53 protein-coding genes and 1 pseudogene (1 of these 54 only partly in view) are annotated in these 56,350 nt (G+C 59.6%); 20 read left to right on the top strand and 34 right to left on the bottom strand.

The window, feature by feature from the left end; translation table 11 throughout:
* From ruvB to ACVWYU_RS26165, 7 genes are all read right to left on the bottom strand, one after another.
* Nucleotides 1–22, bottom strand: partial view of a Holliday junction branch migration DNA helicase RuvB gene (ruvB, locus tag ACVWYU_RS26195; RefSeq protein ID WP_247257332.1) — the 5' portion only. 1,040 nt of this gene lie to the left of the window's left edge; 22 of the gene's 1,062 nt are visible here — the first part of the coding sequence; its start codon is at nt 20–22; its stop codon lies off the left edge, out of view.
* On the bottom strand, nt 23–631 hold the full coding sequence (gene ruvA, locus ACVWYU_RS26190; protein WP_046818808.1) for a Holliday junction branch migration protein RuvA: 609 nt from the start codon (nt 629–631) through the stop codon (nt 23–25).
* 113 nt (nt 632–744) lie between these two features.
* The gene (gene ruvC / locus ACVWYU_RS26185) at nt 745–1,269 is read right to left on the bottom strand and encodes a crossover junction endodeoxyribonuclease RuvC (protein WP_034149140.1); all 525 of its coding nucleotides are present in this window, start codon (nt 1,267–1,269) and stop codon (nt 745–747) included.
* A gap of 148 nt (nt 1,270–1,417) precedes the next feature.
* Complete coding sequence (locus ACVWYU_RS26180; protein ID WP_247257333.1) at nt 1,418–2,164, bottom strand: YebC/PmpR family DNA-binding transcriptional regulator; 747 nt, start codon at nt 2,162–2,164, stop codon at nt 1,418–1,420.
* A 122-nt stretch (nt 2,165–2,286) separates the two neighbouring features.
* Nucleotides 2,287–4,062, bottom strand: coding sequence for an aspartate--tRNA ligase (aspS, locus tag ACVWYU_RS26175; protein WP_390957139.1), 1,776 nt, complete (start codon nt 4,060–4,062; stop codon nt 2,287–2,289).
* Nucleotides 4,063–4,173: 111 nt separating this feature from the next.
* A complete protein-coding gene (locus tag ACVWYU_RS26170) occupies nt 4,174–4,395 on the bottom strand; it encodes an FmdB family zinc ribbon protein (RefSeq protein ID WP_007977333.1) in 222 nt (73 codons plus the stop codon).
* 124 nt (nt 4,396–4,519) lie between these two features.
* Nucleotides 4,520–4,870, bottom strand: a complete 351-nt coding sequence (locus tag ACVWYU_RS26165) for a ribbon-helix-helix domain-containing protein (protein WP_248916034.1) — start codon at nt 4,868–4,870, stop codon at nt 4,520–4,522.
* 455 nt (nt 4,871–5,325) lie between these two features.
* On the opposite strand from ACVWYU_RS26165, the gene ACVWYU_RS26160 reads away from it, so the two are divergent.
* Nucleotides 5,326–5,928 (top strand): cold-shock protein, encoded by a 603-nt coding sequence (locus ACVWYU_RS26160; RefSeq protein WP_090324782.1) that lies wholly within the window; start codon nt 5,326–5,328, stop codon nt 5,926–5,928.
* 64 nt (nt 5,929–5,992) lie between these two features.
* On the opposite strand, the gene ACVWYU_RS26155 is transcribed toward ACVWYU_RS26160, so the two are convergent.
* Both ACVWYU_RS26155 and ACVWYU_RS26150 read right to left on the bottom strand, forming a co-directional pair.
* On the bottom strand, nt 5,993–6,199 hold the full coding sequence (locus tag ACVWYU_RS26155; RefSeq protein WP_090324784.1) for a SlyX family protein: 207 nt from the start codon (nt 6,197–6,199) through the stop codon (nt 5,993–5,995).
* A gap of 3 nt (nt 6,200–6,202) precedes the next feature.
* Nucleotides 6,203–6,628 carry an HIT domain-containing protein gene (locus tag ACVWYU_RS26150; protein ID WP_390957141.1) on the bottom strand — a complete coding sequence of 142 codons (426 nt, stop codon included), beginning with the start codon at nt 6,626–6,628 and terminating at the stop codon, nt 6,203–6,205.
* Between the two features lie 908 nt (nt 6,629–7,536).
* Between ACVWYU_RS26150 and ACVWYU_RS26145 the strand changes: the two genes are divergently transcribed.
* On the top strand, nt 7,537–8,865 hold the full coding sequence (locus tag ACVWYU_RS26145; RefSeq protein ID WP_457374062.1) for an OprD family porin: 1,329 nt from the start codon (nt 7,537–7,539) through the stop codon (nt 8,863–8,865).
* 139 nt (nt 8,866–9,004) lie between these two features.
* On the opposite strand, the gene ACVWYU_RS26140 is transcribed toward ACVWYU_RS26145, so the two are convergent.
* Both ACVWYU_RS26140 and ACVWYU_RS26135 read right to left on the bottom strand, forming a co-directional pair.
* The gene (locus tag ACVWYU_RS26140) at nt 9,005–9,847 is read right to left on the bottom strand and encodes a mechanosensitive ion channel family protein (protein WP_247257337.1); all 843 of its coding nucleotides are present in this window, start codon (nt 9,845–9,847) and stop codon (nt 9,005–9,007) included.
* A gap of 137 nt (nt 9,848–9,984) precedes the next feature.
* Complete coding sequence (locus ACVWYU_RS26135; protein WP_047532521.1) at nt 9,985–10,470, bottom strand: YajQ family cyclic di-GMP-binding protein; 486 nt, start codon at nt 10,468–10,470, stop codon at nt 9,985–9,987.
* A 134-nt stretch (nt 10,471–10,604) separates the two neighbouring features.
* On the opposite strand from ACVWYU_RS26135, the gene ACVWYU_RS26130 reads away from it, so the two are divergent.
* The 3 genes from ACVWYU_RS26130 to ACVWYU_RS26120 are packed head-to-tail and all read left to right on the top strand — an operon-like array spanning nt 10,605 to nt 14,188.
* On the top strand, nt 10,605–11,522 hold the full coding sequence (locus ACVWYU_RS26130; protein ID WP_090324788.1) for a putative 2-dehydropantoate 2-reductase: 918 nt from the start codon (nt 10,605–10,607) through the stop codon (nt 11,520–11,522).
* A 45-nt stretch (nt 11,523–11,567) separates the two neighbouring features.
* A complete protein-coding gene (locus ACVWYU_RS26125) occupies nt 11,568–13,604 on the top strand; it encodes a HAMP domain-containing sensor histidine kinase (protein WP_090324789.1) in 2,037 nt (678 codons plus the stop codon).
* Between the two features lie 2 nt (nt 13,605–13,606).
* The gene (locus ACVWYU_RS26120; protein ID WP_457374061.1) at nt 13,607–14,188 is read left to right on the top strand and encodes a cob(I)yrinic acid a,c-diamide adenosyltransferase; all 582 of its coding nucleotides are present in this window, start codon (nt 13,607–13,609) and stop codon (nt 14,186–14,188) included.
* 64 nt (nt 14,189–14,252) lie between these two features.
* On the opposite strand, the gene ACVWYU_RS26115 is transcribed toward ACVWYU_RS26120, so the two are convergent.
* The 4 genes from ACVWYU_RS26115 to secA all read right to left on the bottom strand — a co-directional run bounded on the left by ACVWYU_RS26115 (nt 14,253) and on the right by secA (nt 20,048).
* On the bottom strand, nt 14,253–15,197 hold the full coding sequence (locus tag ACVWYU_RS26115) for a Nudix family hydrolase (protein WP_457374060.1): 945 nt from the start codon (nt 15,195–15,197) through the stop codon (nt 14,253–14,255).
* Nucleotides 15,194–15,826, bottom strand: a complete 633-nt coding sequence (locus ACVWYU_RS26110; RefSeq protein WP_247257342.1) for a glutathione S-transferase family protein — start codon at nt 15,824–15,826, stop codon at nt 15,194–15,196. Before ACVWYU_RS26110 ends, ACVWYU_RS26115 begins: the two co-directional genes overlap by 4 nt.
* 147 nt (nt 15,827–15,973) lie before the next feature.
* A complete protein-coding gene (argJ, locus tag ACVWYU_RS26105; protein WP_090324793.1) occupies nt 15,974–17,191 on the bottom strand; it encodes a bifunctional glutamate N-acetyltransferase/amino-acid acetyltransferase ArgJ in 1,218 nt (405 codons plus the stop codon).
* A gap of 121 nt (nt 17,192–17,312) precedes the next feature.
* Nucleotides 17,313–20,048, bottom strand: a complete 2,736-nt coding sequence (gene secA, locus ACVWYU_RS26100; RefSeq protein ID WP_090324794.1) for a preprotein translocase subunit SecA — start codon at nt 20,046–20,048, stop codon at nt 17,313–17,315.
* Between the two features lie 309 nt (nt 20,049–20,357).
* Here secA and ACVWYU_RS26095 point away from each other — a divergent pair, with 309 nt between their 5' ends.
* Complete coding sequence (locus ACVWYU_RS26095) at nt 20,358–20,813, top strand: DUF721 domain-containing protein (RefSeq protein ID WP_090324796.1); 456 nt, start codon at nt 20,358–20,360, stop codon at nt 20,811–20,813.
* 28 nt (nt 20,814–20,841) lie between these two features.
* Here the strand turns inward: ACVWYU_RS26095 and ACVWYU_RS26090 are convergent, their stop codons facing one another.
* Nucleotides 20,842–22,329 carry a helicase HerA-like domain-containing protein gene (locus ACVWYU_RS26090; RefSeq protein WP_457374059.1) on the bottom strand — a complete coding sequence of 496 codons (1,488 nt, stop codon included), beginning with the start codon at nt 22,327–22,329 and terminating at the stop codon, nt 20,842–20,844.
* 189 nt (nt 22,330–22,518) lie between these two features.
* On the opposite strand from ACVWYU_RS26090, the pseudogene ACVWYU_RS26085 reads away from it, so the two are divergent.
* From ACVWYU_RS26085 to ACVWYU_RS26065, 5 genes and pseudogenes are all read left to right on the top strand, one after another.
* A pseudogene (locus ACVWYU_RS26085) lies at nt 22,519–23,550 on the top strand (HAMP domain-containing protein); the annotation flags it as partial.
* Nucleotides 23,551–23,643: 93 nt separating this feature from the next.
* The gene (locus ACVWYU_RS26080; protein ID WP_390960034.1) at nt 23,644–24,408 is read left to right on the top strand and encodes a methyl-accepting chemotaxis protein; all 765 of its coding nucleotides are present in this window, start codon (nt 23,644–23,646) and stop codon (nt 24,406–24,408) included.
* A 142-nt stretch (nt 24,409–24,550) separates the two neighbouring features.
* Nucleotides 24,551–25,672: a glycosyltransferase family 4 protein gene (locus ACVWYU_RS26075; protein ID WP_247257345.1), complete on the top strand. Its 1,122-nt coding sequence runs from the start codon at nt 24,551–24,553 to the stop codon at nt 25,670–25,672.
* Nucleotides 25,665–26,441 (top strand): DUF2334 domain-containing protein, encoded by a 777-nt coding sequence (locus ACVWYU_RS26070; protein ID WP_457374058.1) that lies wholly within the window; start codon nt 25,665–25,667, stop codon nt 26,439–26,441. The genes ACVWYU_RS26075 and ACVWYU_RS26070 overlap by 8 nt, the downstream gene beginning before the upstream one ends.
* A complete protein-coding gene (locus tag ACVWYU_RS26065) occupies nt 26,438–27,433 on the top strand; it encodes a lysylphosphatidylglycerol synthase transmembrane domain-containing protein (RefSeq protein ID WP_457374057.1) in 996 nt (331 codons plus the stop codon). Before ACVWYU_RS26070 ends, ACVWYU_RS26065 begins: the two co-directional genes overlap by 4 nt.
* On the opposite strand, the gene ACVWYU_RS26060 is transcribed toward ACVWYU_RS26065, so the two are convergent.
* Together ACVWYU_RS26060 and purU are read right to left on the bottom strand one after the other, a co-directional pair.
* The gene (locus ACVWYU_RS26060; protein ID WP_247257348.1) at nt 27,420–27,596 is read right to left on the bottom strand and encodes a hypothetical protein; all 177 of its coding nucleotides are present in this window, start codon (nt 27,594–27,596) and stop codon (nt 27,420–27,422) included. The genes ACVWYU_RS26065 and ACVWYU_RS26060 overlap by 14 nt on opposite strands.
* 89 nt (nt 27,597–27,685) lie before the next feature.
* Nucleotides 27,686–28,534 (bottom strand): formyltetrahydrofolate deformylase, encoded by an 849-nt coding sequence (purU, locus tag ACVWYU_RS26055; RefSeq protein WP_020797876.1) that lies wholly within the window; start codon nt 28,532–28,534, stop codon nt 27,686–27,688.
* A 335-nt stretch (nt 28,535–28,869) separates the two neighbouring features.
* Here purU and mvaT point away from each other — a divergent pair, with 335 nt between their 5' ends.
* A complete protein-coding gene (gene mvaT / locus ACVWYU_RS26050) occupies nt 28,870–29,247 on the top strand; it encodes a histone-like nucleoid-structuring protein MvaT (RefSeq protein ID WP_007933316.1) in 378 nt (125 codons plus the stop codon).
* A gap of 100 nt (nt 29,248–29,347) precedes the next feature.
* Here mvaT and sbcB read toward each other — a convergent pair whose 3' ends face one another.
* The 3 genes from sbcB to ACVWYU_RS26035 form a co-directional block, all read right to left on the bottom strand.
* Nucleotides 29,348–30,778, bottom strand: coding sequence for an exodeoxyribonuclease I (sbcB, locus tag ACVWYU_RS26045; protein ID WP_457374056.1), 1,431 nt, complete (start codon nt 30,776–30,778; stop codon nt 29,348–29,350).
* Between the two features lie 113 nt (nt 30,779–30,891).
* Nucleotides 30,892–31,251: a PilZ domain-containing protein gene (locus tag ACVWYU_RS26040; RefSeq protein ID WP_457374055.1), complete on the bottom strand. Its 360-nt coding sequence runs from the start codon at nt 31,249–31,251 to the stop codon at nt 30,892–30,894.
* Nucleotides 31,252–31,498: 247 nt separating this feature from the next.
* Nucleotides 31,499–31,882 carry a tetratricopeptide repeat protein gene (locus ACVWYU_RS26035; protein WP_090324809.1) on the bottom strand — a complete coding sequence of 128 codons (384 nt, stop codon included), beginning with the start codon at nt 31,880–31,882 and terminating at the stop codon, nt 31,499–31,501.
* Nucleotides 31,883–32,055: 173 nt separating this feature from the next.
* On the opposite strand from ACVWYU_RS26035, the gene pyk reads away from it, so the two are divergent.
* On the top strand, nt 32,056–33,507 hold the full coding sequence (pyk, locus tag ACVWYU_RS26030; protein ID WP_090324811.1) for a pyruvate kinase: 1,452 nt from the start codon (nt 32,056–32,058) through the stop codon (nt 33,505–33,507).
* 188 nt (nt 33,508–33,695) lie between these two features.
* Here the strand turns inward: pyk and ACVWYU_RS26025 are convergent, their stop codons facing one another.
* Genes ACVWYU_RS26025 through ACVWYU_RS26015 form a run of 3 tightly spaced genes read right to left on the bottom strand, consistent with a single transcriptional unit; the run spans nt 33,696 to nt 36,509 of the window.
* Nucleotides 33,696–34,445, bottom strand: a complete 750-nt coding sequence (locus ACVWYU_RS26025; RefSeq protein ID WP_457374054.1) for an enoyl-CoA hydratase-related protein — start codon at nt 34,443–34,445, stop codon at nt 33,696–33,698.
* Nucleotides 34,446–34,474: 29 nt separating this feature from the next.
* Nucleotides 34,475–35,410, bottom strand: coding sequence for an iron-sulfur-binding ferredoxin reductase (locus tag ACVWYU_RS26020; protein WP_457374053.1), 936 nt, complete (start codon nt 35,408–35,410; stop codon nt 34,475–34,477).
* The gene (locus ACVWYU_RS26015; RefSeq protein ID WP_090324815.1) at nt 35,403–36,509 is read right to left on the bottom strand and encodes a GGDEF domain-containing protein; all 1,107 of its coding nucleotides are present in this window, start codon (nt 36,507–36,509) and stop codon (nt 35,403–35,405) included. The genes ACVWYU_RS26020 and ACVWYU_RS26015 overlap by 8 nt, the downstream gene beginning before the upstream one ends.
* Before the next feature lie 424 nt (nt 36,510–36,933).
* Here ACVWYU_RS26015 and ACVWYU_RS26010 point away from each other — a divergent pair, with 424 nt between their 5' ends.
* The 5 genes from ACVWYU_RS26010 to ACVWYU_RS25990 all read left to right on the top strand — a co-directional run bounded on the left by ACVWYU_RS26010 (nt 36,934) and on the right by ACVWYU_RS25990 (nt 44,155).
* The gene (locus ACVWYU_RS26010; RefSeq protein ID WP_090324817.1) at nt 36,934–38,457 is read left to right on the top strand and encodes a fumarate hydratase; all 1,524 of its coding nucleotides are present in this window, start codon (nt 36,934–36,936) and stop codon (nt 38,455–38,457) included.
* A gap of 230 nt (nt 38,458–38,687) precedes the next feature.
* The gene (locus ACVWYU_RS26005) at nt 38,688–40,454 is read left to right on the top strand and encodes an ATP-binding protein (RefSeq protein ID WP_457374052.1); all 1,767 of its coding nucleotides are present in this window, start codon (nt 38,688–38,690) and stop codon (nt 40,452–40,454) included.
* On the top strand, nt 40,448–41,782 hold the full coding sequence (locus ACVWYU_RS26000) for a sigma-54-dependent transcriptional regulator (RefSeq protein WP_390957151.1): 1,335 nt from the start codon (nt 40,448–40,450) through the stop codon (nt 41,780–41,782). The genes ACVWYU_RS26005 and ACVWYU_RS26000 overlap by 7 nt, the downstream gene beginning before the upstream one ends.
* Nucleotides 41,783–41,977: 195 nt before the next feature.
* Nucleotides 41,978–43,297 carry an MFS transporter gene (locus ACVWYU_RS25995; protein ID WP_090324821.1) on the top strand — a complete coding sequence of 440 codons (1,320 nt, stop codon included), beginning with the start codon at nt 41,978–41,980 and terminating at the stop codon, nt 43,295–43,297.
* Between the two features lie 228 nt (nt 43,298–43,525).
* On the top strand, nt 43,526–44,155 hold the full coding sequence (locus tag ACVWYU_RS25990) for a flavin reductase family protein (protein WP_457374051.1): 630 nt from the start codon (nt 43,526–43,528) through the stop codon (nt 44,153–44,155).
* Here ACVWYU_RS25990 and ACVWYU_RS25985 read toward each other — a convergent pair whose 3' ends face one another.
* On the bottom strand, nt 44,156–44,386 hold the full coding sequence (locus tag ACVWYU_RS25985) for a hypothetical protein (protein ID WP_090324824.1): 231 nt from the start codon (nt 44,384–44,386) through the stop codon (nt 44,156–44,158). It abuts the gene before it with no gap.
* Between the two features lie 41 nt (nt 44,387–44,427).
* Nucleotides 44,428–44,781: a putative quinol monooxygenase gene (locus ACVWYU_RS25980; protein WP_247257358.1), complete on the bottom strand. Its 354-nt coding sequence runs from the start codon at nt 44,779–44,781 to the stop codon at nt 44,428–44,430.
* Between the two features lie 337 nt (nt 44,782–45,118).
* Here ACVWYU_RS25980 and ACVWYU_RS25975 point away from each other — a divergent pair, with 337 nt between their 5' ends.
* Complete coding sequence (locus tag ACVWYU_RS25975) at nt 45,119–46,048, top strand: AraC family transcriptional regulator (protein ID WP_247257359.1); 930 nt, start codon at nt 45,119–45,121, stop codon at nt 46,046–46,048.
* A 79-nt stretch (nt 46,049–46,127) separates the two neighbouring features.
* Here the strand turns inward: ACVWYU_RS25975 and ACVWYU_RS25970 are convergent, their stop codons facing one another.
* From ACVWYU_RS25970 to ACVWYU_RS25945, 6 genes are all read right to left on the bottom strand, one after another.
* Nucleotides 46,128–47,183, bottom strand: coding sequence for an ABC transporter ATP-binding protein (locus tag ACVWYU_RS25970; protein WP_090324828.1), 1,056 nt, complete (start codon nt 47,181–47,183; stop codon nt 46,128–46,130).
* A 16-nt stretch (nt 47,184–47,199) separates the two neighbouring features.
* A complete protein-coding gene (locus ACVWYU_RS25965; protein WP_247257361.1) occupies nt 47,200–48,048 on the bottom strand; it encodes an ABC transporter permease in 849 nt (282 codons plus the stop codon).
* Nucleotides 48,045–48,953 carry an ABC transporter permease gene (locus ACVWYU_RS25960; protein ID WP_247257362.1) on the bottom strand — a complete coding sequence of 303 codons (909 nt, stop codon included), beginning with the start codon at nt 48,951–48,953 and terminating at the stop codon, nt 48,045–48,047. The genes ACVWYU_RS25965 and ACVWYU_RS25960 overlap by 4 nt, the downstream gene beginning before the upstream one ends.
* A 206-nt stretch (nt 48,954–49,159) precedes the next feature.
* The gene (locus tag ACVWYU_RS25955) at nt 49,160–50,263 is read right to left on the bottom strand and encodes an extracellular solute-binding protein (protein WP_457374050.1); all 1,104 of its coding nucleotides are present in this window, start codon (nt 50,261–50,263) and stop codon (nt 49,160–49,162) included.
* Nucleotides 50,264–50,481: 218 nt separating this feature from the next.
* Complete coding sequence (locus ACVWYU_RS25950) at nt 50,482–51,930, bottom strand: aldehyde dehydrogenase family protein (RefSeq protein ID WP_247257410.1); 1,449 nt, start codon at nt 51,928–51,930, stop codon at nt 50,482–50,484.
* An 8-nt stretch (nt 51,931–51,938) separates the two neighbouring features.
* Nucleotides 51,939–53,576: a 5-guanidino-2-oxopentanoate decarboxylase gene (locus ACVWYU_RS25945; protein WP_457374049.1), complete on the bottom strand. Its 1,638-nt coding sequence runs from the start codon at nt 53,574–53,576 to the stop codon at nt 51,939–51,941.
* Nucleotides 53,577–53,735: 159 nt separating this feature from the next.
* Here ACVWYU_RS25945 and ACVWYU_RS25940 point away from each other — a divergent pair, with 159 nt between their 5' ends.
* A complete protein-coding gene (locus tag ACVWYU_RS25940) occupies nt 53,736–54,617 on the top strand; it encodes a LysR substrate-binding domain-containing protein (RefSeq protein WP_090324837.1) in 882 nt (293 codons plus the stop codon).
* Between the two features lie 128 nt (nt 54,618–54,745).
* On the opposite strand, the gene ACVWYU_RS25935 is transcribed toward ACVWYU_RS25940, so the two are convergent.
* Both ACVWYU_RS25935 and ACVWYU_RS25930 read right to left on the bottom strand, forming a co-directional pair.
* Nucleotides 54,746–55,360: an NAD(P)-dependent oxidoreductase gene (locus ACVWYU_RS25935; RefSeq protein ID WP_457374048.1), complete on the bottom strand. Its 615-nt coding sequence runs from the start codon at nt 55,358–55,360 to the stop codon at nt 54,746–54,748.
* A gap of 69 nt (nt 55,361–55,429) precedes the next feature.
* Nucleotides 55,430–56,314, bottom strand: a complete 885-nt coding sequence (locus ACVWYU_RS25930; RefSeq protein ID WP_457374047.1) for an MBL fold metallo-hydrolase — start codon at nt 56,312–56,314, stop codon at nt 55,430–55,432.
* Nucleotides 56,315–56,350 lie beyond the last annotated feature (36 nt).

The raw sequence follows: 56,350 nt of genomic DNA, 5'->3' as shown, positions 1-56,350 counted from the left end.
TCAGACGATCAGCTTCAATCACTTAAATCATTCCCTTCAGGGCACGACGAATCAGGTCTTCACTGCTCAAGCCTTTCTCCTTGATCGCGGAAATCGCCTTGCTGGCTTCCTGCGGCTTGTACCCCAGGGAAATCAGCGCACTGACCGCGTCGTTTTCGGCGCTATTGACCGGGGCTGGCCCATCCGGCTGGTTCGGAACCAAGGCAAACATAGCCGGTACCGTTTCCCAGGCCTTGAAGCGATCCTTGAGCTCCACCAACAGGCGCTCTGCAGTTTTCTTGCCCACGCCTGGCACCTTGGTCAGCGCCGAAGTGTCCTGGGATTGAACACAGCGGACCAACTCATCGACTTCAAGGCTGGACATCAACGCCAGGGCTAACTTCGGCCCGACGCCATTGAGACGGATCAACTCGCGAAAAAAGTCTCGCTCACGCTTACCGACGAAGCCATAGAGTAACTGCGCGTCTTCGCGTACGACCAAATGGGTGTGCAACGTCAGCGGTTCACCGACCGACGGCAGGCGATAAAGCGTGGTCATGGGCACTTCAAGCTCATACCCAAGACCATTTACATCGAGAATCAGATGCGGCGGCTGTTTCTCAGCCAGTGTGCCGCGCAAGCGTCCAATCACGTTACAGATCCTTGAGCGTTGGCCAGCGCAAGGCCAGCGACAGAAAGAGCAAGGATTTGCGCCGACAACTCAGGCGCAAAATCCTCACTCCATAAAATTGACTGCTGATGCTATCAGAGACGCAAGCGCCCGCCACGACTGCGTGCCGTGCCAAGGCCGTGGGGCAACAGGCTGGAACGGGTATGAGCATGGCAAATGGCAATGGCCAGGGCATCCGAGGCATCGATTTGCGGCTTGCTGGTCAGCTTAAGCATATGCATGACCATCATCTGTACCTGCTCTTTGTTCGCCCCGCCTGTCCCGGTCACCGCTTGTTTGACCTGGGTAGCGGTGTACTCGGCGATTTCCAGGTTTTCTTCGGCACCGGCGACAATGGCCGCGCCACGAGCCTGCCCAAGTTTCAGCGCCGAGTCGGCGTTGCGCGCCATGAACACCTTTTCAATGCCCATGGTCACTGGACCGTAAGTCTGGATGACCTCACGAACACCGCGATAGACGATTTGCAGGCGCTCATGCAACTCGCCCGAGCCGGTGCGAATGCAGCCCGACGCCACGTAAACGCAGCCACGACCAGTATCGCGAACCACGCCATAACCGGTGATCCGCGATCCGGGGTCGATACCTAGAATTAAAGTCATAACGCCTGCGGGATATTGGAAAAAGCCACGTATCAAACCTGTAGGAGCGAGTTTGCTCGCGATGGGCGCCAACGATGACGCAGGCGACCTGAATTGGCGCGCTGCTCTCGGGCTCATCGCGAGCAGGCTCGCTCCTGCAAAGGCAACATCAACCCAGTTGTGCGGCCACCGACTCCGGAATATCCGCATTGGAGTAGACATTCTGAACGTCATCCAGGTCTTCAAGCATGTCGATCAGCTTGAGGACTTTCTCGGCGCCTTCCAGATCCAGTTCGGCGCTGGTGGTCGGCAGCATGACGATTTCCGCGTCTTCGCCCTTGAACCCGGCCGCTTCCAACGCGTTACGCACGGAATAGAACCCGGCAAACGAGGTGAACACATCAATGGAACCGTCTTCGTTGGTCACCACGTCGTCAGCATCGGCCTCCATGGCCGCTTCCATCAGCGCATCCTCATCGGCGCCTGGTGCGAAGGAGATCTGCCCCTTTCGCTCGAACAGATAAGCTACCGAGCCGTCGGTGCCCAGGTTGCCGCCGCACTTGCTGAACGCATGGCGTACCGCCGCCGCAGTACGGTTGCGGTTGTCGGTCATGCACTCGACCATCACCGCTACGCCGCCCGGACCGTAACCTTCGTAGGTCAGCTCGACTACGTCATCAGTGTCGGCAGCACCGGTACCACGGGCGATGGCGCGATCGATGATGTCACGGCTCATGTTCGCACCCAGGGCCTTGTCCAGGGCCAGGCGCAGACGCGGATTGGAGCCCGGATCACCGCCACCCTGACGGGCAGCGACGGTCAACTCGCGAATCCACTTGGTGAAAATCTTGCCTCTCTTGGCATCCTGACGTTCTTTGCGGTGCTTGATGTTCGCCCACTTGGAATGACCTGCCATAACTCGCTCCGAATTCTCTTTGACACATTACCCGCCACGCGGCGTCGCGCTGGCCGGCAAACAAAAAATTTCGACCCTTATAAAGAAAGGGCGCATCCGAAGATGCGCCCTTCAGGCCAGCCTTACTCAGCCTTAGGCGTCTCGCGCAAACGAATGTGCAGTTCGCGCAATGCCTTGGCATCCACCTGCCCTGGTGCCTGAGTCATGACATCTGCCGCGCTCTGGGTTTTCGGGAAAGCGATCACTTCGCGGATCGACTGGGCGCCGGTCATCAGCATCACCAGACGGTCCAGACCGAAGGCCAGGCCACCGTGCGGCGGCGCACCGTACTTCAGGGCATCGAGCAGGAAGCCGAATTTCTCTTCCTGTTCAGCCTCGTTGATACCCAACAGGCGGAATACCGACTGCTGCATTTCTTTGCGGTGGATACGGATCGAACCACCACCCAGCTCCGTTCCGTTCAGAACCATGTCGTAGGCTCGGGACAGAGCGGCTCCCGGATTGGCTTCCAGCTCTTGCGGGGTGCACTTCGGTGCGGTGAACGGATGGTGCAAGGCACTGAAGCTGCCGTCGTCGTTTTCTTCGAACATCGGGAAGTCGACGACCCACATTGGCGCCCACTTGCAGGTCAGCAGGTCCAGATCGTGACCCAGCTTGATCCGCAGAGCACCCAGGGCTTCGCTGACGATCTTCGACTTGTCGGCGCCGAAGAACACGATGTCGCCGTCTACCGCACCGACGCGATCAAGGATCACATCGAGGTTGGCTTCAGGGATATTCTTCACGATTGGCGACTGCAGGCCTTCGACCCCTTTGGCGCGCTCGTTGACCTTGATATACGCCAGGCCCTTGGCACCGTAGATGCCGACAAACTTGGTGTAATCATCGATCTGCTTGCGCGGCATGCTGGCGCCGCCAGGAACGCGCAAGGCGGCAATGCGGCATTTCGGGTCATTGGCCGGACCGCTGAACACCTTGAAATCGACTTCCTTGAGTTGATCGGCAACGTCAACCAGCTCCAGCGGGTTACGCAGGTCCGGTTTGTCGGAACCGTAACGGCGCATGGCCTCTTCGAAGGTCATGTGCGGGAACTCACCGAACTCCAGATCCAGCACTTCCTTGAACAGGTTGCGGATCATGCCTTCGGTCAGGCCCATGATGTCTTTTTCATCGAGGAAGCTGGTCTCGATGTCGATCTGGGTAAATTCCGGCTGGCGGTCGGCACGCAGGTCTTCGTCGCGGAAGCACTTGGCGATCTGGTAGTAACGATCGAAACCGGCCACCATCAGCAGTTGCTTGAACAGCTGAGGCGATTGCGGCAGAGCGAAGAACGAACCGGCATGAGTGCGGCTCGGCACCAGGTAGTCGCGAGCACCTTCAGGGGTGGCGCGAGTCAGGATCGGCGTCTCGACGTCGAGGAAGCCGTTTTCGTCCAGGTAGCGACGAATGCTGGTGGTCATGCGCGAGCGCAGACGCAGCTTCTCGGCCATTTCCGGACGACGCAGATCAAGGAAGCGATAGCGCAGGCGGGTTTCTTCGCCAACGTCGGAGAACTCGTTCAGCGGGAACGGCGGGGTTTCCGACTCGTTCAGCACTTCCAGTTCGTAGCCGAGAACTTCGATCATGCCCGACGCCATGTTGGCGTTGGTAGCACCCGCCGGACGCAGGCGAACCTTGCCGGTGATCTTCACGACGTACTCGCTGCGCACGCGGTCGGCTGCGGCGAAGGTTTCAGCACGATCCGGGTCGAAAACCACCTGGGCAAGACCATCACGATCACGGATATCGAGGAAAATCACCCCACCGTGGTCACGGCGACGGTGAACCCATCCGCAAAGGGTAATTTCCTGGCCGTCCAGACTCTCGTTCAGTTGGCCGCAATAATGGCTGCGCATCATGGTAGTGGTTTCACTTCTCGTAATTCGAAATTCGGTTGGAGGCTTTGCTCATATACCAGTCGGCAGATGATGCAAAGGCTCGCGCGTGTCGTTCAACTCAGGTTCCAGACCCTAGTCGGCTTTATCGCCGCCGGCCAGATTCTTCTTGGAACCGGTCTTGAAATCGGTTTCGTACCAGCCTGTGCCACTCAAGCGGAAGCCCGGCATGGACAGCATCTTCTTGAGCTCTGGCGCCTGGCATGCAGGGCAATCGACCAGCGGTGCATCGCTGATCTTTTGAATGGCTTCCAACTGATGACCACAGGAAGCACATTGATAATCGTACATCGGCATGGGGGTTGTCTCGGTGATCAGATTACTACCGCACACACAGGGTTTGGCGGCAAAGAGCGGGATTATATCCATTAAATGCAGCCTGTGCAGCCGTAAGACTGCACAGATCGACACTCCACCAATTTCACTGCGGTTGCGAAGCCGCGACCTCGCAACTCCCTTCCTTGAGACTGTGTACAACACAGACAACCCGCACCAGGGCGCTGAAATTCTTCACCCCGCCATGACGCAAATGCACTTCTCGATCCACATGGGACAACAGCGCACTGACCGAGCAATGATTGACTTTGGCCATCTCACCCAAAATATCCCAGTAAACCTGCTCCAGTCGCAAACAGGTGGCAAAGCCATTCAGCCGCACCGACCGGGCCAAGGGCTGGGCCAGCCCCATATCGAATTCACTGACAAACGGATCAATCCTTATATCCTTGTGCGGACCGACCCTTTCCTCGCTTTGCCTGTCTTCATAAACCATACCGTTGACACTCCTTTGCCATCCCTGGTCTCCATAAGCACATCTACCTGCTTATAAAACCGCGAGGACAAAGTTATATCCAGATGACTTTATGACCATCCTCGTAGGATAAGCCAACAATGGAGGGCAGATCGCGGAGCGGGTCCTACTCCGGACTTTTTCCTACGCCCACCGTGCATGAATCACTCAACGATCAGGGCATTTTGCCTAGTGAAAGGGAGGACAGCGCGCGCACCACACCTGCGGGGCTTCGCAGCCGTTGCACCGCTGGACTCCCTGATTTGAGTAGCTACCGGCTTTGCTGTTAAATAGGGAGCGTGTCGTTTGCGCCTATATTTACCGGGTGCTGCGCATAGGCTGATACCGAGTACGTGCCTAACGCCTCTTATTGTTCTGAAGCGAACCGTATTCCAACAGCTCTTCCTTGTGATCCGTCTTAACGTGAGTTAATCAAAATGTTGAAAATCGTCCACCTGCTAATGGGCGCAGCGGCTCTGCTGCTGTCCTTCATCCCTAGCCTGCGATCTGAAGCCGCACCTTACCTGCAACAACCCGATGCTCTGTACCTGGCCTTTTTCGGCCTGCTAAACCTGACTCTCGCTCCTGTTATCCCTAACTGGAACAAAGGCCCGCGCCATCAATTGCAAAACCTGGTCAGCGCCTTGCTGGTTCTGGCTGTCGTCCTGCAAACCCTCACTCTGATTGCGCCGATGCCGGTGATTGCCGGTCAACCTGCTGTTTTGTTTAGCCTGGTAGCCGCCCTGATTGCCGTTGTCCTGCATCTGGCCGTCAGCTTCTACAAATCTTCACCCGCCGCTGCGTCGCCTAGCTATGACATGAGCAACCGTGATACCGGCACCGTCAAGTGGTTCAACACCTCCAAAGGCTTCGGCTTTATTTCCCGCGATTCCGGCGACGATATTTTCGTGCACTTCCGGGCCATTCGCGGCGAAGGTCACCGCGTCCTGGTCGAGGGCCAGCGCGTGGAATTCTCCGTCATGAACCGTGACAAAGGTCTGCAAGCCGAAGATGTCATCGCGGCACTTCCGCGACGCTGATTCAAGGCATAAAAAAAAACCGCGGACAGCCAGGCTGTTCGCGGTTTTTTTATTACCCGCACACTTAATAATGAGGTGGTGGCGCCTCTTCCTCGAAAGACTCGAACTGACCGACCATTTCTTCCTGACGCTTGAGCAGTGCGGCCATCTGCAACTGAAGGCGCTCCAACACCCGCTGCTGCGTTACCAGCACATCATTCAATGCCTGGATGGTGTCATCCTGAAACGCCAGTCGGCTCTCAAGGTCGGTAACGCGTTCTTCCAGGCTCATGACTCAGCCCTCCACAAACGTAAAATTGTCGGTTAAAAGCAGACGCAACCTTTCACGAATCGCCGCGACCTGCTCGGCATTGTAAGGCTTGGCCGGTTGCTTGCCCCAGACCGGAGCCGGCCAGGCGACATCCCCATGTTTACGCACGATCACATGCATGTGTAACTGACTGACCACGTTACCCAAGGCTGCAACGTTCAACTTGTCCGCACTAAAGGCATCCTTGAGCAGTTCTGCCAGCGCAGTGGTTTCCTGCCAAAGCAGCAGCTGATCGGCGGCATCCAACTGAAATATCTCACTGATATCGTCACGGCGAGGCACCAGGATGAACCAGGGATAGTTCGAATCGTTGGACAAGAGCAATCGGCACAACGGGAAATCGCCAATCGGTAACGTGTCTTGTTGAAGTCGTGGATCTAAAGCAAACACTGTGCGCACTCCCGGTCATCATTTTTCAGCTTAGCGCCCATCCCGAAAGATCGCGCACCAAGCGACTGGACGGCAGCATACCCGCGAACGCCGCCGGCTTCACGACGAACCCACGCAGGACCCCATCGAGGAGTTGCCAATCACAGCATGCCCGCCCCGAGATGAGACATTTCCTGTCGATACGCACCATTACTGATCCGATGCCTCAACCAAAATCGCTGAAATGACTAACAACCAAGGATTCGTCCTGACTCTGGCAAACACACCACTGTATGAATTCAGTACAGCGAATGAAATTTTTTGCACCGAAATCGCACAATGCGTCTACGCTGATTGCTTCGACATCCGCCAATTACCCACCGGCGGGGTGAACCGGTAACGTTTTTGGTTGTCACGTCGCCGGAAATGACGGTACAACACGATGCAAACCGTGGCGTCAAGTTCAAACAACAGAAGCATGAGGCCCCGGTTTTATGAGGTTTTTACAGCACCAGGCAGGCAACCAGAAAAAAACTTCAGCAAAAAGCTGATTTGTGCACGCTTGTTGCATTCACACCCACATCGTCTATAAGGGCACCGCTGGAAGTGGGAACCTTGAGACCCCAAAAAAAACAGTGGCAGGTAGCCCGATGGAGATTCAAACGTTTCACCAGGGACTCTTTTTACCGATGCTAAAGCATAGAAACAGCATTATAGTTGTCAGTCCTGTTGCATCGGGGCTGTAAATTTGCGACATCTAGCAAGCTGATCGCGACAGGGTCGTAAAGAAGCTGAAAGGTTAGATGCGCAAGTATCGCCAATATTGTCGGCGTGATATAAGTTTGCGCCGACACAAAAAGAAAGAGCCGCCCAGATAATAAAACAGGTGGGACGGCAGTACTCTTCTAAAACCAAAGGAGCAAATCACGATGCGCGTGATGAAGTGGAGCATGATCGCACTGGCAGTTGCAGCAGCAGCCAGTACTCAGTTGGCAGTAGCCGCACCTTTCGTAAGCGACCAAGCAGAAGCCAAAGGTATCGTTGAAGACAGCAAGCTCGACTTGCTGGTACGCAACTACTACTACAACCGTAACAAGGAAAACGGCGCAACCGACGACAAAGACTGGACCCAGGGCATTCAAGGCAACTTCAGCTCTGGCTACACCCAAGGTATGATCGGTGTTGGCGTTGATGCTTGGGGCCAACTGGCCATTAAGCTGGACGGCTCCGACAAGTATTCGGGCTCGGGCAACATGACCGTCGGCAATGATGGCGAAGTCAACAACAGCCAGGGCAAAGCCGGCGCTGCCGCCAAGTTCCGCATCTCCAAGACCGAGCTGAAAGTCGGCGACATGCAGCCAAGCACTGCTCCAGTATTCGCTGTCGGCGGTTCCCGCATCCTTCACCAAACCGCAAGCGGTATCCAACTGCAGAGCAGCGAAGTCAAAGACCTTGACCTCGAAGCCGGTCACTTCTACTCGGCGACCAGCCAGGACAGCAACGCCCGTGACGGCGACCTGTGGGCAACCTACGCTGGCGTGAAAGCGAACTCCATCGACTACTTCGGTGGCAAGTACGGCATCACTCCAGACCTGAGCGTCTCGCTGTACGGCGCCAAACTGGAAGACGTCTGGAACCAGTACTACGCCAACGCGAACTACACCCTCGCACTGGGCGGCGACCAGTCGCTGAACTTCGACGGTAACATCTACAACACCAAGGATACCGGTAGCGCTAAAGCAGGCGACATCAGCAACACCGCCTACTCCCTGGCTGCTGCTTACTCGTTCCTGAAAGCTCACACCTTCACCCTGGCCTTCCAGAAAGTTAACGGCGATACCCCGTTCGACTACATCGGTGTGGGTAAAAACAACCGCGGCGGCGACTCGATCTTCCTCGCCAACTCCATTCAGTACTCTGACTTCAACGCCCCTGGCGAGAAGTCGGTACAAGCCCGTTACGACCTGAAAATGGCCGAATACGGCGTACCAGGCCTGAGCTTCATGGTCCGATACGTGGATGGTTGGAACATCGACGGTACCCATACTCCATCGAACAGCACCTACACCGGTCTGTACGGTGCAGACGGCAAACACCACGAAACCAACGTTGAAGCCAAATACGTGATCCAGTCCGGCCCAGCCAAAGATCTGTCGTTCCGCATCCGTCAAGCATGGCACTCTGCCAACGCTGACGAAGGCGAAGGCGATATCTCTGAGTTCCGCCTGATCACCGACTACCCGCTCAACATTCTGTAATCACAGAACGTTAGTTTGCGGTAATCAAAAAAAGGCCCATCTTCGGATGGGCCTTTTTTGTTGCTTCTGGTACAGCTCACTAAAAAATCTCTTTCAATACGCGCCTGACTTTAAAGTCAGGCGGTAATGCAAAGCTCCATCACTGCACCGCCGACTCCTGAACCACACGAACAACCCGCTGTGGAAATGGAATATCGATACCGGCCTTTTTCAAACGATCACGGGACTGCTCGTTAAACATGAACATCACATCCCAATAATCCGCTGTTTTTACCCACACTCGCAGGGAAACCGTGATCGAACTGTCACCCAACGTCGAAATCACTGCCTGTGGTGCAGGATCTGCCAAAACACGCGGATCTTTTGCCAGGTCCAGCAATACTTGACGGGCCTTTTGCAAGTCTGCCTCGTAATCAACACCCACATCAAACACGACTTTGCGCGTCGGCTGACGGTTGGTATTGGTGATGATACCGTTCGACAGATTACCGTTTGGCACGATGATCGTCTTGTTGTCACCTGTTCGCAGCACGGTATGGAAGATCTGGATGCTGTCGACAGTACCGGCGACACCTTGGGCTTCAATCCAGTCACCAATTCGGAACGGCCGGAACAACAGAATCAGCACGCCACCCGCGAAGTTCGCCAGGCTGCCCTGCAATGCCAGACCGATCGCCAGGCCCGCCGCACCGATCGCCGCCACGAACGAAGTGGTTTCCACGCCGATCATCGATGCCACGCTGACGATCAGCAGAATCTTGAGAATGATGTTCGCCAGGCTACTGATAAAACCTTGCAGGGCCAGATCGGCATTGCGCAGGGCCAGGAGGCCGCCGAGTTTTTGCGTGACCTTGTTGATCAGCCACCAGCCAATGGCCAGGGTGATCACTGCCAGCAACACTCGACTGCCGTACTCCATGATCATCGGGATCCAGGCCTGGGATACCTTGACCAGGTTGTCTACTTCAGCATTCAAATCCATCTACGTTCTCCTGAATTCCGGCTATCCGGCACACGAAAAATAAACGGCAGAAATCACCGACCCGATCTAGGTCGATCATTTCTACCGTTGCTTGGGCCTCGGACGCCGAAAACGCCGAGAGGTTCCCGCTTTGTACGTCAGTCGCGGAAGTTGTTGAACTGCAGCGGCATGCCGAACTCCTTGGCCCGCAGCACTGCAATGGCCTCCTGCAGGTCATCGCGCTTCTTGCCGGTAATGCGCACTTGCTCACCCTGAATGGCGGCCTGGACCTTGAGCTTGGCGTCTTTGACGTGAGCGACGATTTTCTTCGCCAGCTCTTTGTCGATGCCTTCCTTGAGGACGGCTTCCTGCTTCATCAACTTGCCCGATGCAAAAGCATCCTTGACTTCAAGGCACTGCACGTCGATCTTGCGCTTGACCAGCGACAGCTTGAGGATCTCAATCATCGCTTCCAACTGGAAATCCGCTTCGGCGGTCAGGTTGACGGTCAGGTCCTTTTCCTTGAATTCGAAGCTGCCTTTGCCTTTCAGGTCATAACGACGATCGAGTTCCTTGACGGCGTTTTCGACCGCGTTGGTGACTTCGTGTTTGTCCAGTTCGGATACCACGTCGAACGACGGCATGTAATTTCTCCAATAAATGGGCGCGCCGATGAAGCACACCTGGCTTGCGGTAAAAATCCGCGCTGATTATAACGGGTCTTTTCCATCATTCACTGTGAGCCTTCCATGCGCGCCTTAAACAGAGCAAAAAGCTGATGTCCACCACCTGGCATGTCCTGGGGGCCGGAAGCCTTGGCACGTTGTGGGCGACTCGCCTGGCACGGGCCGGATTGCCGGTGCGACTGATCCTGCGGGATACCGCGCGCTTGCAGGCTTATGAAATGGCAGGCGGACTGACCCTGGTCGAACACGGCGAGGCACAGCTCTATCCAGTGCCGGCCGAAACACCCGACGGTATCGAGCCGATCAATCGCCTGTTGGTCGCCTGCAAAGCCTACGACGCTGAAAAAGCCGTGGAGCAACTGGCGCCGCGCCTGTCCCCCGGTGCCGAACTGATTTTGTTACAGAACGGCCTGGGCAGTCAGGACGCGGTCGCAGCGCAAGTACCGCAGGCACGCTGCATTTACGCGTCAAGCACTGAAGGCGCCTTCCGTGACAGCGATTGGCGCGTGGTGTTCGCCGGACACGGCTTTACCTGGCTCGGCGATGCTGGCCATCCAGTCGCACCAATCTGGCTCGATGATTTGAGCGCCGCAGGCATTCCCCATGAGTGGAGCACCGAGATTCTGACCAGGCTGTGGCGCAAGCTTGCGCTCAACTGCGCGATCAATCCGCTGACGGTGCTGCACGATTGCCGCAATGGCGGTCTGCTGGAGCATCACTGCGAAGTCGCCACCCTCTGCGGCGAATTGACCGAGTTGCTTGAGCGCTGCGGCCAGCCGGCAGCGGCCGAGAACCTGCAGCAGGAAGTGGAGCGGGTGATCCTCGCCACCGCTGCCAACTATTCCTCGATGTATCAGGACGTGAGCAACCGACGTCGAACCGAAATCAGTTATTTGCTCGGTTACGCCTGCAAAGCCTCTGACAGACACCAGTTGAACCTGCCGCACCTCAATCAATTGCAACAGCGGCTGATCGCCCGCCTCCTCAGCCTTGGATTGCCCAGCGACTGAGCAGCGGCTACGCTGGCCACTTGTTCCTCTGCAGCGATAAACCCGATGCCATTGCGCCAGCGCCTTGAAAACCTACCTGTCGGTCAGAAACTGCTGGCCGCCCTGTTGGTGCTGTTGACCACCGTCCTGCTGGTCGCCAACCTGACCTTTATCAGCGCCGCGTATTACATCTCCCAGGAAAGCATGGCGCCCCAGGCCCTGCAGACCATCGGCCGACTGGTGTCCAACCCGAGCCTGGTCGCCGATGCCTTGCAATCGCCACAAAATGCCGAGCGCCTGCTCAATGAACTCAACAGCTATTCCCCGCTGCGGGCAGCCGCGCTCTATGACGGCAAGGGTGAACGTCTGGCGCAGTTACAACATGGCGATCACCTGAACCTGCCCGAGCGTTACCGACACATCGAAGCCTGGCAAGCCACTGAATTTCGCAGCAATCAAGTGATCACCCTGCCTCGACCCGGGACCGAGCCCGGCCATTTGCTGCTGGTGGCAAGCAGCGAACTGCCAATGGCGTTTTATACCGGTACCCTGACCGCCAGTCTCGGGATTCTTATCTTCAGCGTGCTGCTGTGGCTGGTGATCGCCCGGCAGATCAAGCGCCTGATTACCCAGCCGATCCATCAACTCGAAGAACTTTCCCGACAAGTGACACGGGAAGAGAATTACTCCCTGCGCGCATCGCGAGGTAATCACGACGAAATCGGCAGTCTCGCCGAAGCGTTCAACACCATGCTTTCGCGCATCGAAGCCCGGGAGCAGCAACTCAAGCGGGCGCGGGATGATTCTCAGGCCGCTTATGACCAGGCTCAGGGTCTGGCCGAAGAAACCCGACACACCAACCGAAAACTGGAACTCGAAGTCCAGGTACGCAGCAAGATCGAGAAGAAACTCACCGGGTTTCAGAATTATCTCAACAGCATCATCGACTCCATGCCCTCGGCGCTGATCGCCCTCGACGAACAACTCTATGTAACGCAGTGGAATCAGGAAGCCAGCGCCCTCTCCGGCACGCGCCTTGATGAAGCCTTGAACCAGCCAATCTTTCTCGCCTTTGAACCGCTCAAGCCGTTTCTGCCACAACTCAAGCAGACCGTCGAACAACACACCGTGGCGAAGATCGAGCGCGTGACCTGGGTCAAGGACGATGAACCCAAGCACTACGCCCTGACCTTCTACCCGCTGATGGGCGGCGCCGGGCGCGGCGTGGTGATCCGGATCGACGACATCACTCAGCGCCTGTCCCTGGAAGAAATGATGGTGCAGTCGGAAAAAATGCTTTCCGTCGGTGGCCTTGCCGCCGGAATGGCCCACGAGATCAACAACCCGCTGGGCGCGATCCTGCATAACGTGCAGAACATTCGTCGACGCCTGTCCCCCGACTTGCCGAAAAACCTCGAACAGGCTGAACAGGTGGGCGTCGAACTGTCGACGGTCAATAACTACCTGCAAGCGCGCGAAGTACCACAGCTGCTCGACGGCATCCAGCAGGCCGGCGCCCGAGCGGCAAAAATCGTGACCCACATGCTCAGTTTCAGTCGTCGAAGCACTCGGCAAATGGCCCCTTGCGATCTACCAGCCCTGATTGATCAAGCCGTGGAAATCGCCGGTAATGACTTCGACCTGGCCATCGGCTTCGACTTCAAAGGCCAGGCGATCATTCGCCAGTTCGACCCGGCACTGGGCCCGGTACCCGGCACTGCCAACGAGCTGGAGCAGGTACTGCTCAACCTGCTGAAAAACGCCGCCCAAGCCATTCACCAGCGCGAAGACGACAGCGAACCGGGACGGATAATCCTGCGTACCAAGCTCAATCCGCCCTGGGCCGAAATCCAGGTCGAAGACAACGGCGTCGGCATGAGCGAAAGCGTGCGCAAACGCACGTTCGAGCCGTTCTTCACCACCAAGGAGATTGGCCAGGGCACCGGTCTCGGGTTATCCGTTTCGTACTTCATCATCACCAACAACCATAAGGGACAGATGGAAGTGCAATCCACCCTCGGCCAGGGCACCTGCTTCACCCTGCGCCTGCCATTGACGGGCACCCCGGTCGTCTCTCAAGAACTCAATCAGCTATCGAGGTAACCATGGGCTTTCGCTTGTCGAAGATTTACACCCGCACCGGCGACAAAGGCGAAACCGGTCTGGGCGACGGCCGCCGCGTGCCCAAGGACCATCCACGGATCGAGGCCATTGGCGAGGTCGATTCGCTCAACAGTCAGGTGGGTGTGTTGCTCGCCGGGCTGGCCGCCCAGAGCGTCGAGCATCCGGGATTGAAGGAGGTGATCGAGGTATTGGCCCCCTGTCAGCACCGACTGTTCGACCTTGGTGGCGAACTGGCAATGCCGGAGTATCAGGCATTGAACGCCGCAGAAATCGAACGCCTGGAAACGGCGATCGATGTGTGGAACGAGGAGCTGGGACCGCTGGAGAACTTCATCCTGCCGGGCGGTTCGATGCTGATTGCCCAGGCGCACGTCTGCCGCAGCCTGGCTCGCAGTGCCGAGCGCCGCTGTCAGCATTTGAACGCGATTGAACCCTTGGCCGGAGTGGGCCTTGCATACATCAACCGATTGTCGGATTTGCTGTTTGTGGTGGCGCGGGTAATTGCCCGGCGCCAGGGGGTTGCGGAGATTCTTTGGCAACCCGCGGCGAAACCTGAAGTTTAGTCGTCGCCTATTAGGGCCCCTTCGCGGGCAAGCCTGCGAAGGGGCCGGCAGCATCACTGCATAATCAGGCCTCAGGCCAAAAAGCCCGAATCCCCGCCACACCCTGGGCACCTGCCGCCCAAGCCTTCTGAACCTCCGCAGGCCCAACGCCGCCCAGCAAAAACACCGGTTTGCTGAAGCCCTCGATCAAGGTCGAAGCCTGTTCCCAGCCCAGCGGCTGAGCGCCGGGATGTGTGAGGGTCGGCTGCACCGGCGACAAGGTCACGAAGTCCACGCCCATCTCTTCAGCCAGCGCCAGCTCTTCGGCGTTATGACAGGACGCCGCCAACCAGCGCGATGCCGGCAACGGTCGACCGGCTGCCGCGTATTTACGCAACTGCGCCGATGTGATGTGCCAGCCGGCGGAAGGGAAATCCCCCAACCACTCGAACGGGCCCTTGATCATCAATTGCGCCTTGCCGGCACACAGTCCCACCGCGTCCACAGCCAGATCACGATACTTGGGGTCATACCCGTTCGGTGCGCGCAACTGGATCAGCTTGATGCCGCCAGCGATGGCTTTCTGGATTCCCCTCAGCAAGGCCGGGGTTTCCAGATCCTCCGGGGTGATCAGGTATTGGTCGGGCAAACGGGCAGCAGCAACGATTGGCCGATTGGCCTGCGGAAACTCGTAATTCGACAGTTCACGAGGCGTCACCCAGGCCAGAGGCTGGCCTTCGGCACCATGAGGCTCGCCAGTGAACGCCGAGACCTCCCAGACATCCAGCAGTACTTGCTTGTCCGGGTAGTCGTGCCGAACCTTGATCAACGGTCGCGCGACGTCGACGACAATGCCCAGTTCTTCGTGAAGCTCACGACCAAGAGCCGTTGTAACGGACTCGTCGGCCTCGACCTTGCCACCAGGGAATTCCCACAGCCCACCCTGATGCTGGGTGTCGGCGCGGCGGGCGATGAGGATCTTGCCGCTGCTATCACGGATAACGGCGGCAGCTACGTGTACTCGTTTCACCGCTTGATTTCCTCCAGTCCGGCCTTCTGCCAGGCCTTGAAGGCTGGCCATTGGTAGATGGTTTGCACATAGGCCTCGTCAGCCGCGGACAGTTTCACCTGATAGGTACGCAGGCGCACAGCGATGGGTGCAAAAAACGCGTCGGCCAGGGTGGCCCGGCCAAACAGGTACGGCCCGCTTTCCGTCGCGACGGCTCGGCACTCGGCCCACAACGCGGACATGCGCTCGATGTCCGCCTGCACGTCAGCCGGAACCGGCGACAGCGGTGCATCACGACTCAGATCGAAAGGCATATTGCCGCGCATGGCGAAGAACCCGGCATGCATCTGTGCGCACGCCGAACGTGCCTGGGCACGCGCGCAGACGTCCTTGGGCCAAAGATTGGCATCCGGGAACCGTTCTGCCAGGTACTCGGCAATCGCCAGCGAATCGGCGATGGTGCCGTGCTCGGTTTTGAGCAGGGGAACTTTGCCAGTCGGCGAGTGCTTGAGCAGTCGTTCGCGGGTGTCCGGCTGGTTGAGCTTGATCAGCTCCTCGGTATAGGGAGCACCGGTCAGGTCGAGAGCCAGGGCGCCGCGCAGGGACCAGGAGGAAAGCAGTTTGTCGCCGATGATCAGGTGAAGGCTCATGTTCGGGACCTTTTGGATGATGAGGACAGGCCAGTCGAGCGAGTGACTGGCAGACCGCCATCGCTCGTAGGCTAGCCCCCACAATTGTTCAGGTGTACACAAATCCAATGTGGGAGCGAGCCTGCTCGCGATGGTGTCGACGCGATCTTAAGTACGGTATTCCGCGTTGATCTTCACGTACTCATGCGACAGGTCGGTGGTCCAGATGGTTTCGCTGCAATCGCCGCGTCCCAGCTCGATACGGATGGTGATTTCTTCCTGCTGCATGACCGCCGCACCCTGGGCTTCGGTGTAAGTCGCGGCACGCGCGCCACGGCTGGCGATGCACACTTCACCGAGGAACACGTCGATTTTGCTCACATCCAGATTCGGTACACCCGCGCGGCCTACAGCGGCGAGGATACGACCCCAGTTCGGGTCGGAGGCAAACAGTGCGGTCTTGATCAGTGGCGAGTGAGCCACGGTGTAACCGACGTCCAGGCACTCCTGGTGATTGCCGCCGCCGTTGACTTCTACGGTGACGAACTTGGTCGCACCTTCACCGTCGCGAACGATGGCCTGGGCCACATCCATGCAGACTTCGAACACCGCCTGTTTCAACTTGGCGAACAGCTCGCCTTCGGCGCGGGTGATTTCCGGCAGCGCTGCCTGACCGGTGGCGATCAGCATGCAGCAGTCGTTGGTCGAGGTGTCGCCATCGATGGTGATGCGGTTGAACGACTTGTTGGCGCCGTCCAGCAACAGATTTTGCAACACATCGCGGGAGACCTTCGCGTCGGTGGCGATGTAGCCGAGCATGGTTGCCATGTTCGGGCGGATCATGCCCGCGCCTTTGCTGATACCGGTGACGGTGATGGTCACGCCGTCATGCTGGAACTGACGGCTGGCACCCTTGGGCAGGGTATCGGTGGTCATGATGCCGGTGGCGGCAGCTTCCCAGTTGTTGATCGACAGGTCATCAAGCGCGGCTTGCAGCGCGCCTTCGATTTTCTCGACCGGCAGTGGCTCGCCGATCACACCGGTGGAGTACGGCAGCACCAGGCTGGCATCCACACCCGCCAGCTCAGCCAGTTTGGCGCACGTACGCTCGGCGGCGGCCAGGCCTGGCTCGCCGGTACCGGCGTTGGCATTGCCGGTGTTGGTCAGCAGGTAACGCACCGGGCCTTGCACACGCTGCTTGGCCAGGATCACCGGTGCCGCGCAAAAGGCGTTGAGGGTGAACACGCCGGCGACTGTCGAGCCTTCGGCACAGCGCATGACCACAACATCCTTGCGCCCCGGGCGCTTGATACCGGCAGAGGCGATACCGAGTTCAAAACCGGCAACCGGGTGCAACGTTGGCAAAGGACCAAGACCAACAGCCATGAATGCGCTCCTTAATAGATGATGTCTGCACCGCTTCAGGAAGAGCGGTGGTTTAAATGGCAAAACGCCGCGACGGCATGAGCCGGTCGCGGCGCGGGTATTTCAGCGTATGAAACGGGGTTTACTGGATCTGCCCGTGGCAATGCTTGAATTTCTTGCCCGAACCGCAGTAGCACAGCTCGTTACGGCCCAGCTTCTGCTCATTGCGTACCGGTGCGGTGGCCAGGGCCACATCGACCTCTTCACCCAACGCTTCCGGCTGCTCCAGACCTGGGGCTTCTTCATGCAGGAACTGCATGCGCGCCGCCAGTGCTTCGGCCTCCTGACGCAAACGGGCTTCTTCTTCGGCCGGATCTTCGCGACGAACCTGAACGTGAGACAGCACACGGATCGAGTCGCGCTTGATCGAATCCAGCAGCTCGGAGAACAGCGTGAACGACTCGCGCTTGTACTCCTGCTTCGGGTTCTTCTGGGCGTAGCCACGCAAGTGAATGCCGTGACGCAGGTGATCCATGGTCGACAGGTGGTCTTTCCACAGGTCGTCCAGAACGCGCAGAACGATTTGCTTCTCGAAAGTACGCAGCGCCTCGGCGCCCGCCTGGTCTTCTTTCTCGTTGTACGCCGCCACGAGTTCCTGCATCAGCTTCTCGCGCAGGGTCTCCTCGTACAGGTGATCGTCTTCGTCGAGCCATTGCTGGATCGGCAGCGCGACGCCAAAGTCGCTCTGCAACGCCGCTTCCAGCCCGGCCACGTCCCACTGCTCCGGCAGCGATTGCGGTGGAATGTGTGCGCTGACGGTGGCGTTGAGCACGTCCTGACGGAAGTCGGCGATGGTTTCACCGATGTTGTCCGCGGCCAGCAACGTGTTACGCATGTGATAGATCACTTTACGCTGTTCGTTGTTGACGTCGTCGAACTCGAGCAGTTGCTTGCGAATATCGAAGTTGCGACCTTCAACCTTGCGCTGAGCCTTTTCGATGGCGTTGGTCACCATGCGGTGCTCGATCGCTTCGCCAGGCTGCATGCCCAGGGCCTTCATGAAGTTCTTCACCCGATCGGAGGCGAAGATGCGCATCAGGCTGTCTTCCAGCGACAGGTAGAAACGGCTGGAACCGGCGTCACCCTGACGACCGGCACGACCACGCAACTGGTTGTCGATACGGCGCGATTCGTGACGCTCGGACGCGATCACCTGCAAACCGCCCGACTCGAGCACTTGCTGGTGACGTTTCTGCCAGTCGGCCTTGATCTGGGCGATCTGCTCAGGGGTCGGGTCTTCCAGCGAAGCCACTTCCACTTCCCAGTTGCCGCCCAACAGGATGTCGGTACCACGACCGGCCATGTTGGTGGCGATGGTCAGCGCGCCTGGACGACCGGCCTGGGCGATGATCTCGGCTTCTTTTTCGTGGAACTTGGCGTTCAGAACCTTGTGTTCGATGCCTTCCTTCACAAGCAGGCTGGACATGTGCTCGGACGTTTCGATGGTCGCAGTACCCACCAGCACCGGACGACCGGCCGCCATGCTTTCCTTGATGTCGGCGACGATTGCCGCGTATTTCTCGTCGGCGGTCAGGAACACCAGGTCGTTGTAGTCCTTACGGGCCAACGGCTTGTTCGGTGGAATGACCATGACCTGCAGGCCATAGATCTGATGGAACTCGAACGCTTCGGTGTCAGCCGTACCGGTCATGCCGGACAGTTTGCTGTACAGACGGAAGTAGTTCTGGAACGTGGTCGATGCCAGGGTCTGGCTTTCGGCCTGGATGTTGAGGTTTTCCTTGGCTTCGATGGCCTGGTGCAGGCCCTCGGACAAACGACGGCCCGGCATGGTACGACCGGTGTGTTCGTCGACCAGGACAACCTGACCGTCCTGCACGATGTATTCGATGTTGCGATGGAACAGCTTGTGCGCACGCAGACCGGCATACACGTGAGTCAGCAGGCTCAGGTTGTGTGCCGAGTACAGGCTCTCGCCTTCGGCCAGCAGACCGATGCGGGTGAGCGTCTCTTCGACGTACTGGTGACCGGCTTCGTTGAGTTCGACCTGGCGGGTCTTCTCGTCGATGGTGTAGTGACCGGCCTTGGTGACTTCGCCTTCGACCTCTTCGATATGCAACTCCAGCTGCGGGATCAGCTTGTTGATCTCGATGTACAGCTTGGAGCTGTCCTCGGCCTGACCGGAAATGATCAGCGGAGTACGGGCTTCGTCGATGAGGATGGAGTCGACTTCGTCGATCACGGCAAAATTGAGTTCGCGCTGGAATTTTTCTTCCATGCTGAACGCCATGTTGTCGCGCAGGTAGTCGAAACCGAATTCGTTGTTGGTACCGTAGGTGATGTCGGCGGCGTAAGCGGCGCGCTTCTCTTCCGGCGGCTGGAACGGCGTGACCACGCCGACCGTCAGGCCGAGGAACTCATAAAGCGGGCGCATCCAGTTGGCGTCACGGCGAGCCAGGTAGTCGTTCACCGTCACAACGTGCACGCCCTTGCCGGACAATGCGTTGAGATAAACGCCCAGTGTTGCCACCAGGGTCTTGCCCTCACCGGTACGCATTTCGGCGATCTTGCCTTCATGCAAGGTCATGCCACCGATCAGCTGGACATCGAAGTGGCGCATACCCATGACGCGCTTACCGGCTTCGCGGGCGACCGCAAAGGCTTCTGGCAACAGCTTGTCGAGGGTTTCCCCTTTGGCGATGCGGGCCTTGAACTCATCTGTCTTGGCACGCAATTGATCGTCCGAAAGGGCCACCATTTGCTCTTCGAAGGCATTGACGAGTTGCACCGTCTTGAGCATGCGTTTGACTTCACGCTCGTTCTTGCTTCCAAAAAGTTTCTTTAACAAAGGCGCAAACATATCGGCAGGATCTTCCACACTAAAGGGATGGAGGGCGGCCCCGTGAGTCGCCCGTGCAGCCCTCATGGCCGCATGCGAACGAGCATTCTACCCGGAAACGATGGTGAGGAAAGTGGCGTTATTCCACGATGCTGGCACAGCGCTGTGACGGGGCTCACTTAAAATAGGGGCAAATGGCTGAACTTCAAGCGATACAGCACAGAAGTTACTCGTTGATTTAATGGGCAAAGCACGCATAAAAGCAATGGGGGCAGGTGCATCCGGCGCTTTCTGCTACCATGGCGGCTCTGTTACTTCAGGTGTCTGATCATGGCATTTCGCCCTCTTACGGCCAGAGCACCCGCCGTTCTGCTTCGCGAAGCCAAGCCGCTCAAGGCCATTCTCGGCCACGCCCAACGCCTGGGTCATCTGCAACGCCTGCTGGAAAGCCAATTGCAGCCGGCCGCCCGTGAACATTGTCACGTTGCGTCGTGGCGCGAAGGCAGTTTGTTGCTGATTGTCACCGATGGTCATTGGGCCACTCGCCTGCGTTATCAACAAAAGCGCCTGCAGCGGCAATTGCAGATGTTCGACGAGTTCGCCAACCTCACGCGAATCCTGTTCAAGGTACAGCCGCCCACCATTCAGCAAGGTGCCGCCGGGCATACCATGGATTTGTCCAATGATGCCGCCGCCACCATCCAGGCGACGGCCGATGGCATCAGCGACCCGAAACTGCGGGCCGCGCTGGAACGATTGGCGGCGCACGCCAGGCCCAAGGGCTGATACTGGCTATTTAATACCCCAGCTCGGATCAGCGGCGTTTACTGCCGCCCAATAATGATCCCATCAACCCACGCACCAGCTGTCGCCCCAACTGATTCGCCGCCTGTCGCATCGCCGACTTCAGCGCCTGCCCGGCCGCCGTGCCGAGAAATTCCCCGGCCTGTTCGGTGAAGCTTGGCTCTTGCGGAGCCGCTTTGCCGGGTGCGACTTCAGCTTCAGGCGCCAGGCCTTTACGCCCCATCAGCACTTCATAGGCCGATTCGCGATCGATCGGCTTGTCATATCGCCCCTGCAATGGCGAGCTGGCAATCAATGCCGCGCGCTCAGCCTCACTCAGCGGCCCGATCCGCGATTGCGGTGGTGCCACCAGCACCCGCTGGACCATCTCCGGCGTGCCCTTGTCCTGCAAGGTGCCGACCAGGGCCTCGCCAATCCCGAGCTCGGTCAGCACCGACAGGGTATCGAAGGCCGGGTTCGGACGGAAACCCTCGGCCACCGCGCGCAGGGATTTCTGTTCTTTGGCCGTGAATGCGCGCAACCCGTGCTGGATGCGTAGCCCCAACTGCGCCAGTACATCATCCGGCAAGTCGCCCGGCGATTGAGTGACGAAATACACACCGACACCTTTCGAACGAATCAGCCGTACCACTTGCTCAAGGCGATCCTGCAATGCCTTCGGCGTACCGGCGAACAACAGGTGCGCCTCGTCGAAGAACAGCGCCAGCAATGGTTTGTCCCCATCGCCGCGTTCCGGCAATTGCTCGAACAATTCAGCCAGCAGCCAGAGCAGGAATGTTGCGTAGACCTTGGGCGCTTCATGAACCAGACGACTGGCATCGAGCAAATGAATGCGGCCGCGGCCATCGGCGGCCGGTTGCAGAATATCTTCGAGTTTCAGCGCCGGTTCGCCGAACAGCGCTTCGGCGCCCTGTTGCTCCAGGGTAGCCAGGCGCCGCAACAGCGCCTGACTGGAACCGGTGGTCATCAACGCCGCGTCATCGCCGAGCAACGCCGGATTGTCCTTCAGGTGATTGAGCAGCGCCTTCAAGTCTTTCAAGTCCAGCAGCAACAGGCCTTCACGGTCTGCGACCTTGAAGGCGGCGTACAGCGCCGACTGCTGGCTATCCGTCAGTTCCAGCAAACTTCCCAACAGCAGCGGCCCCATTTCACTCAAGGTCGTGCGTAACGGATGACCGGACTGACCGTGTACGTCCCACAGCGTTACCGGATAAGCCTGAGGCTTGTGCTTCAGCCAAGGCATCCCGGCAATCCGCTCGGCGATCTTGCCCTGGGGATTGCCGGCAGCGCCCAGACCGCACAAATCGCCTTTGATATCGGCGGCGAAGACCGCTACGCCGGCGTCACTGAAGTCTTCGGCCATGCGTTGCAAGGTAACGGTCTTGCCTGTGCCGGTGGCGCCCGCGATCAAACCGTGGCGATTGGCCAGGCGCATGGCCTGGGCGATCGGCTGTCCCGCAAGATCGGCGCCGATGACGAGTTGCAATGAGTCAGGCATTTGGTCACCCGTGGTTAATCTTTGGTCCTACACGGCCGATAGAAATAACGACAAAGCAGACAGACACAATCTGGTAGGACATTTCCCTTAAGGAGCGACGGAAATATCACTTGCTTTCAACCTTGCCCGTCTTGCGTCCCTTTATAAAAGCACGCGTTGGGCATTAAGACCTTAGCGGAACCCCAAGTCATGAACAAAAACCTGCGTTTCAGCCACAAAATCCTGCTTGCCGCCGCCCTCATCGTCATTACTGCCTTCGCCTCGTTCACGCTCTACAACGATTACTTGCAGCGCAACGCCATTCGAAGGGACCTGGGCAATAATCTGCAGGAGATGGGCAGAGTCACTGCCAACAATATCCAGACCTGGCTGGCCGGTCGCAGCTTGTTGATCGAAAACCTGTCGCAAACCGTGGCACTGAACCCTGATACCGACAACGTTTCCAAGCTGCTCGTACAGAAGGCCGTAACGTCTACGTTCATGGGCGCCTACCTGGGCAACAAGGATGGTTCCTTCATGATCCGTCCGGACAGCAAGATGCCCGACGGCTATGACCCGCGTGCCCGGCCCTGGTACAAGAGTGCGCAAAGCGCAAACGGCCCTGCATTGACCGAACCCTATATTGATCTGGCATCTGGCCAACTGGTGATTTCCATCGTTGACAGTGTGGTCAAGGACGGACAGAACATCGGCGTCGTCGGTGGCGACTTGAGTTTGCAAGTGATCGCCGACACCCTCAGCGCGCTGGACTTCGGCGGCATGGGTTACGCCTTCCTGGTCAGCTCGGACGGCAAGATCCTGGTACATCCCGACAAAGCGCTGGCGATGAAATCGCTCAAGGATGTTTACCCGCAGGACACGCCGGCCATCAGCAGCGACCTGAGTGAAATTCAGGTCAATGGCAAAACCCGCATCATGACCTTCACCCCGATCAAAGGGTTATCGTCGGTGAACTGGTACATCGGCTTATCCGTGGACAAGGACAAAGCCTTTTCCACGCTCAGCGAATTCCGCGCCTCGGCAGTCGTTGCAACCGTCATTGCCGTGGTGATCATCATCGCCCTGCTGGGCATGCTGATCCGCATCCTGATCCAGCCATTGCACGTCATGACCCGCGCCATGGCCGATATTGCCGACGGCGAAGGCGACCTGACCAAACGCCTGACCATCGTGAACCACGATGAATTCGGCATCCTTGGCACCGCGTTCAACCGTTTTGTGGAGCGCATCCACGGTTCTATCCGCGAGGTGTGCTCGGCCACCGGGCAGGTCAACGAAGTCGCATTGCGGGTCGTCGCGGCCTCGAACTCGTCGATGTACAACTCCGACCAGCAGGCTTCGCGCACCAACAGCGTGGCCGCTGCAATCAATCAGCTCGGCGCCGCCGCCCAGGAGATCGCCCGCAACGCCGCGCAAGCATCGAACCAGGCCAGCGATGCCCGCAGCCTGGCCGAAGACGGCCAGCAGGTGGTAGATCGCAGCATTGCCGCGATGAATCAGCTATCGAGCATGCTCAGCGCCTCCAGCAGCAACATCGAGTCGCTCAACAGCAAAACCGTGAACATCGGGCAAATCCTCGAAGTCATCACCAGCATCTCCCAGCAAACCAACCTGCTGGCCCTCAACGCCGCCATCGAAGCGGCGCGGGCCGGTGAAGCCGGACGCGGGTTTGCCGTGGTCGCCGACGAAGTGCGTAACCTCGCGCATCGCACTCAGGAGTCGGCGCAACAGGTGCAGACCATGATCGAGGAGCTGCAAATTGGCGCGCGCGAATCCGTCAGCACCATGAGCGACAGCCAGCGCCACAGCCAGGACAGCGTGGAAATCGCCAACCTGGCGGGCGAGCGCCTGAGCAGCGTGACCCAGCGCATCGGCGAAATCGACGGCATGAACCAGTCGGTGGCCACGGCGACCGAGGAACAGACTGCCGTGGTCGAGTCGATCAACGTGGACATCACCGAAATCAACACCCTCAATCAAGAGGGTGTGGAAAACCTGCAATCGACCTTGCGTGCCTGTGCCGATCTGGAACAGCAGGCGGCGCGCTTGCAGCAGTTGGTGGGCAGTTTCCGGATCTGACGCCGGATCACTCGCCCCTGTGGCGAGGGCGCAAGTTCCCTCGCCACAACATTGCTGTTACCTCAGTCCCCCGCCCACAAATCCCCAACCGAACAACTATTCTTCATTAAGGTCAATCAAGGGAGAGCAACGGACCGGAGGGATGTTCATCGTGCATATCGCTGACATAACCATGTTCTACGCCCCTGCCAGCGGTGGCGTGCGCACTTATCTGGATGCCAAGCACCGTCGCCTGTTCACCCGGCCGGGCATCCGCCACAGTTTGTTGATCCCCGGCGCGTCCTTCAGTGAACGCGATGGCATTTATACCGTTCCGGCGCCCGCCCTGCCCTTCGGCAAGGGGTATCGTTTCCCTCTGCGTCTCGCGCCCTGGCGCAATGTCCTCCAGGATTTGCAACCGGAGCTGATTGAAGTCGGCGACCCTTACCTCACCGCCTGGGCCGCCCTCGATGCCCGGCGGCAACTGGACGTGCCGGTCATTGGCTTTTACCACTCGGACCTGCCGCTGTTGATCAGCAACCGCATGGGCAATTGGGTCACCACCAACATCGAGGCTTATGTCAGGAAGCTCTACGGCAATTTCGACCGGGTGCTGGCGCCGAGCCGGGTCATGGCTGAAAAGCTGACGGGCCTGGGGGTGAAGAACGTTTTCGTGCAGCCTTTGGGCGTCGATTTGCAGACCTTCCACCCTGGCGCCCGTGATCCCGGACTGCGGGCCGAACTGGGCATTGATGAAAACACCCACCTGTTGATCTTCGCCGGGCGCGGTTCCAAGGAGAAAAACCTGCCTGTGCTGCTTGCCTGCATGAAACGCCTGGGCCGGCGCTACCACTTGCTGCTGGTTGGTTCCTCGATGCCAGCTGCGGTGCCGGGCAATGTCACAGTCGTCGACGAATTCTGCCCCGCCACACAAGTCGCCCGCCTGATGGCCAGTGCCGATGCGCTGCTGCATGCCGGTGATCAGGAGACCTTTGGCCTGGTGATCCTCGAAGCCATGGCCAGCGGTATTCCGGTGGTGGCCGTGGCGGCCGGGGCCTTTGAGGAAATTGTCACCGATCAATGCGGCTTGCTCTGCAGGCCGAACGATCCGCAAGCGATGGCCAACGCCGTGCGCGAACTGTTCGAACAGGGCTGTGCCGCCCTTGGCCAACAAGCGCGGCGCCATGTCGAACGACATTACTCTTGGGATACCGTGGTCAACAGCCTGCTCGGTCACTATCACGCCGTGCTCGGCAGCCAATGGCCGCAGGTGGCCAATGGTTGAGCCCAAGGACCCGCCCAGCCTGTTGTTGGTGCTGCACGACATCGCACCACCAACCTGGGCCGATTATCAGCCCTTTGTCGAAGCCGTCGATGCTTTGGGCAATGTGCCGATGACCTGGCTGGTGGTGCCGAATTTCCACAAACACAATGACCTGGAGGCGCACCCGGGATTTCGTCGCCTGCTCAGCGGGCGCCTCGCCCTCGGTGACGAGCTGGCGTTGCACGGCTATTTCCATTGCGACGACGGACCGATGGCAAGCAATCCCCGCGACTGGTTCATGCGCCGGGTCTACACCCACGAAGGCGAGTTCTACAGCCTGTCCGCGGAAGCGGCCCTCACCCGCCTGCACGCCGGCATTGACATGTTTCAGCGTTACCACTGGCCTCTGCATGGCTTCGTCGCTCCCGCGTGGCTGATGAGCGAAGGGACGCGCCAAGCCCTGCGTCAGTTGCCGCTGAGTTACACCAGCGACCCGCAGCACCTTTATAAACTGCCGGATTTTGCCGTCGTCGATGCCCCTGGACTGGTCTGGAGCGCGCGCAGTGCCTGGCGCCGGGGATTGTCGAAACTGCTCAGCGATCAACGTGAACAGCGCTGGCGACAAGCGCCGGTGATTCGACTCGGCCTGCACCCGGTGGACATGCGTCATGAGTTCTCGCGCACGTACTGGCTGCAAACCCTCAAGCGCCTGATCGCCGAGGGTCGAGTACCAATGACCAAGGCACGCTGGCTGGCACGGCACAGCGAACGCATGGGGCGTGCCGCATGAGCCGCGGTTTTCTGCTGCTAGTCGGCCTGCTCGCGGCGGTGCTGATCCCCTGGCTATTGGGCGGGAGCGAGACCTGGTCGCGATTGCAGAGTTTTCCCTTGAGCGAATTGTTGATCATGTTCGGCATGATCCTGTTGTGCTGGGTGGTCAATACGCTGCGTTTGCGTCTGTTGCTGGGAGATCAACGCAACAAGGTGAGCCCGGTCAAAAGCCTTGGCGTCGTGATGGCCGCCGAGTTTGCCTACTGCGCCACGCCGGGCGGCAGCGGCGGACCGCTGACGATCATGGCGCTGCTGGCGCGCAACGGCGTGCGACCGGCCAGAGGCAGCGCGGTGTTCGCCATGGACCAGCTCAGTGACTTGCTGTTCTTTCTCTGCGCACTGAGCGGGATTCTGATTTATGCCCTGTTCCAGCACCTGAGCCAGCGAATGGAATGGTTACTGATCGTCAGCGCAGTCTCGATGTTCGGCGGATTGTTCAGTTGCATCGTCGTGGCTCGCTATCATCGCGGGCTGATTCGCCTGACGGGTCGATTGCTGGCTCGTCTCAATGTCAAAGCCAGCACCCGGGTTCGCTGGGCTCGCAAGCTCCTGCATTTCCTTGCAGCCTTCACCGACACACTGAAGCTGCCCTTTCAGACATTGATCACGGTGTTTGCCCTGACCTGCCTGCATTGGGTTTTGCGCTACAGCGTGTTGTACCTGGCACTGCGTGGGCTCGGCGCGGACTTGCAGTGGGCCTGGAGTTTTCTGATCCAGATGCTCTCCCTGAGTGCCGGGCAATTCACTCTGTTGCCGGGAGGTGCGGGGGCGGCGGAACTGACGTCGGCGGCGCTGTTGGCGCCCATGGTGGGCAAATCCACAGCGGCAGCAGCGATTCTGATCTGGCGCGCGGTGACTTACTACTTCTATCTGCTGGTTGGCGGGCCCGTGTTTCTATTGATGCTTGGCCGACCATTGCTTAAGAAACTGATGAACCTCAAGCAGGCTTAGACGGTTTTTCCGGCTGTTCCTGTAACTGCTCCCACAGTTCGGCCGCGCCGGGGAACTCCGTGCCATCTTCCGGGCTCATGTCATCCGGGTCATAACGACTCAAACAGCCCTCACCCAATGTCGCGGGAGCCTTTGACGTGGCTTTGTCCAGTGGATCGGCCATAGACATATCCTCAGTGTAGAAACGGCGAAGGGCCTGAAGCGATTGAACGCCCAGGCCCTCCGGATTTCAACCGTGTCGTGTGGCGACGGTCAGAACACCACGGTTTTGTTGCCGTGCACCAGCACCCGGTCTTCCAGGTGATAACGCAGACCGCGGGCCAGCACCATCTTCTCGACGTCGCGACCGAAACGCACCATGTCTTCGATGCTGTCGCTGTGGCTGACGCGCACCACGTCCTGCTCGATGATCGGGCCGGCGTCCAGCTCTTCGGTCACATAGTGGCAGGTCGCACCGATCAGCTTCACACCACGCAGGGAAGCCTGGTGATACGGCTTGGCACCGACGAACGATGGCAGGAAGCTGTGGTGAATATTGATGACCTTGTGCGCATATTCGCGGCACAGTTCCGGCGGCAGGATTTGCATGTAGCGGGCCAGTACGACCACTTCGGCATCGTGCTGTTTGACCAGGCGCGAAACTTCGGCGAACGCCGGCTCCTTGTCCTGTGGATTGACCGGCACGTGGTAGTACGGAATGCCGTGCCATTCGACCATGCTGCGCAGGTCGTCATGGTTGGAAATCACGCAGGCGATTTCACAGTCCAGTTCATCGCTGTGCCAGCGATGCAGCAGGTCGGCAAGGCAGTGGGACTCACGACTGGCCATCAGGACCACGCGCTTCTTCTGCTCGGTATCGGTGATGCGCCAGTCCATCGAGAACTCTTCGGCAATCGGCGCAAAGGCTTCGCGCAACGCTTCGATACCGAAAGGCAGCGAGTCGGCGCGAATTTCGTGACGCATGAAGAACCAGCCACTGAGATTGTCCGAGTGATGGCTCGCCTCAGTGATCCAGCCGTTATGGGACGCCAGAAAGTTACTGACTTTGGCAACGATGCCGACGCGGTCCGGGCAAGAAATCACCAGCCGAAAAGTGCGCATGAGGGGGAAACTCCAGAACTTCGCAAAGGCGGCCATTCTAGCGATTGCGCAGAAAAACTGCAGTAATGATGACGTTTCGGCCTGGCCGAAGGTCGGCGACAAGGAATCTGCTGACGCCGGCAGCGCGGGCAAACAGTGCGTTGTCGGCCACTTACAAGCATCCAATTGTGAATATGTGTGCCGGATGTATCGAATTATTTATCCGCACATTCAATGTGCGAATTCACCACGATTAAATTAAATAAACTCCGGTTTAATGTTTACTTGATGAAACACCCTGACTATTATTGCGGCACTGTTCCCCTACATCCTTTGACCTGCATAAGGTAGTCATCATGTCCTTGATCAACGAATATCGCGCCACCGAAGAAGCCATCAAAGAGCTGCAAGCCCGTTTGAAGAACCTGTCCCAAGACGACAAACTGCAAACCGAGCTGGAATTCGAAGGCAAACTGCGCACCCTGATGGGCGAATACTCCAAGTCCCTGCGTGACATCATCGCGTTGCTGGACCCAGAATCCAAAACCAAGGCACCACGCGGCGGCGCAGTCAAAACTACCGGCACCAAGCGTGCTCGCAAAGTTAAACAATACAAAAACCCGCACAACGGCGAAGTCATCGAAACCAAAGGTGGCAACCACAAGACTCTGAAAGAGTGGAAAGCCAAGTGGGGCGGCGACGTGGTTGAAGGCTGGGCGACCCTGCTGGGCTAAGCCGCAGCGCTTGTCGCAGACTGATCAGCGGCAAAAAAGAACGCCAGCATGCGCTGGCGTTTTTTTATGCCCGGAGTTCAAGCTCCGGATATTTTCGATTTCAAAGATTCAAACGTTTACGTAAGGCCTGGACATATTCCTGCCATTCATTCAGCACTGATCGCTGAAACGGCGTCGCTGTAACATTCAATTGGGCTGCGGCCTCGACAAAACTTTCCAGGGTATTGGGCGCGCCCCACTCCGGCACTGACAAACGTTTCTGACAGAATAATCGCCAGCGTTCTTGCTCGTCGGCACTCAACGTATCGGGAAAGTTACGTGCGCGATATCGAAACAATAATTCCGGTAAACGTTCATCATCGAAAGGCCATTGCTCTTGCGCTAATTGCCCAGGATCAACCGTTCGGACTTGTTCGCACAGACGTCGATCGCGATCACCGATAAAGCCGTCGTATAACTGTTGCTCCGGGTCCTGGCTTGCGGAGAAATCCTCGCGGGCATATATCGCCGAAACTTTATCCTGCCAGACTTTCTGCGCGTCGTTTAGCCGCAGTGCACGCTGCTGATAGAGCGCCATATCCAGCCCCAACCGCTGCTGATCTTCCGGGCGAAGTACCGACATCGGCGCCACCACCGGGCATTTATTGATATGGATGAGCTTGAGTGGAACCGGCAACTCAGCTTCGGCCAGATCTTCGCGACGGGTATATAAGCGCTGGCGCAATGTTTCGGTATCCAGATCAAGCAATGCCTGAGGGTCGAGGTGCAGGTCACAGACAATCAAGGCGTTCTTGTTACGCGGGTGCCAGGCCAGGGGCAACACCACGCCCACGTAGTTGCGCGCGGCAGAAAAGCGCCCGGAAACATGCACCATCGGTTGCAGCAGGCGAATCTGATCCAGGACCTTTTGCTTGCTGCGCAGATTGAACAGCCAGTCATACAGCTTCGGCTGCTTCTCCCGGATCAGTCGCGCCAAGGCGATGGTGGCGCGAACGTCCGACAGCGCTTCGTGGGCATTGCCATGATCTATGCCATTGGCAGCGGTCAGGCGTTCGAGCTTGAGGGTCACCCGCCCCTCGTCGTCGGTGGGCCAGACGAGACCATCGGGGCGCAAGGCATAGGCTGCACGCACCACATCGATCAAATCCCAGCGACTGTTACCGCCCTGCCACTCCCGCGCGTACGGGTCGAAAAAATTGCGATACAGGCTGTATCGGGTCATTTCGTCGTCGAAACGCAAGGTGTTGTAACCCGCTCCGCAAGTGCCGGGAGCCGCCAGTTGCGCATGCACCCGGGTCATGAAATCGGCTTCACTCAGGCCTTGCCCGGCCAGTTGGCCTGGGGTAATGCCGGTGATCGCGCAGGCCGCCGGATGCGGCAGGATGTCGTCACTGGGTTGGCAATAGAGATTGACCGGCTCGTCTATTTCATTGAGATCGAGATCAGTACGCAGCCCTGCCATTTGCAATGGGCGATCGCAACGGGGGTTGATACCCGTGGTTTCATAGTCGTACCAGAAGATGGAGGTCACGGGCTATTCCTGAACTGAAGATCGGCAAAGTCTAGGCGTTCACATCCCGCCCCGGCCAGCAATCTTGTTATTCAGGCAGCGTTGCCTGGTTGGCGTGCGTTAGTTTCTGTCGCTCACGCCGAAGCCGGCAACGTCTGAAAACTGAAGTACTGCCTCAATGCCTCTACCAACTGCCCATACTCCGGCGGCGGCCGTTGCAGGCTGAACCCGGCGTCATAGTGCTGAGGGGTTGCGTCTTCGTGGCACCACAGGCAGCACGCCCGCAGGTCGATGACCTGTTGGCATCCGTCGATGGCGGGGATTTTCAGGCGCAAATCGAAATCCGCGCCGATCATCATGGGCAACTGGCTGATGAGCATCAGCCCGTCCTCGGACAAGTTACCCAGGAATCCGATGGGCTTGTCGGTGATGCTGTTGAACACTCTGAGAAAATACGGCAACTGATGCCGCTCGATCCGGCGGTCGGTGAACATGCTGAATTCACTACGCAAGGCCCTTAAGCAGGACCGCACTAATGCTTCGGAACGTGCTTGCCTGCTGCTGCACGGATGGGCACTGGCACGCTCTCCCCGATCCCGGTGCCGCAGTCCTCGAAAACCGCTGCCGCTTACTTCTGCCGATCACAGGTGTTACCTCGGTTTAGAGACAAGACTCTAAAACCGATCCATTCGACTATAGCTCACCGCCGCCGGACGGCCAGCCACCAGATGACCACTGACATCAGAACTGCGTCGGGCGTACCGTTGCGGCACTGCGAGTCGGGTAGTGGCCCAGGCTCTGCAAGGTTTCCAGACGTGCGCGGGCACGGTAGGCGTATTCGCTCTGCGGATACGAAGCGATGATGAACTGGTACGTCTGGGCTGCATCGATAAACATCATCTGCCGCTCCAGGCACTGCCCGCGCATCATCGAGACTTCCGGCCACACATAAGGGCGCGCGCGGCTGTCGCGCTCGACCTTGGACAACTCAAGCATCACCTGCTCGCAATTGCCCCGGTCATAGGCACTGTAGGCATTGTTCAAATGATGATTCATCGCCCAACGGGTGCAACCGGTGACGCTAAAAGCGCTGATGGCAAGGGCAGCAACGAGTACGAAACGCATGGGGAAATCTCCTGTCTTGAACGCTGTATCGACCCATGGTCGGAAATCTTCAGGCGGCCGGGATGCAAAGTTGTGGTGTTCAATAAAGAAAGCAATAAGTAGTGCATACGAACAATGACTACAACTTCGGACCATAGTAGCCTCACTCAGCGCTTGAACTCAGGAGTCTTTGCATGTCCGTCCGTCGTACCAAAATCGTTGCCACCCTTGGCCCGGCCAGTAACTCGCCGGAAGTTCTCGAACAGCTGATTCTGGCTGGCCTGGACGTCGCCCGCCTGAACTTCTCCCACGGCACCCCCGACGAGCACAAGGCTCGCGCGCAGCTGGTGCGTGACCTCGCTGCCAAGCACGGTCGCTTCGTCGCCCTGCTGGGTGACCTGCAAGGCCCGAAAATCCGTATTGCCAAATTCGCCAACAAACGTATCGAGCTGAAGATCGGTGATCAATTCACCTTCTCCACCAGCCATCCGCTGACCGAAGGCAACCAGCAAGTGGTCGGTATCGACTACCCGGATCTGGTCAAGGACTGCGGCGTGGGCGACGAGCTGCTGCTCGACGACGGCCGCGTGGTAATGCGTGTCGATACCGCCACCGCCACCGAACTGAACTGCACCGTGACCATCGGCGGCCCACTGTCGGATCACAAAGGCATCAACCGTCGCGGTGGTGGCCTGACCGCTCCGGCCCTGACCGAAAAAGACAAGGCAGACATCAAGCTCGCCGCCGAAATGCAGGTCGACTACCTCGCCGTGTCGTTCCCGCGTGACGCCGCCGACATGGAGTACGCCCGTCAACTGCGCGACGAAGCCGGCGGTACCGCCTGGCTGGTGGCGAAGATCGAACGTGCCGAAGCCGTGGCCGACGACGAAACCCTCGATGGCCTGATCAAGGCATCCGACGCCGTGATGGTGGCCCGTGGTGACCTGGGCGTGGAAATCGGCGACGCCGAGCTGGTGGGCATCCAGAAGAAAATCATTCTGCACGCACGCCGCCACAACAAGGCCGTGATCGTCGCGACCCAGATGATGGAGTCGATGATCCAGAACCCGATGCCGACCCGCGCCGAAGTGTCCGACGTAGCCAACGCCGTGCTCGACTACACCGACGCCGTGATGCTGTCCGCGGAAAGCGCCGCCGGTCTGTACCCGCTGGAAGCCGTGCAGGCCATGGCCCGCATCTGTGTCGGCGCCGAAAAGCACCCGACCAGCAAGACCTCCAGCCACCGCATCGGCAAGGAATTCACCCGCTGCGACGAGAGCATTGCCCTGGCGACCATGTACACCGCCAACCACTTCCCGGGCGTGAAAGCGATCATCGCCCTGACCGAAAGCGGTTACACCCCGCTGATCATGTCGCGCATCCGTTCCTCGGTGCCGATCTACGCGTTCACCCCACACCGCGAAGCCCAGGCCCGCGCGGCGCTGTTCCGTGGCGTGTACACCATTCCGTTCGACCCGGCTTCGCTGGCACCGAACGAAGTCAGCCAGAAGGCAATCGACGAGCTGGTCAAGCGCGGCGTCGTGGAGAAAGGCGACTGGGTAATCCTGACCAAGGGCGACAGCTACCACACCACCGGCGGCACCAACGGCATGAAAATCCTGCACGTTGGCGACCCGATGGTCTGAGTGACCGAACGCTGAAAAACAAAAGCCCCGCCATGTGAATGGCGGGGCTTTTTATTTTCTGATCCAGTAGATGCGTGGCTTGATCCGGCCTCATCGCGGGCAAGCCCGCTCCCACAGGTTTTGTGAACGCCACATACCACTGTGGGAGCGGGCTTGCCCGCGAAGGGGCCCGCCCAGACACCGAAAAATCAATGCCTGTTGATAAACCCCGCCAACGCCGCCAATGCCTCCGGCGAACGCAGCCGCTGGGTGAACAATACACCCTCTTCTTCTATGACCTTGCGCAACTGCTCCCGATCCGGCGCTCTCATCAATTGCTTGCTGGTGCGCACCGCTTCCGGCGGCAGCGACTCGAAGCGCAGCGCCATTTCCCGTGCTTTGGCCAAGGCCTCTTCGCCACTGCCCAAGGCTTCGGACGCAATGCCCCATGCGGCGGCTTGCTCACCATTGAATCCTTCACCCAGCAACAGCAACTCCGCCGCCCTGGCCTGCCCGAGCAAGCGCGGCAGGATCAGGCTGGAACCGAATTCCGGGCACAACCCGAGATTGACGAACGGCATGCGCAAGCGCGCGTCGCGGCTGACGTACACCAGATCACAATGCAGCAACATCGTCGTGCCAATGCCCACCGCCGCGCCCGCCACGGCAGCGATCACCGGTTTGCGGCATTCAAGCAGGTTGAGCATGAACTGGAACACCGGGCTGTCGAGGTTGCTCGGCGGTTGCTGGATGAAGTCGGCAATGTCGTTGCCAGCGGTGAAGCATTCACTGGAACCCGTGATCAGTACGGCATTGATTTCAGGATCGTTGTCGGCCAGTTTCAGCGCTTCGGCCAAATGGCTGTACATGGCACGAGTCAGGGCGTTTTTCTTGTCGGGGCGATTGAGCCGCAGGGTCAGCAGGCCGCGTTCGCGTTCAATCTGGATGGCATTGGTCATGGCAGGTCTCGCATCTGAAAGATCAGCGCTCAACCACGGGGCAGGAAGACGTCGGCCAGCAGTTGATTGCGCGGCAATCCCGCCAGGTACAGGCGCCGGGCAAAGGCGTCGACGCTGTCGGGAGCCCCGCAGAGTAAGGCGAGGGTTTGCCGGGAAACAAGCCGCAGTTGCGCCAAAGCCGCTGGCAACTCGGCCGCGGTCCATAGCTCGATATTCAGGTTCGGCCGGTTCGCCGCCAGGGCTTGCAGGGGTTTGGCCAGATAATGCTCGTTGGCATCATGGGCCAGGTGAATGACACGTATCGCACCCTGGTGATCCTGGCGCAACGCTTCACGCAACACCCCGAACAAAGGTCCCAACCCGGTGCCGGAAGCCATTAGCCACAGGGGCCGCTCATGCCAGTCCGGGTCGTAATGCAAGGCCCCGCCACGCAACTCACCAAGACGGATCCCATCGCCGATCTTCAGTTGACGCGCCGCATCGCTGAATTGCCCCGGCTGTCGACAATCGAGGTGAAACTCCAGAAAACGATCATCCTGCGGCAGGCTGGCGAGGGAGTAAGGCCGCGCCACATTGCCCGCCCACAACACCAGATGCTGGCCGGCGCTGTAGCGCAATGGCCGCTGGGGGGTCAGGCGCAAGCGCAGCACGCTGGCACTCAGCCAATCGACGGCGGCGACCTCGGCCGGCTGGCCATCCCGCTGCGGGTCGAAGGTGTGCACCTGCAGGTCCTCGACCACCTGGCACTGACACGCCAGACGCCAGCCTTGCTGACGCTGCTCCGCGCTCAAGGCATCGGGCCGGCTGTCGCTCGGCAGGCCTTGTACACACTGGACCAGGCAGGCATGGCAGCTGCCGGCACGACAGCTGTAGGGCACCGACACGCCGTTCTGATTCAGGGCATCCAGCAGATTACTGCCCGCCGCCACCGACCATTGACGGTCGCCAACACGTAACTCAGGCATCGACGTTTTCCCAGGCCGCCGCACAACGGTTGCGGCCGTCACGCTTGGCGCGATAAAGCGCCTGGTCGGCGCGCTGCAAGGCATCGTCGAGATCATCGCCGAGTTCCAGCAGGGTCATGCCGGCAGACAAGCTGAGGTTGCGCACATTCAACCCAATCAATTCGACATCCGTGAACGCGATGCGCAGCCGTTCGCAGCACGAGGTCAAGCGCTCGGCATTGCAATCGGGCAGCAGCACCACAAACTCCTCGCCGCCGTAGCGGGCCAGCACGTCACCGTCGCGAAGACAGGCCGAGGCCACGCCGGCAAAGGCTTGCAACACCTGGTCGCCTGCGGCATGGCCGTGCAGATCGTTGATACGTTTGAAATGGTCGAGGTCGATCAACGCCAGGCCATGCACGACACCCACCTCCATGGCGTTCAGCTCGCGGGACGCCAGGCGCAGGAAATGCCGGCGATTGAACAACCCGGTCAACTCATCGGTGGCCACCAGATCCTCGAGCTGGCGCATCATCCCGCGCAACGTGTCCTGGTGCGCCTGCAAGGCAAATCGCCGCTGACGCATGCGGTGTCGCGAGGCCTGCACATAACCGGCATAGAGCACCAGCCACACCAGCACAATCAACAGCACGCACACCTGCAACGCCGCCAATGCCGGGTCAGGCAACTGGAAGTGGTAACCCTCCCACAGCGTGATCGCGCTGAAACTGAGAAAAACCAGCACGGCACAACGCACAAATGAGCGACGGGACAGATGGAACAGCCCAAACAGCAGAATCAGTACATAAAAGACCAGAAACGCCCCACGGGCATCCCCCAGATGCGCGATCAGCCAGGTCTGCCACCCCAGCCCCAGCAACACTTGGGCTTCGGTCAGGCTGGGGTCGGCAAAACGCAGGTTCAAGCCCGAATAGAACAGCGCAAACAGCGTCGCCTGGCTGATGACCACCAGTGCGCTGCCAATGGCGACGTCCGACAACGACTCCTCGTAATGCCCGGTGAAAAACGCCAGCCACAGCAATACCAATGCCAGGCCATAGGTGCCGGCCGCAAGGGCGAAACGTTTGAGCAACAGTCGCTGGATGGCGTTATGGGTCAATCGTTGACTCACCGAATGAAAGGAGACTGACAGAGCGTCCTACTCTACAGACCGTATGTCACTTTAGTGGCATGGCCGATAAATGACCATTCAATTTTCAGGGACGAATAACCGATTCAACCTTATCGGCATCTGCTGTGCAGGAACTGACTTGCCAGCGAAGGCGTTCTCGCAGGCTACACCGTTGTTGCCAGACCTGCCGCTTTCGCTGGCAAGTCAGTTCCTGCAGGGATTATGCGTACTTATGCGACCAACGATTGATTGCCGGCGGGTGTTTACAGAACCGAGGCGCGTTATACTGCCGCGCCTTTTTAGCGTCGCGCCAGCATGCCCGGCGTGCCTTGAAAGGTGCTTGCAACCGACCGATGCACCCAAGCTGCAAGCACCTTATTGAATGTTCCCGTCTTTTAGAGGAGCGCGACTCATGACCGTGATCAAGCAAGACGACCTGATTCAGAGCGTTGCCGACGCCCTGCAGTTCATTTCCTACTACCACCCCGTGGATTTCATCCAGGCGATGCACGAGGCCTACCTGCGTGAAGAATCGCCGGCCGCCCGTGACTCCATCGCTCAAATCCTGATCAACTCGCGCATGTGCGCCACCGGCCACCGTCCGATCTGCCAGGACACCGGCATCGTGACCGTGTTTGTCCGTGTGGGCATGGACGTACGTTGGGATGGCGCCACCATGGGCCTGGACGACATGATCAACGAAGGCGTTCGTCGCGCCTACAACCTGCCGGAAAACGTCCTGCGTGCCTCGATCCTTGCCGACCCGGCAGGCGCTCGCAAGAACACCAAGGACAACACCCCGGCCGTTATCCACTACTCCATCGTTCCGGGTAACACCGTGGAAGTGGACGTGGCGGCCAAGGGCGGCGGTTCCGAGAACAAATCGAAAATGGCCATGCTCAACCCGTCCGACTCGATCGTCGACTGGGTGCTGAAGACCGTTCCGACCATGGGCGCCGGCTGGTGCCCACCGGGCATGCTCGGCATCGGCATCGGCGGCACCGCCGAGAAAGCCGCGGTGATGGCCAAGGAAGTGTTGATGGAATCCATCGACATCCACGAACTGAAGGCCCGCGGCCCACAGAACCGCATCGAAGAAATGCGTCTGGAGCTGTTCGAGAAGGTCAACCAGTTGGGTATCGGCGCACAAGGCCTGGGCGGCCTGACCACCGTGCTCGACGTGAAGATCATGGATTACCCGACTCACGCCGCTTCGTTGCCGGTGTGCATGATCCCGAACTGCGCCGCCACCCGCCACGCACACTTCGTGCTCGACGGTTCCGGCCCGGCATCCCTGGAAGCGCCACCGCTGGACGCCTACCCGGAAATCGTCTGGGAAGCGGGTCCGTCGGCTCGTCGCGTCAACCTCGACACCCTGACCCCGGAAGAAGTGCAGAGCTGGAAGCCGGGCGAAACCATCCTGCTCAACGGCAAGATGCTCACCGGTCGCGACGCCGCGCACAAGCGCATGGTCGAGATGCTGAACAAGGGTGAAACCCTGCCGGTAGACCTCAAGGGCCGCTTCATCTATTACGTCGGCCCGGTCGATCCGGTCCGCGAAGAAGTGGTTGGCCCGGCTGGCCCGACCACCGCCACGCGGATGGACAAGTTCACCCGTCAGATCCTCGAGCAAACCGGCCTGCTGGGCATGATCGGTAAATCCGAGCGTGGCCCGACCGCCATCGACGCGATCAAGGACCACAAGGCCGTCTACTTGATGGCTGTCGGTGGCGCGGCTTACCTGGTGGCGCAAGCCATCAAGAAATCCCGCGTGGTGGCTTTCGCCGAACTGGGCATGGAAGCAATCTACGAGTTCGACGTGAAAGACATGCCGGTCACTGTTGCAGTCGACAGCAACGGCGAGTCGGTACACATCACCGGTCCTGCCATCTGGCAGAAAAAGATCAGTGACAGCCTGGCGGTGGAAGTGCAGTAAGCCTTTCGACTGACCACCGAAAAGGCGACAGGGCTAGCCCTGTCGCCTTTTTTATTGCCAGACGCGTGCCCCTGTAGGAGCGAGCCTGCTCGCGATGGACCCATGGACGGCACGGTCTGTCGGGTGCCCCGCGTTATCGTTGACGTCCATCGCGAGCAGGCTCGCTCCTACAAGGGTCAAGCGGCTCATGTTATGGTGCGCCCCCTCTGTACCTGTGTGTAATACCCAGCATGCTCGAGTTATCCCGCCCCTTGCGTCTGACGATCTACACCTTGGTGATCATCGCCGGTGCGGTCATCGCCGCCACCCTGGCCACGCGTCACACCCTGCGCCAGTCCATGGTCGAAGACGCCGCCCGGGCCAATCAACAATTGGCGCTGTACGCTACGTCACTGCATACCCTGATCGAACGTTACCGTGCCCTGCCCTCGGTGCTGGCGCTGGACCCGCAATTACGCGAAGCACTCAATGGCCCGGTAAGCCCCGAGCAACAGGACATGCTGAACCGCAAGCTGGAAAAAATCAACGGCGCCGCCGAGTCCTCGACCCTGGAACTGCTCGATCGCAACGGCCTGGCCGTGGCGGCGAGTAACTGGCGCCTGCCCAGCAGCTACGTCGGGCACAACTACGGCTTCCGCCCTTACTTCAGTCAGACCCGCACCCAGGGCACCGGGCGTTTTTACGCCGTGGGCGTGACCAGTGGTATACCGGGTTACTTCCTGTCCAGCGCCGTCACCGATGACGACGGGCAGTTTTTCGGGGCCATGGTGGTCAAACTGGAGTTTCCCGAGCTGGAACGGGAGTGGCGTCAGGGCAGCGACACGCTATTGGTCAGCGATGCGCGCGGGATCATTTTTATCGCCAACCAGCCGGGCTGGCGTTATCGCCAATTGAAGCCGCTGAACGACAGCGATCACGCCGAACTCAAGGCCACCCGCCAATACGACAAGCAGCCACTGACACCGCTTGATTATCAATCGCTGCGCCGCTTCGACGAAAACAGCGAGCTGGCGCGGGTCGATGGCCCGGACGGCAAGGCAGATTACCTATGGGAGTCCCTGCCGCTGACTGCCGAAGGCTGGACCCTGCACCTGCTGCGTCGCCCGCAGGTGGCGTTCGAAGACAGTCGCAACGCCGCCCTCGCCGCTGCCGGCCTGTGGCTGACCCTGGTATTTCTGCTGCTGTTCCTCAATCAGCGCTGGCGGCTGGCGAAAATGCGTCAGCGCAGCCGCGAAGAGCTTGAACAGCTGGTAGAAGAACGTACCCGCGACCTGCGCACCGCCCAGGAAGGCCTGGTGCAATCGGCCAAACTCGCCGCCCTCGGGCAGATGTCCGCCGCCCTTGCCCATGAGATCAACCAGCCTTTGACTGCTCAGCGCATGCAGCTTGCCACGCTGAGGTTGCTGCTCGACCACGGCCGCGTGGACGACGCCTACAAGGCACTCAAACCCGTGGACGAGATGCTGACCCGCATGGCCGCCCTCACCGGCCACCTGAAAACTTTCGCCCGCAAAAGCCCCAGCGGCTTGCGCGAACGCCTCGATCTGGCGGCGGTGGTGGATCAGTCCCTGGAGCTGCTCGATACCCGATTGCGCGATGAACAGGTCAGCACCGTGCTGCACCTGACCCGCCCGGCCTGGGTACGGGGTGATGCGATTCGCCTGGAACAGGTGCTGATCAACCTGCTGCGCAACGCGCTGGACGCGATGCAGGATAAACCCTGCAAGCGCCTGGAAATCCGTCTCGAGGCCGATGAACAATTGTGGCGCCTGAGCGTCATCGACAACGGTGGCGGCATCGCCGAAGAGAACCTGGCCAAAGTGTTCGACCCGTTCTTCACCACCAAACCGGTCGGCGACGGACTGGGCATCGGGTTGGCAGTATCCTTTGCAATCGTTCACGAATCGGGCGGGCGCCTGACTGCCGGTAATCGCGACAAAGGCGCGGTGTTCTCCCTGACCCTGCCCATCGACCTGGAGGCCCATGGCTCATGCTGAATTCCGTGATGGTGGTCGACGACGAAAGCAGCATTCGCAGCGCCGTCGAACAATGGCTGAGCCTGTCGGGTTTCGACGTGCAGTTGTTCAGCCGGGCTGACGAGTGCCTGGCGAAGTTACCGAAACATTTTGCCGGGGTGATTCTCAGCGATGTACGCATGCCCGGCATGAGCGGCCTGGACCTGTTGGCCGAAGTGCAGCAGCGCGATGCCGAGCTGCCGGTGATCCTCCTGACCGGCCATGGCGACGTGCCCATGGCCGTCGATGCGATGCGCGACGGCGCCTACGACTTTCTGGAAAAACCCTTCAGCCCCGAAGCCCTGCTTGGCAGTTTGCGCCGGGCACTGGACAAGCGCCGGCTGGTCCTGGAAAACCGCGCCCTGCACGAACAGGCGGACAACCGCGCCAAACTTGATGCCACGCTGTTGGGCGTGTCCCGTGGCTTGCAAACCTTGCGCCGGCAGGTACTGGAACTGGCGTCACTGCCAGTCAACGTACTGATCCGCGGCGAAACCGGCAGCGGCAAGGAGCTGGTCGCCCGTTGCCTGCACGATTTCGGCCCGCGTGCGGACAAACCTTTTGTGGCATTGAATTGCGCGGCCATCCCCGAGCAGCTGTTTGAAGCCGAACTGTTCGGCCACGAAAGCGGTGCGTTTACCGGCGCCCAGGGCAAACGCATCGGCAAACTCGAATACGCCGATGGCGGCACGCTGTTTCTCGATGAGATCGAAAGCATGCCCCTGGCACAGCAGGTAAAGCTGCTGCGGGTGTTGCAGGAGCAGAAACTGGAACGCCTGGGCTCGAATCAGAGTATCCGCGTGGACTTGCGGATCATTGCCGCGACCAAGCCGGACCTGCTCGACGAAGCACGGGCCGGACGTTTCCGTGAGGATCTGGCTTATCGCCTGAACGTCGCCGAACTGCGCCTGCCACCGCTGCGCGACCGCCGCGAAGACATTCCGTTGTTGTACGAATCGTTCGCCCGCCATGCCGCCGAGCGCCTGGGACGTACCCTGCCGCCGCTGAGCGGGCCGCAGTTGAGCCACCTGTTGAGCCACGACTGGCCGGGCAATGTGCGCGAACTGGCGAATGTCGCCGAGCGTCAGGTACTGGGACTTGGCGAGCCTGTTCCGGCAGGCATCGACCCCGGGCAGTCACTGGCGGCGCAGCAGGAAGCCTTTGAGGCCCAGTGCCTGCGCGCAGCGCTGACGCGACACAAGGGTGACGTCAAGGCCGTGCTTGAAGAGCTGCAACTGCCACGCCGCACGTTCAACGAAAAGATGCAGCGCCATGGCTTGAGCCGAGAGATGTTCCTGCAAGAAAACTGAATGCTCCAGCGCCTTTGATGGCCCCATGAGCAATTTTTCGCTCACGCACAATTTTTCATGAGCGGATTTCCGCTCATCAGATTGCTCCAACCCTTCTAAACCGGCCCTCTTCCCCTTGGCACACCTCCTGCTATAGCCCCCGCAGGCTGCGTTAACGCGCGCTCCACAAAAAATAATTAGACGAAGGATCCTTCAATGGATAACTCCAATACCCTGCCCCGTGGGTCGGCCGCCGCGCCGACAAGAGAACGCACCACCTCCAGCCGCATCAAATCGATCTTCAGCGGTTCCGTCGGCAATATGGTCGAGTGGTATGACTGGTACGTCTACGCCGCTTTCTCGTTGTACTTTGCCAAGACCTTTTTCCCGAAAGGCGACACCACTGCACAACTGCTGAACACCGCCGCAATCTTTGCCGTGGGCTTCCTGATGCGCCCGATCGGTGGCTGGCTGATGGGCCTGTATGCCGACAAGGTCGGGCGCAAAAAGGCCCTGATGGCCTCGGTGTACCTGATGTGTTTTGGCTCGCTGCTGATCGCCCTGAGCCCAGGCTATGAAATCATCGGTATCGGCGCGCCGATCCTGCTGGTGTTCGCCCGCTTGCTGCAGGGCCTGTCGGTCGGTGGCGAATACGGTACCTCCGCCACTTACCTCAGCGAAATGGCAACCAAGGAACGTCGTGGCTTCTACTCCAGCTTCCAGTACGTGACCCTGATTTCCGGCCAGCTCATCGCCCTGGCCGTATTGATCGTATTGCAACAACTGCTGACCACCGAGGAGCTTTATGCCTGGGGCTGGCGCATTCCGTTCGCCATCGGCGCACTGTGTGCCGTCGTCGCGCTGTACCTGCGTCGCGGCATGGAAGAAACCGAATCGTTCACCAAGAAGGAAAAAGCCAAGGAAAGCGCGATGCGCACCTTGCTGCGTCATCCGAAGGAACTGATGACCGTGGTCGGCCTGACCATGGGCGGCACCCTGGCGTTCTACACCTACACCACGTACATGCAGAAATATCTGGTGAATACCGTCGGCATGAGCATTTCCGACTCCACCACCATTTCCGCCGCCACACTGTTCCTGTTCATGTGCCTGCAACCGGTCATCGGTGGCCTGTCGGATAAAATCGGTCGTCGGCCGATCCTGATTGCCTTCGGCATCCTGGGCACGCTGTTCACCGTACCGATCCTCACCACCTTGCACACCATCACCACGTGGTGGGGCGCGTTCTTCCTGATCATGGCGGCGCTGATCATTGTCAGCGGCTACACCTCGATCAATGCGGTGGTCAAAGCCGAACTGTTCCCGACCGAAATCCGCGCACTGGGTGTTGGTCTGCCCTACGCACTGACCGTGTCGATCTTCGGCGGCACCGCTGAATACATCGCGTTGTGGTTCAAGAGCATCGGCATGGAAACCGGTTACTACTGGTACGTCACCGCCTGCATCGCCGTGTCGCTGCTGGTGTACATCACCATGAAAGACACCCGCAAGCATTCGCGGATCGTCACGGACTAAGTCCAGCCACATCACAATCAAAAGGGGCAGACCGTCGGGGGTCTGCCCCTTTTTTGTTGGGCATTGCGTGAAAAACCAAAGCGATTAAGAGCCAAATTCCATGCTTGGGTGTTCCCCCCAAACATAGAATCTCCCACAGGGCCCTAGACCCCATCTCTCGCGATTGACTGGAAATTAGCAATCGTCGCCAGCAATATGACCCTCTCTCGAAAAACCCAGGTCTGCCCCATGCCCGACGACATCCACTTTTACGAACCCGCCAACGGCCACGGCCTGCCCCACGATCCGTTCAACGCCATCGTCGGCCCGCGCCCTATCGGCTGGATCTCTTCACAGGATGCCGAGGGCCGTTTGAACCTGGCGCCCTACAGCTTCTTCAATGCCTTCAACTACATTCCGCCGATCATTGGTTTTTCCAGCATCGGACGCAAAGACAGCCTGAACAACATCGAGCAGACCGGCGAATTCGCCTGGAACCTGGCCACCCGGCCATTGGCCGAACAGATGAACCAAAGCTGCGCCATGGTCGGGCCAGAGGTCGACGAGTTCGAACTGTCGGGGCTGACGCCCGTCGCGTCGAAAGTCATTCAGGTGCCGCGAGTCGCCGAAAGCCCGGTGTCCTTCGAGTGCAAGGTCACGCAGATCATTCAGCTGCAGCGAGCGGATGGGAATGTCGTGCCGAGCTGGCTGATTCTGGGCGAAGTGGTCGCCGTGCATATCGCCAAATGGCTGTTGAAGGACGGGGTCTACGACACCGCCGCGGCAGAACCGATTCTGCGCGGCGGCGGGCCGGCGGATTATTTCCAGCTGGGGCCTGAGGCGCTGTTCAAGATGTACCGCCCAGGGACAGTGAAGTGATCACCAGAGCAGGTCGGTGTTTTCCTTGACGTCCTTGAGGCGAGTCAGCTCCCTGGCGGCCGCTTCGTCGGCCTCATGGGCGGTCTTGAAGGTCTGGCCTTCGAGCACCTTGTGAAAACGCGGGGCGCCGGCCCCTCCCAGCGCTTTGACGGCGATTGCGGCGTGGTAGCCGCCCTCACCCGGTACTACAGCGGAAACAGCTTCGAAGTGTTCAAAGGCTTTTCTTGCCATGTCACGAATCCTGGCGGGTTGAGAATGTCGTCATTAAACCCTCAACCGGCCAGTTTGTGTACTGCTGCGCCGGACTGACCGAGGGCCTGTTCCGCCGACACATCCTTGAAGGTATGGAAATCCAGGCTGTCGACCACCAGTTCCTGCACCAGCTCCGCAAAAATCTCCATCGCCGGCGTGTTGAAGTACGCGGTCATGGCCTGTTGATTGCTCCAGAAACCGGACACCAGCCACAGCTGCGGATCGCATTGCGAATGCTGCAAGGCAAAGTTCAGGCAGCCTGGCGCGGCGCGAGACGGCTCGATCAATGCGCTCAGGCGCACACCCAGCTCCTGCGAACGCCCGGCGCGCGCTCGAACGAAGGCCATATGACTGACGGGGATCTGCTTTGACATGTTCAACCCTCCCGGGGAGTCGCGTGGCAGCCAGGGGACGGGCTGCGACAGGATCAAAGGTTAAGGGTTGGGGCGCGTGGCTCGTTAGTCGATTTCTGCCGGGGCGTTGCACAATCCTGCGAGCGTGCAGGGATTCTCTGTAACAATCGGCAAAACCCTGTCACGGTTCTGCCCCACGAGTTTCAAGCAAGTTTCCCCGCGCCTGTCAGGTCTTGTCGGGGCAGTAAGCAACACCCATGCAGAATCAGGCAAGCATCAGGCAGGATGTGTCTACCGCTGTCGCTTGCACAAACTTATGCTCTGCCCGTCAAACCCAACCTTGCCGAGGATGCCTCGCATGTCGTCGCTCGATCACTTTCAAGCCCCGCTGGACGCCGACATGGAGAAACAGCGCGCGGAACTGGCGGCGATCATTCGTCGCAACACCGCCGAAGATGGCAGTTATGCCACCGCTGTCGATTCGCTGTTCATGTCGCGTCATAGTCAAAACCACGACTTCGCCCCGGTGCTGGCGCAACCGGCGCTGTGCATCATGGCTCAGGGGCGCAAGGAAGTTCGGCTGGCCGACGAGTACTTCAATTACGATCCGCTCAACTACCTGGTGGTCTCTGTCTCGATGCCTCTGAGTGGCCGGGTGGTGAACGTCTCGGCCGAAGAACCGATACTGGCCGTGCGGCTGGACATCGACCCGACGGAAATCACCGCGTTGATCGCCGACGCAGGTCCGCTTGGCGTGCCCACACGACCGACCGGGCGCGGCCTGTATGTCGAACGGCTCGACAGCGCGATGCTCGATGCGGTGCTGCGCCTGGCGCGGTTGCTCGACACACCGAAAGACATCGCCATGCTCGCGCCACTGATTCGCCGGGAAATTCTCTATCGGTTGCTGCGCAGCAAACAGGGCCACCGGCTATACGAAATTGCCATCGCCAACAGTCAGAGCCACCGCATCAGCCAGGCGATCAAATGGCTCAACAGCAATTATGAACAGCCGCTGCGCATCGATGATCTGGCGAAGGAAGTGAATCTGAGCGTTTCGACGCTGCATCATCGTTTCAAGGCGATGACGGCGATGAGCCCGTTGCAGTATCAGAAGCAACTGCGATTGCAGGAAGCGCGACGCTTGATGCTGGCCGAAGGGCTGGAAGCTTCGGCCGCAGGTTACCGCGTCGGGTATGAAAGCCCTTCGCAGTTCAGTCGCGAGTACAGCCGTTTGTTCGGCGCGCCGCCGTTACGGGATCTGGCGCGGTTGCGGTTGAGCGTTTAGTCAGGATTTGTGCCGTCAGTACCGGCCCCATCGCGAGCAGGCTCGCGAAGAGGCCAGACAGGCCAACATCCAATCCGGATCAGGCGCCCAACACCCTGCACGCCTCGGCCGGCAAGGTCACCGACACCGGATGCCCAACGCTCAAGCCAAAGCCCTGACACGGTGTGCTCAGCGCCGTAAACGTCACCCCGGAACACTCGACCGTGGTTTCGATGGTCGCGCCGATATCCCGCACGAAGGTCACCTTGCCCAACAACCGATTGCCCGCCGTCGCCTGCGGCTCCGACAGTTGCAGGTCTTCCGGGCGAATCAGCATCTTCACTTTCTCACCGACCACAATGCTGCTGCAGATCGGCACTTGCAGCGCATCGCCGCCTGGCAGGCTGACCTTCCCATCACCCAGCGCCGTGGCCGGGAAGATGTTGCCCGAGCCGATGAAATCCGCGACGAATTCGTTGGCCGGGTGCCGGTAGATTTCGATCGGCGTGCCGACCTGCTGCACCCGATGCTCACCCAGGACCACCACGATATCCGCCATGGTCATGGCTTCGCGCTGGTCGTGAGTCACCATGATGGTGGTGATGTTCAGGCGTTGTTGCAGTTGACGGATTTCCACCTGCATCGACTCGCGCAGCTTGGCATCCAGCGCCGACAGCGGTTCGTCGAGCAACAGGATTTTCGGGTGATTGGCAATCGCCCGGGCAATCGCCACGCGCTGGCGCTGCCCGCCGGACAGTTTCGCCACCGGACGATCAATCATCTGCTGCAACTGGATCAACTCCAGCAACTCCACCACTCGCGCCTGCTGATCAGCCTTGCTGACCCCGCGCAGTTTCAGTGGATAAGCGATGTTCTCCCCGACCGTCATGTGCGGGAACAGTGCCAGGGACTGGAACACCATGCCGAAATTGCGCAAGTGCGCCGGGGTTTGGCCGATGTCTTCACCGTCCAGACGAATCTCACCGCCGGACAGGGTTTCCAGGCCGGCGATCATCCGCAGCAACGTGGTTTTGCCGCAACCCGAAGGGCCCAGGAAACACACCAGCTTGCCCTCGGGCAAATGCAGGTTTACATCTTTTACCGCGCAGGCCGAGCCGTAGCGTTTCTCGACGTTTTCCAGAATCAAGCCAGACATAAATCACCTCAAGAAATCAGAACGAAACGCCACCTTCACCAACCAGCTTCTCCAGCGCCCAGATCAGGACGAAGTCGATCAGCACGATCAGCACGGCAAACGAAAATACGGTTGGGTCGAGCGAGGACACGGTGCGGCTGTACATCCAGATCGGCACGGTCATGACGTCGATGGTGTAGAGGAAGTAGGTCACGGTGAATTCGTTGAACGAAACGATGAACGCCAGCAGCATGCCCGCCAGAATCCCCGATTTCATCAACGGCACCACCACATCGACGATCGCCCGCAGCGGTGAAGCGCCGAGCATTTGCGCCGCCTCCTCGACTTCGCTGCCGATGGACAGCATGGCGGCCGTGCAGTTCTTCACCACGAACGGCAACGCCAGGATCACGTGGGCAATCACCAGGCGCGAGATGGTCATCTGGAACGGCAGGCTGTCGAACACCAGCAGCAACGCCAGGCCCAACACCACCATCGGGAAGACCAGCGGCAGCGACATCAACTGCATCGCCACGGCTTTGCCGCGGAACTCGCAACGGGTCAGCGCGTACGCCGCCGGCACTGCGATCAGCGTCGCGAAGACCATGGTCAGGCACGACACCATCAGGCTGGTGGTCATGGCTTTGCCCAGGCTCAGCACGTCGCTGGCGTCCGGCGAAACGAAGGTGTGCCAGGCGGCCTTGTACCATTGCAGGCTGTAGCTGCTCGGCGGGAAGTCGAGGTTCGACGAGCCACTGAAGGACATGACGATCATGGTCAGGATCGGCAACACCGCCAGCAACAGGATGAAGCCGGACAGTATGCCTGCGAACTTGCCGGTCTCTCCCGGCAACAGCGACTGGCGCTTTTTGATCAGGGTACTCATTGCGAAGCCTCCAGCATGCGCCGACGACGGCCAGTGATGTATTCGGACAACGTCATGATCGCCAGCGTGGTAACGATCAGCACCACACCGGCAGCGGACGCGGCGGGCCAGTTCATCAGCGGCGCGATCTGGTCATGCACCATCACCGCCAGCATCGGCACGCGGCGGCCACCGAGCAGCAGCGGCACCACGAAGCTGCTGGCGTTGTAAGCGAATACCAGGGTCGCACCGGTGATGATCCCCGGCAGGCTCATCGGCAACACCACCTGACGGAACACTTGAAAACGACTGGCGCCCAGGGTAGCGGCGGCCTCTTCGTAACTGCGGGCAACGCCGCGCATGGCGCTGGCGATCGGCAGCACGGCCAGCGGGAAGGCGGTTTGCACCAGGCCCATCAACACGCCGTTCTGGTTGTACAGCAGCATGATCGGACGCTTGATCAGGCCCAGGCCCATCAGCGTCTGGTTGAGCATCCCGCCCGGGCCGAGAATCACCAGCCAGCCATAGCTTTGCAGCAGCAGGTTGACCAGCAATGGCAGCAGCACCGCCGCGAGGAAAATCCGGCGCACGAACGGCGAGGTCAGGCGCGACATGGTGTAGGCCACAGGGATCGCCAGCACGACCGCGATCACCGCGCTGATCAGCGCCAGGCGCAAGGTCAGGACCAGGGATTTGAGGTAGTAGGGTTCCAGCAATTGTGCGTAGCTGGCCAGGCTGAACCCGGTCCATTCCGCGCCCTTGGTGCCCACGCTCATGCGCAGGACCAGCAGGCTGGCGGCAATCAGCACGCCCATGAACAGCATCGACGGCGAAAGAAAAAGCCAGGCGCGCGTCGTCGGCGAAACACCCCGATCGGCGCGCACGGGGGCGGCACTCACCGGATGGGTCAGAGGTTGGTGTTCCATAGCAAAGGGTCTCGTCAATGGAAAGCAGCAAGACTGAGATTGGGTAAAAAACCTGTGGCGAGGGAGCTTGCTCCCGCTGGGTCGCGAAGCGGCCCCAATCAATCACCGTGCTGATCCGGATAGATCGCGGTGCCTGGTATTGCGGCTGCTGCGCAGCCGAGCGGGAGCAAGCTCCCTCGCCACAAAAGCTCTTTGAACCTCAGAAATCAGGAAGAAAAGATTTCCGTGTAACGACGAATCCATTGGTCATGCACGGTGGCCAGGAAGGCGTTGTCGTGCATGATCGCCTTCTCGGCAATCTGCTCTGGCGTGAGGATGTACGGGCTCTTGCGCGCTTCGGCGGAGATGATCGCCTTGGCGTTGACCGGGCCGTTGTAGATGTCTTCGGCCATCTTGCCCTGTACCAGCGGGTCCAGAGAGTGGTTGATGAAGGCGTAGGCCAGGTCGGTGTCGCCCGGACGGTTTTTCGGCATCACCGATTGCATCAGGTCGGTGTAGAAACCTTCTTTCATGCCGAAGGTTGCACTCAGGCCGTAGTTCGGATCGCGGATCTGTTTCGGGAAAAATGCCGGCGCGTACAGCCCCCCCATGTCCAGCGAACCGGTGCGGAACAGTTCGGCGATCTGGTTCGGGTTTTCACCCAGGGTCACCACGCGTTCCTTGAGCTCGGCGAGTTTCTTGAAGCCAGGCTCGATGTTGTGTTCGTCACCACCGGCCAGTTTGGCGGCGATGATGATCAGGTCCATGGCCTCGGTCCAGTTCGGCGGCGGCAGGAAGATGTTCGGTGCCAGCTCGGCATCCCACAGGGCGGCGTAGCTGTCCGGAGCTTCCTTCTGCGTGCGAGTGCTGTAGACCAGGCTGTTGCACCAGAGCAGGTAACCGATACCGTGGCCATTGGCGCCGGTGCGGTATTTTTCCGGTACGTCGACGATATTCGGAATGCGGTTGAGGTCAGGTTTTTCCAGCAGGTTGGCGGCGGCCAGACCTTCGGCGCCAACGCCTGCCAGGGTGATGATGTCGTACTGCGGACGATCACCGCCGGCCTTGAGTTTGGCAACCATCTCCGAAGTACTGCCGGTGCGGTCGGCGATGACCTTGACACCGTACTTGTCTTCGAAAGTCGCGGCGATGTTGCGCAGTGCGGCGAGACCGGTGTCATCGGACCAGGTCAGCAGACGCAGGGTCTTGCCCTGAAAGCGCGTGTCACTGGCATTGGCCCTGACGAACGGCAGGCTCATGGCTGCCGCTGCAACCGAGGCTACGCCCACGGTCTTGATGAATTGACGTCTGTTCAGATCGTGCTTGCCCATTACGGACTCCCTTTGTTTTTTTAAGTATTAGGTTGGTCGCAACCGTTGCATCCGCGCGGCCAGACCAGCTTCAACCCCCCTTGTTTACGGGGCTTGAGCTGAGCCGACGGGTTCATCCTGAGGTCGTGTAAAACACCTGACTATCGATAAAAACTCATCGAAGCCATGACGCCAGTGCATGCCTCGTTTGGAGGCATGCACTCACCTTTTTCGTGCCTTCAGACGGCCCGAATCACGTGCTTGATTTCCTGGAAAGCCTGCAAGCCCCACGGGCCCAATTCGCGGCCGATGCTGCTCTGTTTGTAACCACCCCAGGCGGTCTGCGGGAAGATCACCTGCGGTGCGTTAATCCACACAAGCCCCGCCTGCAAGGCGTTGGCGACACGATCCGCTGCCTGTGCATCACGCGTGACCACGCTGGCGACCAGACCGAACTGGCTGTCGTTGGCCAGGGCAATCGCTTCGGCTTCGCTGGCAAAGCTGCGCACACAGATCACCGGGCCGAAAATCTCTTCACACCACAACGCACTGTCGAGGGGCACTTCAGTGAAGATTGTCGGCTGCAAAAAATATCCGCGCGGCAGATCCGCCGGACGATTTCCGCCGCAAATCAGCTTGGCACCGGCACTCAGACCGCGGTCGATGTGGCCGAGCACGCGCTGGTATTGCGCCTGGTTGACCAACGCGCCCATCTCCACGTTAGGGTCGAACGGGTCTGCCACGCGAATCGCTTCGGCGCGGGCCTTCAGACGAATCAGGAATTCATCGGCCAGTTCATCGGCGACCAGCACGCGGCTGGTGGCCGAGCACATTTGCCCGGCGTTGAAGAATCCGCCGCCACAGGCGACTTCCACCGCCAAATCGATATCGGCATCGGCCAGCACCAGCAACGAGGATTTGCCCCCCAGTTCCAGGCTCACGCCCTTGACGGTTTCCGCCGCGCGCTGCATGACTTGCACGCCTACCGCGTTACTGCCGGTGAACGACACCTTGGCAATGCGCGGGTCCGCCGACAACGGTGCGCCGACCGCCAGACCCGTGCCGCATACCAGGTTGAACACGCCATCGGGCAAACCGGCCTGGGCAATGATGCGGGCCAGTTCCAGCTCCGGCAGCGGCGTCACTTCCGACGGTTTGAGCACCACGCAGCAACCGGCAGCCAGGGCCGGGGCGAGTTTCCAGGCCGTGGTGACCATCGGGAAGTTCCACGGCACGATCAGGCCGACCACACCGCAGGGTTCGCGGCGCAGACGAGCGCTGAAATCTTCGCTCGGCAATTCGACGGCGCTGTCCTGTTTCGCGTCGAGGCCTTCGGCCAGACCGGCGTAGTACTCGAACGTGGCGATCACGTCGTCGACATCGATGGCCGCTTCGAACTGTGGCTTGCCGTTGTTGGTCGACTGTAAATGCATCAGGCGGTCACGACCGGCCTGCACGCCAGCGGCGATTTTGCGCAGAATCGCACCACGCTCGGCACCGGTGGTTTTCGACCAGTCGGCGAACGCTTTGGTCGCCGCGCCGACCGCTTGCTCGACAGCCCGTTCGTCACCGCCATTGACCGTGGTCAACAAGGCTTCGGTCGACGGGTTGATCACACGCAGGTGTTCGTTGCCGGCCGACCATTGGCCGTCAATGAACAGGCCGTCCAGAGTGGTTGGTAAGGTCAAGGCAACGCTCATTTCGACACCGCCTTGGTCCAGGCATTCTGATCGATTTCAATCAGGGTCGGGCCTTGACGATCCGAGGCCACGCGCAATGCACCACGCAGTTGCTCGACGTCGCTGACCGCTTCGGCGGCGCAACCCAGGCCCTTGGCCACAGCGATGAAGTCCGGGGTGTAAATATCCACGCCGACCGGCTCGATGGCGCGGTTGACCATGTACTTCTTGATCTCTTCGTAGCCCTGGTTATTCCACAGCAGCACGATCACCGGCGTGCGCGCTTCAACGGCACTGGCCAGCTCCGGCAGGGTGAATTGCAGGCCTCCGTCGCCGATCAGGCACACCACCGGCGGGCGTGCGCCAGTCTCAGTGCTCCCCCCCAACCAGGCGCCAATCGCGGCCGGCAAGGCGTAACCGAGGGTGCCGTAACCGGTGGACGAGTTGAACCAGCGACGCGGGCGCTCCGGGTTGAAGGTCAGGTTGCCGGTGTACACCGGTTGGGTCGAATCGCCGACGAACACTGCGTCTGGCAATTGCTGCAGCACGGTTTCCAGGAAACAGGTCTGGGCCAGGGTCGGCGCATCCCAGGAGGCCGCCAGCTCTTCACGCAAACGCGCGGCACGGACCTGACCCCAATCGCCCTGGCGCTGGGCCAACGATTTTTCCGACAGCGCGCTCAACAAGGCTTGCGCCGCGTTGCGCGAGTCGGACACCAGCGCCAGGTGCGGCGGGTAGTTGCGCACGGTTTGATCCGGGTCGATGTCCACGCGCAGCAGCTTGCCAGGAATCTCGAAACCACCGGCAAAGGTGACGTCGTAGTCGGTCTCGGCCAATTCAGTACCGATGGCCAGCACCACGTCTGCCTCGGCGACCAGCGCACGGGTGGCGACCAGGCTCTGGGTCGAACCGATCAGCAGCGGATGACCAGACTCCAGCATGCCTTTGGCATTGATGGTCAACGCGACAGGCGCCTCCAGCAGCTCAGCCAGTTCAGTCAGCTCGGCGGCGGCATCGATGGCACCGCCACCGGCGAGAATCAGCGGACGCTTGGCGCCGGCCAGCATCTCGGCCATGCGCGACACCGCGCTCGGCGAAGCACCGGCACGGTCGATGTTCACCGGGACGCTGTCGAGCAGGTCGTCGGCTTCTTCCACCAGTACATCCAGCGGAATTTCGATGTGCACCGGGCGCGGACGGCCGGCCTGGAACAGCGCAAACGCACGGGCCAGAACACCCGGCAATTCCGACGCCGACATCAGGGTGTGGGAGAACGCCGCGACACCGGCGCACAGGGCGCCCTGATTCGGCAGCTCATGCAGCTTGCCGCGACCGCCGCCCAACTGGTTGCGCGATTGCACGCTGGAGATCACCAGCATCGGGATCGAATCGGCGTAGGCCTGGCCCATCGCGGTGGTGATGTTGGTCATGCCCGGGCCGGTGATGATGAAGCACACGCCTGGTTTGCCGCTGGTACGGGCATAGCCGTCGGCCATGAAACCGGCGCCCTGTTCGTGACGCGGCGTGACATGGTTGATGCTCGAACGGGCCAGCCCGCGATACAGCTCCACGGTATGAACCCCGGGGATGCCGAACACCTGCTCCACCCCGTAACCTTCGAGTAACTTGACCAATACTTCGCCACACGTCGCCATGTCATTGCCCTTCTTGTTCGATTGAGACGCCGGGCCTGCGCAGTGTTTATGATGGATTCGCAGGTCCAGGGATGGCCTCATTGGAACGGGCGACACGTAGCCGCAACAATGGATAAAAAGTCATACTAGCCATGTCCTCACGTCATACCTTGGATCCGAATGAAACGACTGCCTCCCTTGCCGGCGCTGTACACATTTCTGATTACCGCGCAGTGCTGCAACTTCACCCGGGCCGCCGAGCAACTGCATATCACTCAGGGCGCGGTGAGCCGGCAGATTGCCGGGCTGGAAGATCACCTGGGTTATGAACTGTTCATCCGTCAGGCCCGCGGCCTCGACCTCACCGCCGAAGGACGGGAATGGCTGCCACGGGTCCGGCAGATTTTCGGCCTGATCGACGAAGCGGTGGAGCAGATCGGCGAGAAGCGCGAAACCCTGCAACTCAAGGCCCCGACCTGCGTCATGCGCTGGCTGTTGCCACGCCTGTTGCAGTGGCAGAAAGAACGCCCGGACGTGCCGGTCGAATTGACCACCACGGTCAAGCACGGTGTGGATTTTCATCGCGAACAATTCGACGCGGCCGTGATGTATGGCGCGCCCCCGGACGCTTCGCTGGTGTCGCAACGCCTGTTCGAGGAACGGCTGACACCGGTGTGTTCCAAGCCATTGCTCGAAGGCCCCGTGCCGCTGCAAAGGCCGGAGGATCTGGAACAGCACATGTTGCTGCACCCGACCCGGGATGAACGGGACTGGAAGACCTGGCTGGCCACGGCGGATGTTCGCTTGAGCAATGTGAGCAAGGGTCAGCATTTCGAAACCCTGGATCTGGCGATGTCGATGGCATCGCAGGGAACCGGTGTGGCGATCGGTGACTGGTCGCTGATTGGCGATGACCTGAATGCCGGGCGGCTGGTCATGCCCTTCGATCTGATCGTAAAAACCGGCTTGGCGTATTACCTGGTTTTCCCCGAAAAACCAGGACCTTCGGCGAAATTACGCGAGTTGATGGGGTGGTTGGTGGAACAGGCGCAGAGTCGCTGAAAGCCAGGAATCCTGGCGTGAGCCCCCCCTGTGGGAGCGACCTTGCTCGCGAGGGCGCTGGATCAGTCAATCACTGTTGATTGATCAACCCCTATCGCGAGCAAGCTCGCTCCCACAGAAAAGTCTGTTCAGTACCCGACGGTAAACCGCTGGCGAATGTGCTTCGGCGCGTCCACTTCATCGAGCATGGCGATCGCATAGTCGGCAAACGTGATCCAGCTACGCCCTTCGCTGCTCACCAGCAAATCATCCTTGCCGATCCGGAATTTGCCCGTGCGTTCGCCTTCGACAAACTCTGCCGACGGCGACAGAAAGGTCCAGTCCAGATCCTGTTCCTGACGCAGATTCTCCAGGAACTCGGCACCCGCCCCGGCCTCTGCCTTGTACTCTGCCGGGAAGCCTTTGCTGTCGATCACCCGGGTGCCATCCGGCAACAACAAAGACCCGGCACCGCCCACCACCAGCAAGCGATTGACCCCGGCCTTCTTCACCGGCCCGATGACGGCACTGGCAGGCAGCGTGGAGAAATGCGCGGCGCTGATCACCACGTCATGACCGGCGACTGCGGCTTGCAACGCCGCGCTGTCGAGGGCGTCGACATTCTGGCTGACCACACCGGCACGCGGGCCGATCTTCGAAGTATCGCGGGCGATGGCGGTGACGCTGTGACCACGACGCAGGGCTTCTTCCAACAGCTGGCTACCGGCACGACCGGTGGCCCCGATGATTGCGATTTTGCTCATGACGTTCTCCAGTTGGTTGAGGTGTATCTGTAGCGACAAAAATGTTTATGTAGCAGTCATCACAAAAACTCATTCACCCCACTTCATCTCGCCCTTGGCGACCTTGGCGCTCAACTCCAGGGAGCTTTCGTCACCCAGGGTCGGGAAGCGCTTTTTCATCGCGGCGATCAGCGCGGCAGAATCCTTGGCCTTGGCGGTTTCTTCGTCGAAGGCCTTGATGTAATCGGCAGTGAATTGCACAGCCGCCAGGGAACGGGCGCTGTCACCGAGGTAATGACCCGGGATGATGGTTTTCGGCTTCAGGGATTCGATCGACTGCAGCGTAGCCAACCAATCGGCGTGGGACTGCGGGGTTTGGGTATCGGCCATCCACACATGGATGTTTTCTGCCACCACCACACCACCGACCACGGCCTTGATCGATGGAATCCACACGAAGCTGCGATCCGGTTGCCGGCCCTCAAGACCGACTACCTGCAATTTCTGCCCTTCGAGCATCAGGCTGTCGCCCTTCAGCACCTGCGGCACGATGGTTTTGGCCGGAACATCCGCCCCCATTTTCGGCCCCCAGAACGCCAGTTTGCCGTCGACGGTGTGCTTGATGTGCTCAACGGTCGGCCGGGAAGCGAGCACTTTGGCTTTGGGGAAGGCAGTGGTCAGGGTGTCGAGACCGAAGTAATAATCCGGGTCGCCGTGACTGATGTAGATGGTGGTCAGTTGCTTGCCGCTGGCGCGGATTTTTTCCACCACCTGTTCGGCCTGGGACTTGCCGAATTGGGCATCCACCAGAATGGCCTCTTTCTCCCCGCTGACCAGCACCGACGACACCGGAAAAATAGCCTTATCGCCAGGGTTGTAAACATCCAGTGTCAACGTCGATGCAGCAGCGTGAGTGGCAAAACCCAAGGCGGCACCGGCCAGTAAAACGCGTTTGAGAGTGGTGAAACCAAGCATCTGTTGCTCCGTAATCCAATGGCTGTCTTAGTCCCT

Source organism: Pseudomonas sp. TE12234 (assembly GCF_054061835.1).
This window is presented reverse-complemented; position numbering and strand designations above follow the sequence as displayed.

Bases quoted from the DNA above. Each gene is read 5' to 3' on its own strand.
- ACVWYU_RS25960 (WP_247257362.1), bottom strand. From the start codon at position 48,953: ATGGAACACCAACCTCTGACCCATCCGGTGAGTGCCGCCCCCGTGCGC.
- ACVWYU_RS26020 (WP_457374053.1), bottom strand. From the start codon at position 35,410: ATGCCTGAGTTACGTGTTGGCGACCGTCAATGGTCGGTGGCGGCGGGC.
- ACVWYU_RS26130 (WP_090324788.1), top strand. From the start codon at position 10,605: ATGTCCACCACCTGGCATGTCCTGGGGGCCGGAAGCCTTGGCACGTTG.
- ACVWYU_RS25930 (WP_457374047.1), bottom strand. From the start codon at position 56,314: ATGCTTGGTTTCACCACTCTCAAACGCGTTTTACTGGCCGGTGCCGCC.
- ACVWYU_RS25945 (WP_457374049.1), bottom strand. From the start codon at position 53,576: ATGGCGACGTGTGGCGAAGTATTGGTCAAGTTACTCGAAGGTTACGGG.
- ACVWYU_RS26065 (WP_457374057.1), top strand. From the start codon at position 26,438: ATGAGCCGCGGTTTTCTGCTGCTAGTCGGCCTGCTCGCGGCGGTGCTG.
- argJ (WP_090324793.1), bottom strand. From the start codon at position 17,191: ATGGCTGTTGGTCTTGGTCCTTTGCCAACGTTGCACCCGGTTGCCGGT.
- ACVWYU_RS26060 (WP_247257348.1), bottom strand. From the start codon at position 27,596: ATGGCCGATCCACTGGACAAAGCCACGTCAAAGGCTCCCGCGACATTG.
- ACVWYU_RS25985 (WP_090324824.1), bottom strand. From the start codon at position 44,386: ATGGCAAGAAAAGCCTTTGAACACTTCGAAGCTGTTTCCGCTGTAGTA.
- secA (WP_090324794.1), bottom strand. From the start codon at position 20,048: ATGTTTGCGCCTTTGTTAAAGAAACTTTTTGGAAGCAAGAACGAGCGT.
- ACVWYU_RS26140 (WP_247257337.1), bottom strand. From the start codon at position 9,847: ATGGATTTGAATGCTGAAGTAGACAACCTGGTCAAGGTATCCCAGGCC.
- ACVWYU_RS25955 (WP_457374050.1), bottom strand. From the start codon at position 50,263: ATGGGCAAGCACGATCTGAACAGACGTCAATTCATCAAGACCGTGGGC.
- ACVWYU_RS25980 (WP_247257358.1), bottom strand. From the start codon at position 44,781: ATGTCAAAGCAGATCCCCGTCAGTCATATGGCCTTCGTTCGAGCGCGC.
- ACVWYU_RS26170 (WP_007977333.1), bottom strand. From the start codon at position 4,395: ATGCCGATGTACGATTATCAATGTGCTTCCTGTGGTCATCAGTTGGAA.
- ACVWYU_RS26035 (WP_090324809.1), bottom strand. From the start codon at position 31,882: ATGCGTTTCGTACTCGTTGCTGCCCTTGCCATCAGCGCTTTTAGCGTC.
- ACVWYU_RS26070 (WP_457374058.1), top strand. From the start codon at position 25,665: ATGGTTGAGCCCAAGGACCCGCCCAGCCTGTTGTTGGTGCTGCACGAC.
- ACVWYU_RS25940 (WP_090324837.1), top strand. From the start codon at position 53,736: ATGAAACGACTGCCTCCCTTGCCGGCGCTGTACACATTTCTGATTACC.
- ACVWYU_RS26135 (WP_047532521.1), bottom strand. From the start codon at position 10,470: ATGCCGTCGTTCGACGTGGTATCCGAACTGGACAAACACGAAGTCACC.
- ACVWYU_RS26075 (WP_247257345.1), top strand. From the start codon at position 24,551: ATGTTCATCGTGCATATCGCTGACATAACCATGTTCTACGCCCCTGCC.
- ACVWYU_RS26120 (WP_457374061.1), top strand. From the start codon at position 13,607: ATGGGCTTTCGCTTGTCGAAGATTTACACCCGCACCGGCGACAAAGGC.
- ACVWYU_RS25995 (WP_090324821.1), top strand. From the start codon at position 41,978: ATGGATAACTCCAATACCCTGCCCCGTGGGTCGGCCGCCGCGCCGACA.
- purU (WP_020797876.1), bottom strand. From the start codon at position 28,534: ATGCGCACTTTTCGGCTGGTGATTTCTTGCCCGGACCGCGTCGGCATC.
- ACVWYU_RS26125 (WP_090324789.1), top strand. From the start codon at position 11,568: ATGCCATTGCGCCAGCGCCTTGAAAACCTACCTGTCGGTCAGAAACTG.
- ACVWYU_RS26000 (WP_390957151.1), top strand. From the start codon at position 40,448: ATGCTGAATTCCGTGATGGTGGTCGACGACGAAAGCAGCATTCGCAGC.
- ACVWYU_RS26095 (WP_090324796.1), top strand. From the start codon at position 20,358: ATGGCATTTCGCCCTCTTACGGCCAGAGCACCCGCCGTTCTGCTTCGC.
- ACVWYU_RS26040 (WP_457374055.1), bottom strand. From the start codon at position 31,251: ATGTTCACCGACCGCCGGATCGAGCGGCATCAGTTGCCGTATTTTCTC.
- ACVWYU_RS26010 (WP_090324817.1), top strand. From the start codon at position 36,934: ATGACCGTGATCAAGCAAGACGACCTGATTCAGAGCGTTGCCGACGCC.
- pyk (WP_090324811.1), top strand. From the start codon at position 32,056: ATGTCCGTCCGTCGTACCAAAATCGTTGCCACCCTTGGCCCGGCCAGT.
- ACVWYU_RS26160 (WP_090324782.1), top strand. From the start codon at position 5,326: ATGTTGAAAATCGTCCACCTGCTAATGGGCGCAGCGGCTCTGCTGCTG.
- ACVWYU_RS26155 (WP_090324784.1), bottom strand. From the start codon at position 6,199: ATGAGCCTGGAAGAACGCGTTACCGACCTTGAGAGCCGACTGGCGTTT.
- aspS (WP_390957139.1), bottom strand. From the start codon at position 4,062: ATGATGCGCAGCCATTATTGCGGCCAACTGAACGAGAGTCTGGACGGC.
- ruvC (WP_034149140.1), bottom strand. From the start codon at position 1,269: ATGACTTTAATTCTAGGTATCGACCCCGGATCGCGGATCACCGGTTAT.
- ACVWYU_RS25975 (WP_247257359.1), top strand. From the start codon at position 45,119: ATGTCGTCGCTCGATCACTTTCAAGCCCCGCTGGACGCCGACATGGAG.
- ACVWYU_RS26090 (WP_457374059.1), bottom strand. From the start codon at position 22,329: ATGCCTGACTCATTGCAACTCGTCATCGGCGCCGATCTTGCGGGACAG.
- ACVWYU_RS25970 (WP_090324828.1), bottom strand. From the start codon at position 47,183: ATGTCTGGCTTGATTCTGGAAAACGTCGAGAAACGCTACGGCTCGGCC.
- ACVWYU_RS26180 (WP_247257333.1), bottom strand. From the start codon at position 2,164: ATGGCAGGTCATTCCAAGTGGGCGAACATCAAGCACCGCAAAGAACGT.
- mvaT (WP_007933316.1), top strand. From the start codon at position 28,870: ATGTCCTTGATCAACGAATATCGCGCCACCGAAGAAGCCATCAAAGAG.
- ACVWYU_RS25965 (WP_247257361.1), bottom strand. From the start codon at position 48,048: ATGAGTACCCTGATCAAAAAGCGCCAGTCGCTGTTGCCGGGAGAGACC.
- ACVWYU_RS26080 (WP_390960034.1), top strand. From the start codon at position 23,644: ATGTACAACTCCGACCAGCAGGCTTCGCGCACCAACAGCGTGGCCGCT.
- ACVWYU_RS26005 (WP_457374052.1), top strand. From the start codon at position 38,688: ATGCTCGAGTTATCCCGCCCCTTGCGTCTGACGATCTACACCTTGGTG.
- ACVWYU_RS25935 (WP_457374048.1), bottom strand. From the start codon at position 55,360: ATGAGCAAAATCGCAATCATCGGGGCCACCGGTCGTGCCGGTAGCCAG.
- ACVWYU_RS26145 (WP_457374062.1), top strand. From the start codon at position 7,537: ATGCGCGTGATGAAGTGGAGCATGATCGCACTGGCAGTTGCAGCAGCA.
- ACVWYU_RS26165 (WP_248916034.1), bottom strand. From the start codon at position 4,870: ATGGTTTATGAAGACAGGCAAAGCGAGGAAAGGGTCGGTCCGCACAAG.
- ACVWYU_RS25990 (WP_457374051.1), top strand. From the start codon at position 43,526: ATGCCCGACGACATCCACTTTTACGAACCCGCCAACGGCCACGGCCTG.
- ACVWYU_RS26025 (WP_457374054.1), bottom strand. From the start codon at position 34,445: ATGACCAATGCCATCCAGATTGAACGCGAACGCGGCCTGCTGACCCTG.
- ACVWYU_RS26110 (WP_247257342.1), bottom strand. From the start codon at position 15,826: ATGAGCCTTCACCTGATCATCGGCGACAAACTGCTTTCCTCCTGGTCC.